The following is a 57,671-nucleotide window of genomic DNA, read 5'->3' as shown; positions in this document are numbered from 1 at the left end:
TTCTAATATATCTTTAGCCTTTCTAAATGTATCATTCCAACTCTCATCAGTATGCTGATGTTCATCAACATTAACTTCATATCCATGTTTTAATACATGTTCTCTAATTATTGGCATTAAATCATTTCCTTCTTTATCAGTAATGCTTGACCACCATCCAAAATGATTTAATCCAAAATATTTAACTATCATATCTTTTCTTGATTTAAGTCCTGCAATTTCAGCCATATGTCCTTCTATTCCAATTGGCATATCACATATATTTAAAATTTTAGAATTTGGTTTTAATCTACGAGTTGCTTCAGCTACAATTGCCGCTGGATTTGAGTAATTAAGCATCCATGCATTAGGTGAGTATCTCTCCATGTATTCTAGAATCTCTAATATTCCACCTATTGATCTCATACCATAAGAAATCCCTCCTGGTCCACATGTTTCTTGACCTACAACTCCATGCTTTAAAGGAATTTTTTCATCTAATTCTCTCATTTTATATTTTCCAACTCTTATGTGAGCCATTACAAAATCTACATCAGTGAAGGCTTCTTCTGGATCAGTACTTGCTAAAAATTCTATATCACTTGCTTTTTCTCTCAAGATTATTTCACAGGCTTTAGCAATTGTATCTTGTCTTTCTTCATCATTATCATAAAATTTAATTTTTCTTATTGGGAATTTGTCCAAATTATCTAATAACATTAACACTATGCCTGGTGTAAAAGTGCTTCCCCCACCTGCAATAACTACTGAAAATTTCTTCATAAAAATTCCTCCCTTTTTTAACCCATTTATTTTAATATTGTTTATGTCTTTATACTATCAGAGCGAATTCCCATAAACAATGGATTTTAGCCACTTAGGGAGTAGTCTCAGTTCTTGTTAATTAGTATCATTTACTGTGAATTTTCACTATCTTTAATTTAATATTTACAAAACAAAAAGTTAGACTACTTAATAAGTAACCTAACTTTAAATATATTAACTATTTTAATTTTACTGTTATGAATAAGCACATTAGGCATATAAGAAAAATAGTACTAGAGCTTGCAATCCTTGAAATAGCATACCTATAATTAATTATTCTAACAATATGTTTTTTACTTATACTATTCCATTTAAAATTTCTATACAAAGTTATACTTAATAGTATAACTACAACTATATTAAATACAAATACTTGTGCTATTGTAAGAATTAATAAATTAATTTTTATAATCTCTTTATCTTTTCCTTCATCTATATCTTTTAATATTACTTTGCATAAATACCCACAAAAAGGATTTATCATTGCGATTATAAATGCAATATTTAGCAGCGGATCTTCAGAAATTGCTCCTACTAAATCTCCACCTATCATTGTTGTACTCATATATAAATATATTAAAAACAATATAGGAAAGACTATAAATAGTACCATTGCTAATTTTAAGCTTCCATATTTTTTTGAATTATCAGTTATAGACTTACTATCTATAATTCCAGTGTATTCTCTCATATTTATCCTCCAAACTACTTATTCATTTAGTATTCCAAATTAAAATAAATTTATTTATGTTAATCTAATAATGCTTCGAATTTTTCTCTAACTGTTGGCACAGACAATCCAACTATAACTTGCACTGCCTTTCCATTAATAACCAGACCATGTGCTCCTACACTTTTAAATACGCTTGCATCTTCTATTATTGTTTCATCTTTAACTGATATTCTAAGTCTTGTAGCACAATTAGTCACATCAATAATATTATCTTTTCCTCCTAATGCTTCTAGAAATTTTTCTGCTTTACTTACATTTATATCTATTCCCTTTTCCTTTAATTCTTCATTTCCTGCTCCCTTTTTATTTTTATAATCTGCTTTACTATAAAGCTTTGTATCTTCAGTTTCTTCTTCCCTTCCTGGAGTAGTAAAGTTAAACTTTAATATTAAATATCTAAATACAATAAAATAAATTACTGAGAAAATAAGACCAACTATTATTTGAGTAATATAAGTATCTGAATGATATTTATATAAAGGTATCCAATTAAGTGCCGCCCAATCAATAAGTCCACCACCAAAGTTTCCTACAACCCCTAGCGCAAATGATACTGCTGATAAAGTTGCCGCAAGTAGCGAATGTACTAAAAATAAAACTGGTGCTATAAATAAAAATGTAAATTCTAAAGGTTCAGTTATTCCTGCGACAACTGCCGTTAATGTAGCTGGTATTAAAAGTCCTAATACAATTTTTTTCTTATTTGGTTTAGCTGTAACATATAATGCTCCTGCTATACCAATTGAACCAAATACTTTAGATAATCCATGTAGCGCAAATCCACCTGCTGGAAACATTTCCTTTAGACTTTGGGCTGATGTTGCAAATTCATTTAAATGAGTTGCCCAATAAACATTTATTCCTCCTTCTACAACAGCTGCATCAAAAATAAAAGGTGAATAGATAAAATGATGTAATCCTGTTGGTAGTAAAATTCTCTCAAGGAATGTATATACCCATACTCCTATAACTCCAGATGATGTCAAGAATCCTTGAAGCTCTCCTATCATTCCTTGTACCTTTGGCCAAATAAATGCCATGATTAATGCAACTGGGATAATTACAAAGAATGATATCATAACAACAAAAGAAGACCCTTTAAAAGTTCCTAAAAATTCTGGAAGATCTGTATCAAAATATTTATCATGTAAATATACAACTATTCCAGATATTAATATTGCACCTATCATACCAGTATCTAATGTTTTTATTCCAGCAATAAGCGTTAGCCCACTACCTCCACCAACTTCTGCTGCAAAGTTAACTCCAAAATTTTCTCCCCAAAGTGATAAAAAAGCACCTAAAAAATAATTAAATGTCAGATATACTACAAGAGATTCCATACATGCACGAGCTTGTTGTTTCTTTGCAAGACCTATAGGAAGTCCAATTGCAAATAGAAGTGGCAATTGTCTAAATACAGTCCAAGCACCCTCCTCAATAATAATCCAGCCCTTATACCATAGCCCGTTAGGGTCTGCCAAGGAACCTATTATTTCAGCATTTTTAAATAATATTGATAATCCTACCATAATACCAGCAAAAGCAAATAACAATACTGGCGTAAACATAGCTCCCCCAAAACGTTGTATTTTTTGCATCATAACTTTTATTCTCTCCCATCTATAAAACTCTTTATTAACATGAGAGGTACCTCATATTCAAGATATTACCAATTAAATTAAACGTTATCAAGACTTTTGGAGCATATAGGTACCCATTCTCACATATTGTGATTTCTCTCTTTATTAGTGATTTTTCACACAATTTAAATTTTAACTACTTTAATAACTTTAAATTCAAGGCAATACTAATAAATTTCATGTATTACTTAATTATTCTCTTCAAAAAAATAAAAGTAAGCTTTTAATTGCTTACTTTTATTTGCTGTTATTTTTAGTTGTTAATTAAAACATCTTCCTTACGTTTACTCTTATACACACTATATTTTACAAATAATATCTCTACTAATATGAAAAAGGCTGTTGTTGCTTCGTATTCCCTTTCGGTTCCAATATTAAGCATAGATGTTGTTATGTATATATTTTCTTTGCTTAATCTTGCTAATTCATTATTTTTAAGCTTTGTTATTGATATTATTGGTACATTTCTTAAGTTTAAGCCCTTTGCAAAATTTATTATATGATCTGATTCTCCAGTTAAAGAAATCAATATTATAAGATCATCTGAAGAGATAGTTCTTAATAGCATTTCCGTCTCATCTCCACCATCTACAATATAAAAACATTCTTGACCTGATAAAAATATTCTCTTTATTTCCTGTGCTACTGATGTTTGAACAGCTCCTGTCCCATATACAAACACCCTTTTTGCTTCATAAATCATTCTGCATATTTTAGTAAAATCTTTCTGTCTCATATCTTCAATAGATCTATTAAAGTCATTACAAATCCTATTTATTATATCTTCTTCAATATAATTATTTTCATCAAGTTCCCATCTTAAATATGTTTTAAGCTCACTATATCCCTTTAGTGATAGCTTTTGTGCAAATCTTAATATTGTTGTTCTTGAAACATTACACTTTGCTGCTAATTCATCAATTGTTAAATTAGTACATTCTTTTTTATTATTAAATATATACTTCCATATGTGCATATCATTATGATTTAATTTATCATAATGCTTATTTATAAGTTCCTCAAGCCTCATACTCAATCCTCCCATACCTAATACAATTATATCAAATCTATAACTGCTTCACTAAAATATATCTTCTCATACCACCATATTTAAGCTTTTCTTTCTGTACTTCATATCCTAATAATAAAAAATTCTTTAGACTAAAATGATTGTTTGGTGATACTGTTGCACACATAATAGATGTTTTATTTAATTTCCCTATCTCTTCTAATATCTTGCAAAGTTTTTCTTGAAGTCTATTTCCCCTATATTCCTCACTTACTATTATTGATTCAATTTGTCCTATAGTTAAAAGCTTCTCTCCTTTAATATCTATATCATGTCCATAATTATTTTTATCATATTTAAAATTCCCATAAACTCCAAGAGCTATTAATTCTTCATTCTTTGTTAGACATCCAATAACCTTTCCTTTTCCATTAATTATTTCTCTAAATTCATTTTCTGAAGTTAGGGCATACAATTCTTTATTATCAATATTATCAATGATATTATTTTGAAGTGTCATAATTTTATGAATATAAGTCTCATCTAATTCTTTAATTTCTGCTATTATATTTAATCCATCTTTTCTTTTTAAATTTATAAGTGTTTTCATCATTCACTCCCTTACTTTCTAATTCTATTTATAATTAAATATATTCATTTTACCATTTATCTATATATTTTACTATTTATTCAATTAATTTTCTTGTTTTATATAATATCTTATCTAAAAAATGCTTTAATTTAAAAAGCTGATTTTGTAAAATACAAAATCAGCTTTCAAAATAACTATAATTTTATTTTTATAATTTAGTAAATCTATTTTCTTCTTTTAATTTCATGTAATAATTTGCTTCTGTTATACCTTGATATGGAGCTACCCATAAAGCACCTATTCCGCATGTTATTAATGAAACTATCCACCATCCAATAAAGCTTAATTCTAGTACAAAGTAATCCCATTTATAACCTTTCATTAATCTAGCACTTTCCTCTAAGCATTGAGTTATAGATTTTTCATTATCTTCACTTAAGATATAATATACTTGTGAGAACATAAGAGATAGTATAATTCCTGGTACTATTAATAATATTAAACCTATAGCAACAGCTATTCCCATAAGTAAATATAATCCTAAAGTTTTTAGATAAATATTAAAATTTGAGAATAAATCTCCAAGGCTTGCATTTTCATGTCTAACTAAATTTAATGAAAATTTACTAATACCAACTGAAACCAGTCCTCCAAGTAATAAAGCTATTATATTTATAGAAATAGATAAACCATAATAAGTTGATAAAGAAGAATCTATAAATGGTAGTCTATCAATTGTCTTTTCAAATCCTGATGAACTTATTATTATTCCATAAATTAAAAATGTTAATACTGCAATTCCCCAATTTCCCCTTAATTGTTCCTTTGCCATAGTTTTAATTTCACTTCTACTAATCATTATTATCTCCTCCGTTTATTTTTATATATTATATGCTTATATTATATACTATATTTTTCCTACATAAAAGGTATTATATAACTCTTTTTATATTATTAATAATTATTTAATATTTTTTTTTATACTCTTTATTTTTATTAATAGTCATACTTACATATTATTTTATAAATTATATTTTTATACTACGAAAATAAGCCTAAAGGATTTATCTCCTTTAGGCTTATCAGTATTAAATACTTATATATTTAATATTTATATCATTCAACTTGTTTTGATGTTCCACTTTCTAATATTGAAACTATTGAGAATAATGTAAAGCATACAGCTCCAAGTCCTACCATAACACGCGCTGGAACAAAGTATGCAGCATTAAATTGTGCAGCTTCTAATAAAAATGCTGCTAAAAATAAGCAAATAAGTGCTGTTATTACTGGTATTAATGGTATTCTATTACCTAATGCACAAGATTGGCGCCATACAGCGGCAAGTAATATTACCTTACTTGAAATACTATAGCATACAAATCCAAGTCCAATCATTACATAGCCTGGAGCAATCCAAGCTGGGCTCTTACATACTATAAGTATTATAATACCCCATACTAAATCTATTGTACCCATTAAAATTACGAATTTACTCCATTTCCATCTTTCTTTATTAGAGAATACATTTTGTATTTGTCTAACAATAGTTACTACTAATGCAATTAAACTTGCACATATTAGTGATATTCCTATTACTACATGAGCTGCTACAAAATGTGGTGTTATTTCTTCACTAAATATTAAATATACTCCTCTTGCAAGTCCAACTATTGTACAAATTATAGGAACAGCTATTAATGCTTTAGCCTGACCACTTGTGAATCCACCTTTTGGTTTTTCTCCTGGTTTTAAAGCATCTTCATTTTTAGTTATCATAGAAAATTTAGTCGAAGATGTTGCAACTGTTGCTACACAACAGGTTATTAATCCTACAGCAAATATTATATTTCCTGATACAAAATAAGCTGCATTATCTCCTGCTGTTCTCCAAAAATAAATACCTGCAATAACTGTAAAAATTCCACTTGCATAACCTATTATAGGTAATATCCATTTATAAAAGTTATTATATTTATTTATTATTTGTCTTATGATTGTCGCAGCAGTTGTAAATAATGCAATACATATTGCTGTTAAAAATATAAGAACATGTCCTGCAACAATAAATCCTGTTCCCGTTGCTTGTTTTAATGCATTAACATAAAAACCATATCCTAAACATACAGCACCCATTAATAGTGGTATTGCACGAAACAATATGCTAATGTAAATATTCATAATTATCCCTCCAATTTTTATAAATTCAGTGGATAAATAAAAGTTAAAATATTATTTTATCAAATATTTATTTTAATTTTTATTTATTCATTGTATTAATTTTATAATATTTACACTTATCTCTAAGTACTTCTTAATTTTAATGCTACTTATAATTCAAGTCAAAGAACGAAACATGAATGTTTTTAAATAATTACTAATCGAATTTGGAGAAGTTGTAAACTTACCTATAAAAACTACTATTTTTTCATTTTTACCTTTTTATTACAATAGGTTTTTATTTTATTTTTACATTTTTATAGTAAAAAAGATATTTACTGAACTTTTTTTAATAAACTTGTTGTTTTATTCGTGTTTTTCCAGTATAATAACTTTCGTATTACGAATATTATATGTAAAATCATATTTATAATTCGTAATTGTACATATTAAATCTTATTTAGGGGGACAAAATTTTGAAATTACAAAAGAGATTATTAATATTAATATCTATGATATTAATAACATCAACTACTTTCCTTGGCTGTAGCAATTCATCAAAATCTGCTACTAACACAAAGGAAACTATAGGTATTATAGGAGCTATGAATGAGGAACTTGAAGTTCTTTTAAAAGATATGAAGGATACTAAAGAAGTTAAGAAAAATGACTTAACATTTTATGAAGGAAACTTATGGGGAAAGCCTGTAGTTGCTGTAGTATCAGGTGTCGGTAAAGTTAATGCTGCATCATGTGCACAAATATTAGTAAGTGAATTTAAAGTTAATTCATTAATAAATATTGGTGTAGCTGGTGGAGTATCCAAAGATATATATCCAGGGGATATCGTTATAGGAGATACTTATGTTCAACATGATGTGGATACATCAGTATTTGGTGATAAGGTTGGACAAATTCCTAGAATGGATGTTTATGATTTTAAAGCTGATGAAAGATTATTAAATTTAGCTATCGAAGCTACAAAAGATCATAAAGATATTAAATCTCATGTAGGAAGAATAGTATCAGGAGATCAATTTATTGCAAGTCATGATAAGGTAGCTGAGATTGAAAAGAATTTTAATGCTTCTGCTGTAGAAATGGAAAGCGCAGCTATTGCTCAAGTTGCATATCTTAATAATGTTCCATTTGTAATCATCCGTTCAATTTCAGATAATGCAAATAACGGTGCAACAATGGATTATAAAGAGTTCATTCCAATTGGAGTTAAAAATTCAACAGCTATATTAAAATCTATGTTTGAAAAAATGTAAAATTAATAACTACACCATAACATAATGAGGATATATAAGTTTAATACTAAACTTATATATCCTCTTTTTAATATCATTTATATCCTAATATATTATAAATAAAAGCCGATTAAACCGGCTTTTATTTTAATTAATTTAATTTAACTATTACTTGTCCACTTGAAAGTAATGAACTATCAAATTGCAATTCTAATCCTTTTTCTCCTTTTGGCGCTTCAACAATATATTCACCAGTTATTTTTCTTCCTGGAGCTACTTTACCATCTAATTGACCTTTTTGATTTTCAGTAATTGCCTGATTACATGATCTTCCATCTTTATCAACCACTTTAAACATCATGACAGATGAAACTGCTTGTTCTTCTTTTGAAGTATTTTCAACAGTTACATCAACTTTTACAAATTCATTTCCTTTTTGTGGTTTAACGAATTCACTTCCGTTACTTGTAGTTATTTTATTAACCTTTATTTTAAAATCCTTTGTTTGTATAGTGTCTCCAACTTTAAAAGTTTGTGTTTCATTAGACTTCTCTTTCTTTGAGTTATCTGATGAATTGCTAGCTGTATTTGATGAACCATCAACTTTAGTTGGTTTGTTTGAACCAGCTTGTACTGCCCCTATTATAATTATTACTACTATTAGCCAGAACCACCATCTTTTAAATATTGACTTCTTCTCTTTTGACATTATTATTCCTCCTTAGTGTAAATACAAGAATATCTTACCATAGTAAATAATTACATTTGTTAACAACTTATATACATTTTGTATAGATTTATTTAATTTTATTAATTATTTTATAAAAACCTTACAATAACACTCTTCTAAAAAAAATTATGGCAATATCAATTGTATTACCATAAAATATTAATTATTTAATTCTTATTTTCTTTCTGCAATTAATTTTAATAATACTTATAAGTTTTCTTCTATAGATTTATTTTTATAAAACTTCTTGCTTTAATTCTATCTTCGAATTTTAATAATGAATATTTAAATACCTTATTTGCTAGAATTATATAATTATTCTATTTATCTCTTCCATAATCAATATAGATTTAATATATATTAAAATAAATATATAAACTATTTTACTTTATACAAAAATTTAAATCTAGTTTATATTAAATTCTATCATTACCTTAAATAAGTCTCCATCTAAACTTATATTAAAAGTTCCACCTTGAAGTTCAACAAAGCTTTTTGCTATTGCAAGTCCAAGACCAGAGCCTTCCGTATTACGGGACTTATCGCCTCTAACGAACCTCTCTACTATTTCCGCTTCTCTAAAATCTAGTTCATTCTCTGATATATTTCTTAAGGTTATTTGAACTTTATCTTCCCTTTTTATAACATCAATATATGCTCTTGAATTTTTCATAGAATACTTAGTTATATTCAGTATAAGATTTTCAAAAACTCTAAAAGTTCTTTGACTATCTAAAGGTAAGATTATCTTTTCTTCTTGATGATTAAACTTAAACTTTACAGTTGATTCTTTTATTTTATCATTAAGTTCTATCATAGTTTGCTTTATTAAAGATATTATATCAACGTCTATTATATTTAAATTTATATTTCCACTAGATGCTTTGCTCATCTCAAATAGATCTTCAATTAAAACTTTAAGCCTTTGAGATTTTTTATCTAATGTTTCTATATATTGTTTTTTCTTATTCTCATCTTCTTCACTTTTTAATAAATCTACATAAGATATTATTGATGTTAATGGAGTCTTTAGATCGTGGGATACATTAGATATAAGTTCAGTTTTCATATTCTGACTTTTAACTTCTTCATCTACAGCTTTCTTAAATCCACCTTGTATCTTTTGAAGTTCATCTTTTAATTCATTAAACATACCCAAGTCTTCATCAACCTTAAAGTCTAAATTTCCGTTTGACATCTCATGTGTTTGTTTAAGTAATCTTTTATAATTTGAAGATATCTTCTTTTCAGATCTTTTAAGTATTATAAACATTATTACTAAGTAAATTGAAAATATTGATAATACTATTAAATATCCTCCGCCTCCAAAGGTATATGCACATATTACAACTATATAGAAAATCATACATATAATAATAAAATTAATCACTATTATTACAAATATTTTTTTATTGTTCTTCTCTCTTAAATCTATATTTCTAACATATTTAAATAGTTTACCTAATCCTTTATTAATTTTACTAAAGAATTTAACTAATAATATATTTTGTTTAAAATATCTTTTTACTCCTTCTTTAAATATATATTTAATATATATTACTTCATAGAATATATAAGTAAAGCATATAAACCAATAGAATATATTTGCAATATACACAAAAACATTTTTAGTTTCATTAGATACTGAAAGATGTGAAGAAAAAACAAATGTATCTTCTATAGTTTTAAGCATAATGGAACTTGGTGCTTGTATTATTAAAAACAATATAAATGCAGTAAGTAATATATTTATTTCAAACGGTAGCTTTTTAAATATCTTAAACCCAATAATTTTCTTTAATACTTTATATGGAATAAATATTGCAAGTAATATAATTATACCTAATGGTACATTTATATATATAAATGATTCAGAGTTTATTGCTTCTTCTATAGCAGTATTCGTATAATAAGCATAAGCACCTGTAGGAACTGCAAAAGCTAATGTAGCATCTTTTATAGGATTTAAGTAATTACTTGGGACTCTACTCTTTTCTGTTGCTAATTTAATATTTCTTTTAAAATTCTCCTCAGTATCTCCCCATATATCTGTTATTGTTAAATTGCCATTCTTATCAAAATCCATAATTACATAAAAATCAAAATTACTCTTTCCAAACCTTCTATCTTCATTAAAATATAATAAATCTGATATTGCAACATTTCCAGTACTAATAATAAAATCATTTTCTTTATTTTTTGTATAAGTTGCTAGCATATCGTCATGCAAATATCTCTCCCATTCTGGAAATAGACTATTATTAAATTCCTCTATAAAGTTTTCATAGTACTTATATTTATCTTTAACTAAAACATCATATTTAACTTCTTCTACTTTATCTGTATTTTCATCTACTTTATTTCCTAATATCCAAAAATAACTAGAATACATTGATCCATATATCTTTTCATAAAATTTTTCATTTCTATTGAAGTTATCAAAATTAGATCTATATTCTTCATTTATTTTAGGATACATCATGCATAATCCTATAGAAATTATCATTATAAGGCTTAAAATTATTGCACTTATCTTCTTTTTATCATTAAACTTTTCTAACTTATTATTAAATTTTTTCAAATTTATAGCCAACTCCCCATACCACCTTTAAATATTTTGGATTCTTAGGATCTATCTCTATCTTCTCCCTTATATTTCTTATATGAACCATAACTGTATCAGTACTTACAGCTTGTTCATTCCAAACCCTTTCATATATCTCCTCTGAAGAGAATACCCTTCCTGCGCTCTTCATAAGTAAATGTAATATTTTAAATTCTATTGGTGTTGTCTTTATTAAATCCCCATCTAAAGTAAGTTCTTTGCTATCTATATCAAGCTCCAATCCACCAATAATAATCTTATTTTCCTTTTCTTTTGTCTCTTCAACAACATTTAAATACTTTGCATATCTTCTAAGCTGTGAATTAACTCTAGCTAAAAGTTCTAAAGAATTAAAAGGTTTTGATACATAATCATCAGCTCCTATATTAAGTCCAAGTATCTTATCCATTTCTTCTGATTTTGCAGATAACATTATAACTGGAAAGTCATACTTTTCTCTAAGCTTCATAGTAAGTGCTATCCCATCCATAACTGGCATCATTATATCTACTATCGCTAAATGAATATTTTCTTTTTTAATTACTTTTAAACCTTCAGCTCCATTGTATCCCTTAAAAACTTTATATCCTTGATTAACTAGATATATTTCTATAGCATCAGCTATTTCCCTTTCATCCTCAACTACTAAAACATTATATGCTTTCATCTCTAAATACCCCTTTTCCTATTTTCATCCCTTTACGTCCCCATTATATAACATATTAGTAAATAAGTATTTATATTTTTAGTATATATTGTTATATTTTATATATTATTGTATTTCACTCCTTCCAATTAATATATTTATATTTTAAGGTATAATTTTAAAGATATTTTTCTAATAAATCTAAAGACTTTCTAAAGACTTTTTAAATAATAAAAAAAGAGATAAGACTAAATACAAAATGTATTATTTCTTATCTCTTTTAAAATATAATATTTAAAGATTATCTGATATTTAAAGTAACTTTTAAATATTCATCTTCTTCAAATTCTCTTTTAAATCCTTCATTTTCAAAAATCTTTATTGATATTTCATTGTCAGTACTAATAAATGCACTTACCTTTTTGATATCATCTCTATTTTCTTTAATGAAATTTACTATGTAGTGTATTAAAGCTTTTCCGTACCCCCTTCCTCTTTCATCTCTATCAACACTATAACTAATTATAGCTTCATAGTTATCTTCTGATACTTCAAAGGATACTTGACCTAGTGGAACTAAATCTTCTTCTATAACAAATAAATTATCTAATTTACTATCAAACCATGAATTAAATTCTTCTAAATCCATTTCCTTTTTATAACGTGAAAACTTTATTACATCTTCATCATTAATCCATTTAAATAATATATCAAAATCTTCTAGATGTCCTCTTCTTATCATTTTAAAACTCCCATTTCTAATTTATATTTTCTATATATAAGTATACACAATAATTATCATAAAAAAAATATATTTAACCTATTTAGCTATAGTCAGTATAATTTAATTAGGGAGGCATCTATTATGATAAATATTGATAGTTTTATTAGAACCACTATAAATACATTAAAGAAAATCAATGTGAATGATTCAATAGATATTAGACCTTTTAAGAAAGATAGAAAAATATTAATTATAAAAAATGAACATTCCTTTGATGTAATAGAAGATGGTTTTTTTCAATGTGAGTATAGAGATTTAAAACTTGATAAACTAAAGAAACTCTTAAAAACTCTAAAGAAACGTGAATTTCCAAGGAGCAGTAAATTATGGTTTAATATTATATCCTCTCATTAAGGAGATGAATAAATGAAGGAAAATATAATTATTGAAGATAATAATATCTTAAAGAAATTCTTCAAAGCAAACAAAAAATATGAAGAATTAATTATAAATAATATACTTTTTAGACTTCCAGATATAATAAAAAGTAGTCCTTACAAGATTAAAGCAGTTCAAAACTACATATATAATGGTAAAACTATCTATGAATATAAAATTCCACTAGATAATGCTATTAACTGTAGAGTTGCTTACACAAATTATAATAACAAAATTAAAGTATTTTTTATATCAAATACTATTATTAAACGTGAATTTGTAAAACTATTATCTAATATGGCTGGTGTTTCAAAATCTTAATTTAATAAAAGAACATAGCATATAAATGCTATGTTCTTTTTGGATTTTAATCTTTTGCTAATATAATTACTACAACTTCTATAATAACTATATTACTATAATAGTTTCTAAAAATATTATAGCTTTATATTATCAATTTTCTAAGTTATACTACCTTTAGCTTAATAATATATATTTATTTAATATCTATAGATAAATTAGTATTTATATTAGTAGATAAATTTGTTACTTTTCCAGTAGTAGTTACTATGTCTAAACCATCTTGAGATTTAATCACTATATCTTTACTTCCAGTTGATATGTCTGAAGGTATTACTCCAGTATATACTACTGACTTACCATTTTTATATTCTTTCATATTTAATTGTACTTCTCTATCTCCAATTAATATTTTTATATCTCTATTTCCAAATAAACTTATTGTTTGATTAAAGTTAACCATTATATTAATTTCTTCGCCAGGTAAATAACTTAAATCATTATCTAAAGTTTCTGTACTTACTATTTCAGCCGCCTTAGCACTCTCTATTAGATCTGTCTTTATATAATCTAAACTCATCTTTCTATATGACATTTCAGCACTACCTGTTCCTTCATATAATAATCCAACATCCCCATTTTGAAGTTCTGTTAAACATGAATATGCAAAATGTCCTGAAATAATACTTTGATTATATTTCCAATCAAATTCATATTTTTTCTCACCATTTTCATAGGTTCCAATTTCATTAATTACACCTATTCTGACTGTTCCATTCCTTCTATTAGGATAAGCTTCATCTGGATTTGCAAAAATAACAGCAGGTTTCCCATCAACTGTTTTGCTATAGTTTATTACGCTTAATTGACAATATGGTTCTCTTAAATTTCTATCCTCAGTAACATCTTCATGCCAAGTTTCACCACCATCAAAACTTGTTGCAATTCTAACATACTCTCCTGTATTTCTCATAAATAATTTTAATTGACCATCTGGCATTTCAACCACTTGACACTCTGTTAATTCATTTCCTGATCTTATAGTATCAGAATTCGCTGACTGATCACTTCTTGAATCATTTGGAGACTCTCCAATATCCCATGTATTACCATTATCATCACTATATATCACAGCACTTGATTGGAATCCATTTGGATTAGTATAGTATACAGGGAATACTATTCTTCCTTTCTTCTCTCCACTTTTTATTTGAATTCCTCTTCCTGGTCCAGTACCTAGGAATTTCATCCAATCTTTTTTAACTTGTCCTGATATAAGTTCTGGCTCACTCCAAGTCTTACCATCATCAGTGCTCTCAACTAATGCAAGATATGCTGTACCATAAGCTTTTAATTTAGCTGTTGGAAGGAAGGTATTTCCTATAGCCTCAGCTTTTCCATCTTCATATAAATAATTATTTGCATCTACTCTATAAGCAGTTTCTATACCATTTGAATCAAATACTCTTCCGCCTGGTTTTATATAATATTTATTGCCTTGACCAGCTTGTCCTTTTGTACCCGCTCCATCAAATAAAAGCATACAATTTTCTCCTTGGAATTCTTCAAAACCAGTTCCTTGTCTTGATGCTCCAAATCCATATCCTTCTGGAAACGCTGTTATAAATAAAAATATTTTGCCATCATCTGTTTGAAGTAATGAGGAGTCTATTACTGATGCATTGCCTGGATAGTCTATTATTTTTTGCCCATCTATCCATGTATTTCCTCCATCTTCACTTCTCTTAATTGCAGCATCTATATTATTAGGTGAATCACCACCATGGTTTATTCTAGCATCTATTCCAGCAATCATCGTTCCTTTGTTAGTCGTAATTAAAGATGGAATTCTAAATGCTTTTGACCCTAAATCATTCGGTTTAAATACATCAACTGGATCACTTATATAAGCACCTTCTGGTAAAGGTAACTTATCCATTTTCGTCTCCTCAGTCTTTTTTACTAAATAATCATCAGCTAATGCTACATCATATATATCTATAAAATCTATATCTCCAGTAAAGTTATATTCATTTCCATTTAATCTATCTGTCTTTCCTACATCAATACTATTTATTTCTTCAATATCAAATATAAATTTAAAATCTTCCCTTTTATCAAACTTAACTTTTTTTCCATTTAGATAAAGTGAATATCCTGCCCCTTCTTCTGCTTTAAATGCTACAGTATTTATTCCTTTATTTAGACTTACATCAATATTACCTTTAATATTGAATGAATTTGTGCCTTCATTTCTTATTTCATACCCTATGCCTCCATTTTGTACATATAAATGAAAGTGACTATTATTTTTTTTATTATTACTAGCACTGAAAATTGTCTGTATTCCATCTCCCTTTACATCAAACTTTGTAATTATTGTCCCTTGTTTTAGAGAATTTATTTTATTTAAATCAGAATTAGCGTTTCCATTAGCCCCATTTTCTATCCTTAAATTATTGTATTCCGATACCTTTTTAGCCATTCCAGTAGTCTCATATACATTAACCTCAGCAAGGCTTGCAAATCCTCCAACACCTTCAATTACTTTTATTGTTATATTATCTGTCTCTATTGGATTTTCAAATCTAATTACATTAGTTAAAATATCTGTTCTTAATGTTCCACTATGAATAACTTCATTCTTTGAAATTATTTCATACCTTTTTATTTTTCCATTATCCTCTGAAAGTCTAGAGTCTAATTTTATTGATGATACTACTCTCTCTTTCCCTAAATCTAATGTAATACTTTGAGGTAATTCATCACTTCCATCCCATTTTGTATGCCACATAGTTTCCAAATTTCCATCTATAGCATTTATAGCAGGATCGATACTCTGCTCTGATGTGGCTGTAGCTTTTATCTCACTTTGGTCTATTACACTTTCAATAACGGGTTTCTTTTGAGCATTATTTGAACTCGCCTTAGCCAAAATAACTTGAATCCCACTATTGCTTAATATTATTGTAGTAAGTATTAAGGCTACTATTTTTTTTCTATTCATAAGACCTCCTCATAAATTAAAATTTTATATAAAAGGACATAGCTTAATTAAACTATGTCCTCTTAATACCTAGTTATATTTTATTTTTTCTTTCTTAAGAACGTAACTCCAAGTGCTGATGCTATTATTCCAAAAATACTCATAGCTCCTGTATTCATACCTGTATCTGGTATATTACCTGAACCATTACCTGATATTCCTGGTGTTGTTGGATTACTTGGTTTTCCTGGCTTATTGCTATTCCCCCCATTTCCTGGCTTATTAGGTTTTCCTGGTTCTTCTGGTTTTGTATTATCAACTTTTAAATTGCTTTGTGCATCATTTAAAGTTTTAAGTGCAGCATCTATCTCCTCTTGAGTAGCTTTTTCATTCTTTAGAACTTTCTTAGCATTATTTAATGCATCTTTAAATACCTTAAAGCTCTCTTTAGTATAATCTTTTTCATTTAACTTTTCTGCAGCCTTTATTGCACTTTCTAAAGCTGTTCTATCTACTCCATCCACGTCTGGAGTTTCTTCTTTGTCTACTAATTTACTTATTGCATCTTCTATAGCTTTAGCTGCATTATCTACTTCTTCTTGAGTTGCATCTTCTTTATTAGCTATAATTTTAGCTGCATCTAGTGCATCCTTTAAGGCTTTATAACTTTCAGCTGTATAATCATCTTTATTTAGTCCTTCTGCTTTAGCTATAGCCTCATTTAATTGATCTTTATTAACTTCTGGCTTTTCAGCCTCTCCTTCTCCAACTGTAATATTAACTTTATTAGATGTAACAGTTTTCCCATCTAATGTAACCTTAACCTCAACAGTTGCGTTACCTTCCTTTAATCCCTTCATTTTTCCATCTTCAATTGAAAGTACACTATTATCTGAAATAATATATTCAACCTTAACACCATCTTTAGATAAATCAACGCTACTTCCATTACTCATAAGTGCATTAACATTAAAGTCAACTGCTAAATCAACAGGAATTTGATTTACGCTAGTGTTTAAGTTAACATGTTCAAGCTTAGCATTTGCATCCTCCTTAACTTCCTTAACGTATATATTATCTAATATAAGCTCCTCATATCCTTCACCTTTATCAATTGAAATATAGTAGTCATCCCTATCTCCTGTAGTAAATGTCTTCTTAATTTCCTTAGCATTAGTATACTTTCCAGCTTCAACACCTGTTGCTTCAAGCGGAATGTTAACTAAGCTATCTCCACCAGATTTTGATTTTATATTTACTGAGTATCCTGGTGCTGCATTTTCAAGTGAATATAAGAATCCTAATTCATAAGTTTTATTTGGCTCTATCTTAAATGTTGATGAGTCAGTAACAAGCATTTGTCCTTTCTCTTCTGATTGTTGATTACTCTTTAATGAGAATCTTCCATCAAGAACCCAAGTCATTTTTTGTCTTCCATATAAATCTTTTTCTGCTAAGTGAGATCTATTAGAATGTTCTCTACCTGGTGCTAAGAAGAATGGAGTTATACCTTCATCTACATTTTCGAAATCTTCATAGAATACATAACCATCTTTATTTGTATGCCCTGGATGATCCCATATTCTAAAGTCATCTAATATAACTTCTCCTGATCCCTCTTTTGCATCTAGATAAATTTCAGCTCCGGTAGCTCCATCAGGTACAGTAAATTCAACCTCCATTCTTTGGAATGTATCATCAATCCACTTAACCCCTTCACCTTGTCTCTTTAATCCACTCTTATTAATTACATTAGTTACGTTAACGTCACCAGAATTAACTCCTAATGTAACTTCTCTATTTCCATCATTTTTAACCCATGCAGAAATAGAATACGTTTTTCCTGGCTCTAGCCCTTCAATATTTTGAGATACCTTTCCATCCTTATCAACGATAGAAACAACATCATTACCCTTTCTTGTTTCACGTGTTTCATTTACAAATTTGATATGATCTGCGTTGCCACTCTTTGATTCTTTTTTCCAATTGCTCCATGTTTGTGAATCAAATCCCGGATCTTTTATTTGAGCACCTTCACCCCATGAATCAATTCTTTCCTCTTTAACCTCACCTTTAGTTACAATATATGGTGTATCTTTTTTAACATCTAAGCTTACTTTTCCATTTACAACATTAACTGTTTTAACCTTTGTTCTTCCTAAGTCAGTTAATTCATATAATTCAACTGTTCCAAGATTAGACCAGTTTTCTGGAAGTTGCCATTCTGATGTTGTTCCAAGTGGATTCCAGTGATATATCTTTTCATCTTCTTCAACTGGATTCCATGGTAAGAATAATTTAGTTTTACCTATTCCAGTATTTCCTATTGAATTTTCTGGAGTTGTTGCAACTAATCTATCATTCTTATAGTAATTTATATTAGCTCCTTCTCTAACAGCTCTCAATCCTTCATTAAATTTAACTTCGTCTTTTGACATAGACATTATTTCAAAATGTTGCATATACTTAGTTGGTAATACTTGATTATAGAATACTTCTGTACCGTACTCACCTTCAATTGTATGCTTAGTTCCCCATCCTCCTGATAGAAGATGCTTATTACCTTTTAATAATGGATCTGATAAGAATCCATCTTTAGTATCATTTTTTATAAATCTTAGGATTTGACTTGTACCACCTTCATTAGGATAAGCTGGGTCTGCTCCCCAATGAGTCCATGTTACATGTTCTTCAAGTGGACTATGGAATTCTGTTGCAACTTGATAATCTAAGCTGTTTAATTTTTCTCCAAGTTGATGTGCATTCCATCCATTACCTGTATAAACATCAACGTATACCCATCCTAATCCTGGAGCATCTTCTTTAAGCATATCTAATCTTCTGAAAAGTTCACCATTTACAACATCTGCTCTTTGGTCAACATAATATGCTTGATCTAACCAATTCCATCCTGCAGCATTTTCATTTACACTACCATTTTGAGGATACTGGAAAGCATCTTTTTGATATTCAGTAGCGTTTACGTGAACACCAATTTTTGCGTTATATTTCTTTCCTTCATTTATTAAAGTGTTAAAGTCATCAACTCCACCTTGTCTCATTCCTATATGTCCACCGTAATCTGGAATCGAATCATCATGACCTTCTGCTTGATATCCCTTATGGAGAACCATTTGCCCAAATCCATCAGTATAATTAGATATCTTCTTAATAGTATCTAATGATCTTAAGAATGGATTTTGAGTATATGCAATATTAAATGCTACATATGAAAGATTATTCTTAATATCTTCTCCACCCATTGGAACCTTCATATTTCTTCTATACTCTATTGCAGCATCTTGCCAGGTTACTTTTTTATCGTCATTATTGTCCTTTGTTACTATAACTTCTGACCATAGTTTATCTTCATGATTAAATAATTCAGTTTCTGAATCTAGAACTTCCCTATAAGTCCAAGTTCCTGTTCCCATTCCTGTACTCTTATAACCATTTCTATTTTCAGTTGTAAGAGTTATTCTATTTGAATATTCTATTACATTGTTATCCATAGTTATAGCAAAATTATCATCGTTTATAAATGCATAAGTTTTGCCTTTAACTGATGGGTCCATCTCTTCTACAGTTTTTATTTCATCCTTAATATCATGCCAAGCTCCTGAAGATAAAGTTGCAGCTATTGCTCCACCTTCATTACTCTTAACAGTTGCAAAGCTATGATTTGGGAAGTTCACTTTTTGAACTTTAAAGTTTCCACCTTCTTTTATATCTGTTATTTCCATTCTAAGCTTATTTCCATCTACAGACATTTTAATTGTCAATGTAACATCTACTTCTTTTATTTTCATAGTATATGTTGCTACATTGTCTTTTACTGTACACTTAACCTCTGGTGTATATTTAGTGTTGTTAAGCTCAACTTTATTATATCTCTCCTCTTGTCCTAATAACGTTGATTGATCATCTTTCCACTCATATCCTATTACTCTTGGGAAAGTATTATCTAAATTTACCTTCATTTTATCTGATTCAATACTCTTAACTTCAACTTCTGGTAAATCCCCTTCACTCTCTTGAACTATCTCTTCAACTTTAACATTATCTAAAGTAACATTTTTATTTCCAAACCATCCTGATAAACCTATTTTACCAGCTCTTTGTGGAAGACTGCCTGATGTTGTATTTCCTAAAAGAACATCATCTATCCATAATGACACATTATTATCTTCAACCTTAAGCTTCATTCTATACTTTTTATTTGCCTCAAGCTTAAGTGACCCTGGGAATGATCCATAGCTTTCTTTTCCACCATTCATAGCTTTCCAAACCCATGATCCAGCATCATAACAAACTGCACCCCAGTTATCTTTATCATTAACTCTAAATGCAAGTCCAATTCTTCCTGAATCACTATCTACTGTAAAATCTGTTTCATAAGTAAAATTCTTAACATTTGGTGAAGCCATATCAGCTGATACTGCTACACCATTCATAGGAACTTTTACAGCTCCATTTTCAACAGAAGCTTTTCCACTTCCTTTTAATATTTGCCAATCTCCACTTGTTGCTTCTGTTTCAAAATCTGTACTATAAGCATGCTTTTCCCTAACTGTAATATTAGCTTTTGCTTTTGGTGAATTTTCTGCTGCTCCCTTTATTTTTCCTTCTACTACAAATTCACCAACTTGTGCATATTTTGAAGCATCAACATAATCCCATATTACAACCTCTTTACCAGTTGATCCATCTCCATAAGTTACATCAACTTTATATGGTAGTTCTGGCTTTACTTTTACTAAAGTATCTATATTTAACTCTTTAACCTCTGTAATATCATCCTTTTGAGCCTCATCTAATGAATTAATTTTTAAATAATCAACCTTTATATTCTTTTGATCAAACCATGTTCTAAATCCAAATTGACCTGGATCAGTTGGGAAGTTTTGTAATGATACATTTTCAGCAAATATTTTTTCTCCATTTACAACTAAAGTTACATGATTTCTTTTAACTGTAACCTTCATTGTAGTCCAGTCACCTGCTTTAAGTTCTGGTCCTTTTATATCATCCTTCCACGCCTTTGGCGTTTCAATGAGCCACTTTCCTGGAGATTCATTACCTCCATTATATCCGATAAAGCCATAATTATCTGCTGAATTTCCTCTAAATACAAGTCCAAATCTACCTGGTTTATCATTTTCATTATCAGGATTTAATTGGAATCTAACCTCTGCTTCAAAATCTGTAAGACTTGGACTTTGTTCTTCTACAAATACAAGATTATTTCCATTTGTCCTCTTAATTTCTAAAGCTCCCTTAACTCCATTTTCTTCATCAGCAAAATCAAAATTTTCTTTAATTTCGCCTTCACCTACCAGCCTTTTCCATGAATTACTGTCATGGTTACTATACTCTTGATCATATTCAAGTTTTTCTGAAGCTTCCTTATTGCCCTTATCCTCAGCTTTATTAACTTCAACAACGTTTACATTTTTATTCCCGTCTGCCAATGCAGATATAGGAATCTGTCCCATTATAACAGCTCCAGCAATGATAAGCGCAATATTTTTGTTCATTGTTGCCCTTTTTTTCATTAAATTTCCCCCTCATAGATTGTTTATTATTAATATAAATTAGTTAACAATAAAAATTTAAGTCCCCATCTTAATAATTATGAACATAACTAAGCTGCACTAAATAAACCATATATATCATGTTGTCGAATTTTCAACTAAACTATAATTATTATTTAATTTATTTCTAAGTATCATCGAAGATTATTGTAATTGTTTTCCATTTTCTTGTCAATCATTATAATATAGCCATCTTCAATGTAGTTTTTATTCATTTTTATACTTAGATTACCCAAAATTATTGCACAAAATATTTTATATAATTTCTTATTTATAAATATTAAAATACTAAATATACTTTTCAAAGTATTGATACTTCATATCATTTCTATGATTAGCTTAATTTCATAATAAAAAACTCTTATTTAATATTTTTACTTTATCTTTATATATTTCCTAGGTAATTTAATGAATTTCATTTAATTACACCTATTTCTTATATTTTATTATGTAAAAAAAATACATAAAGAGCACAAAATTATACATTAGATTTTTCTAATTATTATTATCTTTTTTAATAAAAAAATAAAAAACCATAGATAAAAATCTATGATTTTTTAATATTCTATAATTCTATATGTATTATATATAAAACTATTATCTATTTATAAAGTTTTTAACATTTTCTACAACCTTTTTAGCTTCTTCTAACAATTCTTCCATTGAAGCATGAATGTAAATTCCATTTCCGCAAGCAAATACTCCATTTTTTGAAGTCATATATTGCTCATTAACTGCCGCCCCTGATGTTGATGAATTTAATTCTATTCCACTTCTCATTGCTACAACTCCATCTGATACCATCGGTCTTGCTATTATTAAAGTATCACATTTTAAAAGAAGCTCTTCACCATTTTTAGTTATTCTAATCATCTCAACTCTATCGTTACCAATAATATCTTCTAATTGATATCCTAAATAAAGATTCTTTGTAAGCCCAAGAACTTCATCACTTACTTTATCACAAACTGCACCTTTTACATTTATATTTTTTTCCTTTAATTTCTTATAAATTTTCTTTATATTGTCTACTCCATATAAGACTACATCTTTACCTGGTATAACTCCATCTATTCCTAGAATTTTTTCTGCCATACCAACTGTCATTATTCCAGAACATCTATCTCCAGTAACTTTCATATTATCTCTACTTTGTTCTTTTCCACCATTAGCTAATATTATAGCTTTTCCTTTTATCTTTTCTATCCCACGTTCTTTGCTTGTACATACTATTTCTCTATCATAATCAATTTTTAAAACCATTGTATTTAAGTATGTATCTATTTTAAATCCATTAAATTCGTTTAACTTCTTTTCTCTGTAGTCTCTACCTGTAAAATAACTTCTTTCACTTAAGTTATAATCTCCTCCAATTAAAGCACCACCTAATACGTCATCCTTCTCTATAAGTAATACCTTGTCTATACCTGCAGCTTTAGCAAATATTGCACAATTAAGTCCTGATGCTCCTCCACCTATTATGATTAAATCATAAACTTTCATATTATTTTACGCCTCCTTGTAGCCTATCATATTTGAACCTTTTTTATTTTTCATAACTTCACTTATGTCTATATTCAGTTCCCTTGCTATTATCTTTGATATAGGAATTAAGCATCCAACACCTTGACAGCCACCCATTGTTGCTCTTGTTCTTCTCTTAACCGCATCAACACTTCTAGCTCCAAGTGGTCTATTTATTGCATCTATTATTTCTCCTTCTGTTATAAGCTCACACTTACATACTATTTTTCCATAATTACAATCCCTTTTTATTAATTCATTTTTTTCTGTAATTCCTAATTTATCAAACTTAATTATTCCTTTTCTTGTACTTATAAAATTATCTTTTGGAATTAAGTTAAAGCTATCTTTAATTAGATTCTTAACATACACTCCAATTGCAGGAGCTGCTGTAAGTCCTGGTGAATCTATTCCTATTACATTTATAAAGTTTTTAGCACACTTAACTTCTTCTATTATAAAATCACTTTTAAGACATGGTCTTACCCCAACAAATGTTGTTATGATTCTATTTAAAGGTAATTGTGATACAGATCTTTTAGCTTTGTCAATTACTTCACCTAACCCTTCTTTAGTTGTCTTAATATCTCTTTTAGCTCCTTTATGTGCATTGGGCCCAATCATTAAATTACCATCTATAGTCGGTGTAACTAAAACGCCTTTACTTATCTTATCGGGTACTTGGAATAATGTTTTCTTAACTAATCTACCAGCAATTTTATCAAATAAAATATACTCTCCCTTTACTCCCTTTATTTTATATTGATGATCATTTATCATATTATTTACTATGTCACCATTAAGACCTGCTGCGTTGATAACGCACTTACTTTCTAAATATTCTCCATTACTTAATGTAATCTTATATCCATCACATATTTTTTCTATATTAATAACCTCAGAATTAAATTTAAATTCAACACCATTAACATTTGCATTTTCAGCTAATGCTATAACCATTTCATAAGGGCTAACAATTCCAGAAGTTTTTGCATATAATGCTCCTAAAATTTTTTCAGAAACATTATTTTCTAAACTTAAAACTTCTTCTCTTCTTAAAATTTCTAATCCTTTAACGCCAAGCATTTCACCATTAAACTTAAGCTCTTTAAGCTTAGCCATGTCCTCCTCTGAAAATGCTAATATTAATGCTCCATTCCTTTTAAAAGGAAAATCTAGATCTTTCGATAACTCATCAAACATTTCATTTCCTAAAACATTTAATTTGCCCTTTAGTGTTCCTAAAGTTTCATTATATCCAGCATGTACAATACCACTATTAGCTTTTGATACACCACTTGCAACATCATCATACTTTTCAATTAAAACCGTATTTAATTTATACTTTGATAGTTCTCTAGCAATTGAAGTACCAATAACTCCGCCTCCAATAATAATTATATCTTTCATATTACATCCTCCTAGTCCTACAATACAAATTTCTCTATAGCTTTAGCGACTCCATCATTTATATTTGTATCTGTAATATAGTCTGCAGAAACTTTAACTTTTTCTATAGCATTTCCCATAGCTACTCCAATACCAGCATACTCTATCATTGATAAGTCATTTTCACTGTCTCCAATACACATAACTTCTTCTCTACTTATATTAAAGTATTCTGCTAATTTTTTTACTGCATCTCCCTTTGTACTTCCTTTTTCCATAATTTCAAAATTATCATCCCAAGATGCTACAATTTCCATATTACTATTTAAAGATTCAAGTTCTTTTCTAGCTTTAAGTAATTTATCTTTATGATTTTTTTCTACACAAACTCCTTTTAGGATTTGCCCATCATATTCTCTTAGAGCAATATCAATCTCATTGAATGTTTCTATTCTTATTTTCTCATCATCGGATAATTTTTTATTTAGAACATTATATACGTGATTTTCTGGAAGTTCTTCATCAGATACAACTCCAAAATTAGTTGTTAGGTAAGCCATTAGACCATATTTATTAGTCACATTATAAAATTTATTTAACTCTTCTATATTTAATGGATTATTGTAAATTACTTCTCCATTACTTCCACCAATAAAAGCCCCATTTGATGATATTATAGGTGTATTTAAACCTATTTCTTTTGAATACATTTTTGCACAATCATATACTCTTCCAGTAGTTATTGCCACATGTACGCCCCTTTTTATTGCTTCCTTTATAGCTTTCTTATTATTATTTGACACTGTTTGTTGATCTTTTAATAAAGTTCCATCCATATCAATACAAATTAGTTTTATACTCATAATAATTCCTTCTCTCATATGTGTTAATCTTAATTATAGATTACACTTAAAGAATTAATAAGTTAAATACTATTTTTCTATGATAATAATAAGCATTTAGCTATATATATATTAATACAATATATCACACCAACTATATTATATATACTACACAAAAAAAGCCACTGGTTTTAGTGACTTTTCAAAAAATGTTAATATAAAACACTTCTTATTAATATTTAGTAAGTGCTTCCATATAACTTAGTTCTATCCATTACTTTCATTAGATCTATTTCATATATTTTTTATTTAATTTCTCATTTTATAAAAAGGCTCTACACTTTAATGTAGAGCCTTTCTTTAATAATTATAAAGATTTTTCTATTTCATCTATCATTGCCTCTGTAGACATTAATCCACTACCACCTAAGTACCAAACTTGAGTATTTAAGTAAATTATTTTGCCATCTTTATAAGCCTTAGTGTTCTTTGTTAAATCATTTACTATAACATCCTTAGCAGGCTTTTGATTTCCACCAGCAACTATACCTTTATCAATAACAAATAAGTATTCTGGGTTCTTTGAAACTAAATACTCATATGAAATATTTTGACCATGATTTGATACTTCTATTTTATCATCAGCAGGAGTAAATCCAAAGTTATCATATATTATTCCAAATCTTGATCCTTTACCAAATACACTTATATTTCCTTCATTAACCATTGTTATTAAAGCAGTTTTATTATCAGCTTTTACCTTTTTACCTATTTGTTCCATTCTTTTATTTAAAGAATCCATCTTTTCTTTCATTTGGTCTTCAACACCATATATAGTACCTATAGCTTTTACATTTCTATCTACTGATCCAAAGTGATCACTACCTTCTGTACCAAGCATAATAGTTGGTGCAATTTTATTTAATTCATCATAGAATTTTTCTTGTCTGCCTTCAATAATAATTAAATCTGGTTTTAATTCATTTATCTTTTCCATATCAAACTCTTTTAAAGTTCCAAGATCAGTATATTTATCATCTTTATACTTACTTAAGTAACTTGTTAAACCTGACTTTGGTAATCCCACAGGTTCCTTACCTATTGAAGTCATGATATCTAATGAACCATAATCCAAAACAACAACTTTTTCAGGGTTTTTAGGAACTTGTGTTTCACCTTTCCTATGGCTTACTGTAACCATTTCTTTCTTTCCTTCAGCATTTGCTTCATTTGATTTAAGTTTTGAAAAACCAAAGGCTCCTCCTAAAACTACAATTATTAATCCAACTATTATTCCTATTTTTTTATTCATTATTATTCCTCCATCCTAAAAATATACACATATTCTTTGATTATTTATTTCTGTTACATTAAAGTCCATATCATAAATTTTGCATAACTCACACTGCTTAATTACATCTTCGGATTTACTATTCTTAGCTAGCTTTCCATCTTTAAGTGCCACTATATTATCTGAGTAGCATGATGCAAAATTAATATCATGTAAAACAATAACTATTGTCTTTCCTAAATCATTTACCATTTTTCTAAGTAACTTCATCATTTCAACAGAATGTTTCATGTCTAGATTATTTAAGGGTTCATCAAGAAGTATATAATCAGTATTCTGAGCTATAATCATTGCGATATATGCTCTTTGTCTTTGACCTCCACTTAATTCATCTAAATATTTATCTGAAATATCAGTAAGTTTCATATATTCAATGGCATCATCAACTAACTTTTCATCTTCTTTTTTAAGCTTTCCTTCACAATAAGGAAATCTCCCAAAAGAAACAAGTTCCTTTATAGTTAATCTGATGTTTATATTATTGCTTTGTCTTAATATAGATATCTTTTTTGAAAGTTCTTTAGAGTCCCACTCTCTAATTTCCTTTCCTTCTATAAAAACCTCTCCTTCATCCATGTCCATAAGTCTAGATATCATTGATAAAACAGTACTTTTACCTGCTCCATTGGGTCCTATAAATGATGTTATTTTTCCTTTTTCTATGTTAAATGAAACGTCATCACAAACTCTTTTATCTCCGTAAACTTTAACTAAATTCTTTATTTCTATCATACCCTGCTCTCCTTTAATAAAAGATATATAAAGTAAATTCCACCGATGAAATTAATAATAATTCCTATTGTAGTATTAAAAGTAAATACTCTTTCTACTAAGAATTGTCCACTTACTAGTGCTACAATACTTATTAAAATGCTTCCAATTAATAAAAGGCTATGCCTAAATGTATTAAACATTTGATAAGTTAAATTTACAACTAATATACCAAGGAATGTTATTGGTCCAACTAATGCTGTAGATAATGCAACTAATGCTGTTACTATTATTAATATCTTTTTAGTTAACTTATCATAGTCAATACCTAAGTTTATGGCTTGATCTCTTCCAAGTGACATAACATCTAATTTTTTTATCTCATCATAAAGAAATGCAAATATTATAAGTATTATCACAACCGCCATAAATAATATCTTTGTATTAATTGAACTAAATGATGCAAATAATCTACTTTGAAGTGCCTCATATTCATTAGGGTCTATAAGTACTTGCATAAAGGTTGACATGCTTCTAAATAATCCTCCAAGGACAGTTCCTACCAATAAAAGAATCATTATATTTTGTTTTCCCTTTTTAAATAACAAGTTAAAAAGTACAAATGAAAATCCAACCATTAGTACACCTGAAACTAAAAAGTTCAATGTATTATTTGTCATCATTATAGAGCTTGATCCAAAAATGAAGACAGCTATAGTTTGTACAAGTCCATACAGTGCATCTAGACCTATAATACTTGGTGTTATTATTCTATTATTTGTGATTGTTTGAAAAAGTATTGAAGAAACCGCTATTGATCCACCTGCCACTATAATTCCTATAACCTTAGGTATTCTTTTGCTCAAATTATAATCAAAATTTTGTCCATTTAGTCCCCAAAATAGATAAAGTGCTACAAAGACTATTGATGCTAAAGCTAATATTATTAATTTTTTCTTATTACTTTTCATCATTTATTCCTCCTAAGTATTAAGTAAAGGAATATCACTCCACCAATTACTCCAACTGTAAGATCAATTGGAACTTCATAAGGAAATATTACTATTCTGCTAATTACATCACAGGCTAATACGAATATTGATCCAAGGGCTGCAACTATAGGCATATTTTTAGCTAAGTTATCACCTTGTACTAATGAAACAATATTAGGTACTATAAGTCCTACAAAAGGAATACTTCCTACTGTAATAACTACTAAAGCAGATATTAACGCTACTATAGCTAATCCAATATTAGTTACCTTTTTGTAATTCAGGCCAAGATTTGTAGACATTTCTTCTCCCATACCTACTAATGTAAATTTATGTACATATGTAAAAGCTAGTATAACCATAGGTATACTTAAAAATAATATTTCATAATTTCCTTTTATAATACTTGAGAAATTTCCTTGTAAGAATGAACCCATATTTTGAACTAAATTAAACTTGAATGCAAAGAAATCAGTTATAGATCCTATAACATTACCAACCATTATTCCTACTAGTGGAATAAAGATAGTATTTTTAACCTTAACTTTTTTTAATATAGTCATAAATATGAATGTTCCAAATAAAGAAAAGATAAATGCTAATAGCATCTTTTGCATCATACTTGCTGATTGGAATACTATTATTGAAAATAATACTCCAAGTTTTGCTGAATCTATAGTAGCTGCTGTTGTTGGTGAGACAAATTTATTATTACTTATTTGTTGCATTATCACCCCACAAATGCTCATGCCACATCCAGCTACTAAAATACTAATAAGTCTAGGTACTCTGCTTATTAGTAGAATATTTAATTCCTCTTTTCCCATACTAAATATATTTATATCGGCTACTCCAATAAATAATGAAACTAGCGACAGTATAAATATACCTATAATTAAATATACTTTTTTCATAAAATCACCTTTCTTATCGCAAATGATAATCCTTATCACTCAACATCTATATAATATAATAGGAACATTTTTCTGTCAACAATTTGTTTATCTTTTATTAAAAAATAATTAATATTATATATAATTTATATATTTTTACTAAATATAAAAGCTAAGATATTATAAATATCCTAGCTTTTAGTTAGATAATATTATTTACTTTTCACCTTAAATCTATCTTTGTTTGAAACTATTTTTATATTTAATGCTGTAAGGAGTTTCTCTAAACTTTTAACTTGATTTATATACTTTAAGTTATTTCTATTTACAAGTAACTCAGTCATTTTTAATATGTCTCTTTTTTCTTCTAAGTCTAATTTCCTTCTCTCTTTTAATATGCATCTATTGATATAAGTAAGTGTAGTCCAAATCTGTTCATCTGTAATCTTGTTTATGTTCATCAATACCCATGTAAAATCTTTACGTCTATTATTTACAGGATATGCTTCCTTGAAAAAAGTTATAAAATGGTTAGTTTCTTTTGGATCCTTATTAATAACATACTTTCCAAGTTCACTCTTTAGCTTATTTTTTAAAAACATAATTGTATTAGGCTTAACTATGCTTCCCATCTCTTCTATACTCTTATAAATAATATTATATGCTTCTTGACGCTTTTCATCAGATATGTTTTCATTTTTAAGTTCTTTTGACTTTTCAATACACTCTAATATGTTTTTCTTACAGTTTAATTCCTTATTATATATACTTTTTAATATCTCTATTCCATCTAAACTTTCAAAATCTACACCATCTTTAATTTCAATTATATTTTCATTAGTATCTATACTCATAATTTACCTACCTTATTTTATTTTCTATATTATACACTATTTCTTATCTTATTAATTCTATTTTTAAAATTTGATAACATTATGTTAACTGTTTGCGATTTATAATCTTAAGTTATATAATTTTTATATAACATTTAATAATTTTTTATTTTATAAGGAGGATTTATGCCTAGTTTGATATTAGAGGGGGGAACATTTAGACCAATCTTTAGTGCTGGAATAATGGATGCCCTTTTAGACAATAATATTATCTTTCCATATTGTATTGGAGTTTCTGCTGGAATAACCAATGGATTTTCATATTTTTCTAATCAAAAAGGAAGAAACCTTGAAATAATGGAGCATCATAGAAACGATAAAAGATATATAAGTTTTAGGAACTTTTTAAAATGTAAAAGTCTATTTGGATTAGATTTTGTATTTGATGAAATACCAAATAAACTATATCCCTACGATACAGAAGCTCTTACAAATTATAATGGTAAAATTCTAGTTGGTGTAACCAATGCTGAAAGTGGTAAAACCGAATATTTAGACGGAAAAAAAATAGATAGTAAAAATACAATGCTTAGAGCCACTTGTGCTATTCCACTTTTCTTCCCTGCTATAAAAATAAATAATAATTCTTATTATGATGGTGGTCTTTGTGATCCAATTCCAGTAAAAAAAGCTATTGAAGATGGAAATGATAAACATCTAATTATACTAACAAGACCTAAAAGTTACAGAAAAAAACTTGGTCGTGGAAATAAATTAGCTGCAAAATTAGTTGGAAGAAAGTACTCTAATCTAAAGAATGCTTTTCTTACACGTCATGAAATGTATAATGAAACAGTTAGATTCTGTGAAGAACTAGAAAGACAAGGTAAAGCAATAATATTAAGACCTACTGAAGAACAAGCTATAGATAGTTTTGAAAAAGACGTTAAAATTTTAAAGGAAGCTTACACAAATGGTTATAACATGGCTACTGAGAGATTAGATGATATAAAGAACTTATTTGGTTAATACTTTACATAGTTATAAAATAAGAGTGAATTATACTCTACTCCCTCTTATTTTATAATTATTTGTAAAAGAATCATCATGTATATTAGATAATTCTTTAATCATAATGGTTTTATAAATATTTCTCACACATTGCTAATAAATAATAAAAAATCATTTAATAAAAATTAAGGACAGATAAATATAATAATCTGTCCTTAACTTTATTTTTTAATTGTTTCATTTTCTAATAACTCAATATATTCACCATATCCTTCGGCTTCCATATCTTCTTTTCTTATAAATTTTAATGACCCTGAATTTATACAATATCTTAATCCACCTAGCTCTTTAGGTCCATCACAAAAGACATGTCCTAAATGAGAATCAGAATTTTTACTTCTAACCTCTATTCTCTCCATATTAAAACTAATATCTCTTTTTTCTTTTATTACATCTTTAGTAATCGGCTTAGAAAAAGCTGGCCACCCGCATCCTGAATCAAATTTATCTGTAGATAAAAATAATGGTTCACCACTTGTTATATCTACATATATTCCTTCTCTAAAATTATCCCAATAATCATTCCCAAATGGTGGCTCTGTAGCATCTTCTTGAGTTATTTTATATTGCAAATCTGATAGTTCTCTTTTTAATTGTTCTTCACTTAGTTTTTCATACTTACTCATTCTTTTACCTCTTATATTATTAATATACTTAATTATAGTCTATGACCTTATTTTAACCTATATTTATATAGTTATAACTTTATTTAATGTATTTTTTATTTCTTAATTATAAATTTTAAGAGAATTAATTTATGTATTATTATTAAAATAAAAAAAATTAAGGTATATATTAAATATCTTAATACATACCTCAAATATCTGTCTAATACTAATATATATATATATCTGAAAATTCTACTTTCATTCTATCAAGTTGAACATAATCTACATTACTGCCCATTCTAGTCATTGCACACTCACTTACTCCATGCATATTATCTTCTATATCAGGTATACTCACTACTACTTCTGTACCAACTCCTAATATACTATGGATTTGTATATCCCCTCCATGCATTTTTGCTAAAGATTTTGCAATATAAAGCCCAATGCCACAACCTTCACTTATTTTTGTCATTCTATTATTTATCATTTTAAATCTATCAAAAATAACTTCTAAATTATCTTTTGATATTCCTACTCCATTATCTTTTATTCTAATCTCTAACATATTGTTATTGCAACATAAATAAACTTCTATTTTTCCTTTAGAAGAACTAAATTTTATAGCATTAGATAAAATATTTAAAATTATTCTCTCCATATGTTCTTTATCAAAAAATGCTAACTTTTCTTCAATTTCTGTATCAAAAATAATTTCTATGGACTTTGTAAATCCAAAATCATTAGCTCTTTCACATATGCTTTCAACAAAACCAACTATATCTGTCATAATAGGATTATATCTAAAGAATCCTTCTTCTATTTTTATGCTGTCTATTAAATTATTTATAAGTTTTATCATTCTAAAAGTATTTTTATTACAAGCATTAACATATTGTATATAATCTCTCTTATCTTCAATATTTGAGTTTTTTATCTTTAAATCTAAAAGTTGTAAAGAAGTAAATATTAAATTTATAGGAGTTTTAAATTCATGGGATATATTTGCAAAAAACTCTTCTCTTAACTTATCCAACTCACTTTGCTCTTCTTTTTTATTAGTAATATCATTTATAACAATAATTCGTCTTAAAGTATTATTGCATTCATCCTTTAACGGATGACTTCTAAACCAAGCCCATCTAACTTCATTGTCATTTCTAATTATTCTTGCAACTTCATCGAAGGGCTCATCGTAATTTATATTATTAAATAAATGCTTATCCTCAGGATGTATATTATTAGGTGCAACTAAAAATTCATCTGAATTATATAATTCATTACAGCTTACACCATAAAGCTTCTCAAAGGCATCATTAACAAATATAGTTTTATTTTTATCTTTAATAATAACAACATCATCAAGATGATTAAGAATACTAAATAGTATTCTTTCATTAGTTATCAATGTATCTTCAACAGCTTTTTTATATGATATATCTCTTGTGGCTCCTATGACACCTGAAATTTGATTGTTTTTATCAAAATATGGAACTTTAATAGTTTCTTCAATATACCTAGTTCCATCTGTTAACTCTATTTCGTCTATATATACTTTTCTTGCTTTAGACTCAATAACTTCATTATCCGTGTGTCTAAACCAACTTGCTTTTTCTTTATCATAAAGCTCTAAATCTGATTTTCCTATTATATCCACCTTGTTTTTTCCAATATACTCAGAAAATTTTTTATTACAATTTGTATATCTTCCATGGATATCTTTGCAGAATATAAAATCTGGCATAGAATCAATAAATAAATCTAAAAGTTTTTTTTGCTCCTTCAATTCTTCTTCTAACCTTTTATTTTCTTTTATATACTCTTCTTTGCACCATAAAATTATATGATCATCATTGATTTTTTTAACATCCATACCGTCTGTTTTAAACTCTTCATATATCATTACTATACTGATTATATCATTCCAAAAATCTTTGTTATATAATATCAGATTACTTCCCTCTTCTTCTAGTAGTTCATTGAAACTTTTATTTATTATATATTTAGCATCATAGTTCGTCTCCTCTACTAAAACATTAAACCCTTTATTATCCTTATTATTTAAAACTTTACAGTAAAAATATTTCATTGATACTGTATCTAGTATTTCCCTCCACTTATTCCCCATAAGATTCTCCTTTTTATACGATTCTTCCCCACGCTTTTAAGTATATATTTTACATATTATACTTAAATTATATTATCTGTTTTAATTTAATACAACACTTTACTACTTTTTTGTATTATGCTATATATTTTTTATAAAATTATTTAATTTTATTATTTGTTTTTATAAATATATTTCAAAACTTATAAATATATTATTAAAGCACTTCTAAAATATATTTATTATAAATTTTAGAGGTACTGAAAACTTTATTATTTATTGTATCTTTTTGTATATTATATATCAAAATATTAACATTAAAAACATATTTTTCATTTTCTTAAATATTTTTAAGATTATTATCTATTAATGTGTAAAATTTATAAAATTAGCAAATACTATTTAGGAAATTCAACTTAAGGAGAGATTTTTATGGCTAGTACAACAGGTATTGTGAAATGGTTCAATCAAGAAAAAGGATATGGATTTATTTCATGTGATGATGGTAATGATGTTTTTATTCATTATTCAAATGTTAAAGAAGAGGGCAATAATAAAGACCTTCATGAAGGAGAGAGCGTCTCATTTGATATAACAGAAGGACAGAAAGGTCCTATGGCTATAAACGTTCAAAAAATATAAAAATAAAAGACACTACCTAATTTATGGTAGTGTCCCATAGTCAAGGTATCCGAACCTACAGATTCTTCATTGACTACACTATTATTTTAACCTTAAGTATGTCTATTATACATTTAAATTTTTATATTAGTGGTTAATATTGGTATCTATATATTTTCTTGTAATTTTCCCAAAATCACCACTTTTATTTATCATTCTTACATTATAATTGTTATAATCATCTTCAACTAATTCAACTATAATTAAATTTAAATTTTCCTCTTTAATATATAAAACTATTCCATAAGAACATTCTATAGAAAACTCCATTTCACCTGTTTTAATAAGCTTTTCTTCACATTTATAATCATGAAAATTTTCACATGATTCTTCATAACATTCACCTGGTGCTATTCTATATTGAATTCCATCAATAAATCTAAAATATGTAACATTTTCATCACATACTCCTCCCACCATTAAAAATAGTCCATACTCTTCTTTTTTTAAAAGCTCTATTAAATCACTTTCATCTAATTCTTTTTTTATTTTATTATCTATTTTAAAATCATTTAAGTTTACTATGTCAATTAAGTCTATTAATTTTTCATCTTTAAGTGATTTATATATAAATTTAAGATCTGCTTCATATCTTTTTAAAAATTTTTCTATATTTATGTCTGATAATTTCAAAATAATTTTATTCATATTTTACTCCTTTAATTAGTTTTAATTTATATATTAATTTAAAAACTTTGTTAGTATATCATAGTTTAATAATAAAATCTATAATATAGATATAAGTATATATTTTAATTCTATACACTTTCCTTTATCATAAATTTATTTATTAATATATTTTCCCGAAAATTTTTAAACTATTGTTAATTTGGTAATAATCATAATGTTATGTTTATTTACATTTAGAGATTTATAATCTTTAAGATTGGAGGAATATGAAAAGATTTAGTTTATTTATAATTTCGTTAATCACTGTATTTTCATTTTCATGTATATTCTTTTATACTTACTTTAAAGAAAGTCCAGAGGAGGCTAATACAACAATGAATAAAATAGATGCTATAAAAGATAAAATAAACACTATGTCATTAGATGAAAAAATAGGTCAGCTAATAATTGGTGGTTTTAATGGATATACAGTTGATTCAAATACTGAAAAATTAATAAAAGAAAATCACTTAGGCGGATTTATATTATTCCAAAGAAATGTAGAAAATCCTAATCAACTACTTGAGCTTACAAATACTTTAAAATTACTTAATAAGGATAATATTGCACCACTTTTTATATCAACAGATGAAGAGGGTGGTAATGTTACTAGAATGCCTAATGAAATAAAAAAGCTTCCGTCTAATTCTTATATAGGTAAAATTAATAATGAAGATTTTAGCTATAATATAGGAAAAACTTTAGGAAAAGAGCTTAATGCATTTGGAATAAATATGGATTATGCACCTGTACTTGATATTAATAGTAATCCTAATAATCCTGTAATTGGCATAAGATCTTTTGGTGACAATAAAGATATAGTTACAAGACTTGGTACTCAAACAATGGAAGGAATTAAATCTCAAAATGTTATCCCAGTAGTTAAACATTTCCCAGGACATGGAGATACTTCTGTAGATTCACATATAGGACTTCCAGTAGTAAATTACGATTTAAAAAGACTCAATGATTTTGAACTTATTCCTTTTAAAGCTGCCATTGACAAGGGTGCTGATGCTGTTATGATTGCTCATATATTATTACCTAAATTAGATCCAAAATATCCTGCAACTCTTTCTTATAATATAATTACTGACCTTCTTAGAAAAGATATAGTATTTAATGGAGTAGTCATAACCGATGACATGACTATGGGTGCTATTATGGAAAATTATAATATAGGCGATGCTAGCGTTAAAGCAATTAATGCTGGTGCAGATATAGTATTAGTCTGTCATAAATATGAAAATATCCAAACAGTAATTAACTCTATAAAGAAGGCTGTCTCAGATAAAGTTATTACAGAAGATAGAATTGATGAAAGTGTATATAGAGTCCTTTCATTAAAAGAAAAATATAAACTAACAGATAATAAAATCAATTCTGTTGATGTTAATGAGATTAATAAATCAATTACTGATGTATTAAATAAGAAATATTAGCTTAATACTATTTAGTAAATCATATTAAAGTATCCTACTAATATATAGTAAATCATCTATCTAATAAAAAGAATATGCTTCAAAACTAAATAAAGGAACTGACTATTTTTAGACAGTTCCTTTATTCATATTATAATTCTTTTTCTGTTGGTATAGAATCAATAGCTCCATAATTAGTGCAAGTTATAGCTCCAACTTTATTTCCATAGAATATTATTTCTTTCCATTCATCAAAATTTATTTCTTTTTTGTATTCTATTTCAGATAACTTCTTAAGAACTCCACCAACAAAAGCATCTCCAGCACCTGTAGAGTCTACTTGTTTTATATTAATTGATGGAATTACTTCCATATTAACTCCATCACTTATAAGAGTTCCTTCTCCACCTAAAGTTACAGCAACAACTTTAGCTCCAAAATCGTGTAACTTCTTAACACCTTCTCTTAAATCTTCTTCAGTAGTTATTAATTTAATTTCTTCATCGCTAACTTTTATAAAATCTGATTGTTTTATAAACTTTTTGCAATCTTTAATAAATTCATCTAATTTGTCATTAGTAATTAGCATATCTCTGTAGTTTGGATCAAATGAAATAAATATATTATTTTCTTTTGCGTAATCTAATAATTTAAAGTAAGTATTTTTTAGTTCACCGTCTAAAAATCCTGTTGCTGATCCAAAATGTATAATATCACTATTATTGATTTTTTCTAAATCTATATTGTCAAATGAATATTGTCCATCACTACCTCTATGAAACTCAAAATCTCTTTCTCCATTCTCATCAATAGCAACAAAGGCTAAAGTAGTGTATCCATCCATTTTCGTCATTTCTGTATTTATATTTATTGACTTTAACATATCTACTAAGAATCTTCCAAATGAATCATTCCCAACTTGTCCTAAAAAGTAAGCTTCTCCACCAAGTTTACAAACTGCTGCTGAGACATTTGCTGGTGCGCCACCTGCTTTTTTTTCAAAATTCACTCCACTTTTTAATCCTGTTCCAATATCTTTACCAATAAAGTCAATTAATAATTCTCCTATACAAAATACTTTATCCACAGTACTCCACCTCTCCCATCTTCCAAATATTCATTGAGTTGATATTAAGTTTACCATCATTTGATTTTACAGATATACCACAACTTAAATCTTTAGGATATAATCTAATGGATGCTACTTCCATTCCATCTTGTAGATATATTTCTACTGCTGATTCATCAACAAACATATCTATTTTTAAATTATTTTTTCCTTCTAATTTAAATTTGCGAGAACTCTTATCTCCAAATAACATGTTGCTTCTATCTATAATACATATCTCTTCATTAAAATTATATTTAAAAACTGCATACTCTTCATCTGATTCCATAAATCTAATCTCTATATCTGAAGCTATATTTTTATCTACATCTAACTTTAATTCATAACTATTAGATAGTAAATCATTATATTCTATATAATCAGTTTGTATATCAGATAAATTAAATACATTTTCTTCTCTTAAATTCTTAATCTCTTCAATTGGATTTTGATAAATTCTATTATCTTTTAAAGATAATTCTCTTGGCATAGTTAATGAATATATCCATCCACACTCCTTACTTGGGTGTACATTTTCAGTTTCAGGTAATCCCATCCATCCTATTAGAATAGTTCTTCCCATATTATCTTTAAAAACCTGCGGTGCATAGAAATCAAAGCCCATGTCTAATTCTTTAAACTCTCCATGTTTAAATTCTAAACTTTCATAATCTAATTTTCCAATCATATATCCTGATTGATATATATTTTGATATTTAAATTCTTCAGCTTTAAGACCTTGTGGAGATACTACAAATATGTCCTTCCCATCTACTTCAAATAAAGATGGACATTCCCACATATAGCCGAAATTATCATAATTAGTTTTAATTTCACCTTCAAGTTTCCATGTATCAAAATCCTCTGAGCTATAAAGTAATACTCTGCCTTTTAATTCTTTATTTTGTATTCCAAATATACTATAATACTTACCATTCTTCTCCCATACATATGGATCTCTAAAATGTGCCGTATATCCTTTTGGAATTTCTTTTATTATAGGACCAAGCTTTTCTATCTTCCCGCCTTTTGATAAGACCGCTCTACACTGATATGATTCTCTATTGTTATTTTCATCTTTAACATTTCCTGTATATAAAAGTTCTAAGTTTCCATCTCTTACAATGGCACTACCTGAATAACATCCATCCTTGTCATACCAATCAGTAGGTGATATAGCTACTTTAGGGATACTAAACTTTTTAAAATCTTTTGTAGTTACATACCCCCAGTGCTTATATTTATGCTCGCATCCATATGGGTTCCATTGAAAAAATATATAATATTCCTCATTGTAATAGCTTAATCCATTTGGATCATTAATAAGTCCAAATGGTGCCTCAAAGTGAAAATTATTTCTCCATTTATTCTTTTGTTCTTTATAATACTCTATACAATCCTTATTTATCTCACTACTGCTCCTAAATTTCACTATAATTTCACCCTCCAAAAATGTGATTGGTGAAATTACATATATCAAAATAAAATTTTATCCATCTAATCTATTCTCTTTACACTTTCTCTTACTATAAGTTCTAAAGGAACATCATCTATTTCATCTAATTTTTCTTCATCTATTAGATTTAAAATTCTATCTGCTGTCTTTTCACCAAACAGTTTATAATCAATTTTTACTGTAGTAAGTGAAGGATAAGTTATTGCACCAACATCATAGCCTCCAAATCCTGCGATTGATATATCTTTAGGTATTTTTATACCTCGCTCTAAAAGGAATCTCATAAGACCTAATGCTATATTATCAGTTGCACAGACGACTGCCGTTGGATTATATTCTAAAACCTTCTCTCCTGATTCATATGCTTTATTAAATGAGAAGTCTGTTTCAACAAAGTTTAGTTTATACTCTTCTCCTTCAAATCCTTCATAAAATCCTTTCTTTCTTAAAATCCCAACAGACTTATCCTTTTCACTTACTCCTAAAAACACAATATTTCTGTGTCCTTGCTTTTTTATATATTCTCCAAGTAATCTTCCTATTTTCTCATCGTCTAAAGTTATATAGTTTAAGTATTCAGATCTTTGGCCTGAAAACATAACAGGTATAGGTAGTTGATTTGCTATTTTTACATGTTCTTTTGCTATCTCAAAAGACATTATTATAATCCCATCCACCCCTTGCTGATATAACTTCTTTATATGACTTAATTCTTTTTCTCTATTTAATTCACTAGTTAAAATAATTCCTTGATACCCATGTTCCTCTAGCTTTTTATTTATTCCATTTAATGTTTTTCCTGCTGTAAATGAATCTATTCTAGGAATTATTATTCCTATTAATTTACTCTTTTTGGCTTTCAATCTCTTTGCAAAGAAATTTGTTTCAAAGCCTGTTTTTTCAATTGCCTCTTTTATTTTATTAACATTTTCACCACTTACATAGCCTCCATTTAAATATCTTGATACAGTACTTTTTGATACTCCCACCATGTTAGCGATATCTTGTATTGTTACTTTCATTTTCTCCTCCTAAATAAAGGTATATTTTCCATGCTATTAGCTTTAATAATTATACCATTATTTAAGATTTTAAATACACTACTCTTGAGGCTTAAAGAAAATATATGTTAATAAAAACGCTACAACTATTCCAATTCCATTTGCTATTAAATATCCAATTAAATTTGTATTTACATATAAAAGAGTTCCAGGTAATGCTGTTATTCCCATTCCCGTTCCTGCTAAATGTATTATTGAAGCGAACATCCCTGATGCTGCTCCACCTATACATGCAAATATAAATGGTTTTATGAATCTTAAATTAACACCAAATATTGCAGCTTCAGTAATTCCTAAAAATGCTGGAATTGCTGATGAAATATATAGTGAACGTTTCTTTTTATCTCTTGTCTTAAGTCCAACTGCAAGTGCCGCTGCCCCTTGTGCTACTATCGCCCCAGTTATTACAGCATTAAATGGATTTAATCCTGTACCTGATATAAGTTCAACTTCTAATGCATTAAATATATGATGAACTCCTGATACTACTATAACTTGATGTACTCCACCAATTATTGCCCCACCAATACCAAGTGGTAAACCTAAGAACATCTTAAATAAATCTAAAATGTATACTTCACTTGTGTGCATTATAGGTCCAACTATTAATAATCCAAGTAACATTGAAACTAATAAAGTTAAAAATGGTGTTACAATTAAATCTAATACATCTGGCATAAACTTTCTAATTGTTTTCTCAAGCTTTGCAGCTATTATTCCTAGTACTAATGCCGGAAGAACTGATCCTTGATATCCAACTATTGGAATACTAAGTCCTAATAATGATATATATATAGGATCCGCTCCACCTGCTACTTGCCAAGCATTTGGGAGCTGTGGTGCTACAAGCATAAGTCCAAGTACTATACCAACTACAGGTGTACCTCCAAACTTTTTCATTGTTGACCATGCAACTAATGCTGGTAAGAATATAAATGCTGTATCAGTTAAAACTTCTGTAAGTGTATTAAATGTAGGATTTAATTCTACTCCTAAATTTACTAATAAGCCTCTAAGTCCCATGAATAATCCAGTTGCTACAAGAACCGGTATTATAGGTACAAAAATATCACCTAAAGTACGAGATATTTTTTGTGGTAATGTCATATTACTATATGCATCTTCTTTAACATTTCCAGTATCAATACCTTCTCCTGACATTGCTGCATATACTTTATTTACAAAGCCTGTCCCTAAAATTATTTGATATTGTGCTGCTGCAAAAAATTGTCCCTTTACTCCATCAATATTTTCAATTGCTTTCTCATCAATTAAGCTTTTATCTTTTAATATAAGACGTAATCTTGTAGCACAGTGTTCCATAGATTTAATATTATCTTTTCCACCAATGTATTTTAAAATTTCCCTTGCAACTACTTGCTCTTTGCTCATTTTCAATACCTCCTAATCAAAATCTCTTTTTGATATTTTTATGGTACCAGTTCCATATATATTCTGTCAATTATAAAAAATATCATTATATCATAATTTTATATATAATTTTATAAAATTAATCATATATAACACATTTATTAAAATTATATCTAATATAGTTAAACTTATTTTATTATTTATATATTTTTATAAAACCTTTACATAAATCTTATGGTATTAGTTTCATATGTATTTTCGCTAATAAAAAAGATGTACTTTTAAATAAGTACATCTTTTTTTGTAAGTTATTATTTTTTAGGTTAATATTTTAAATCGTCTAATCCATTCTTTCTTTTGCCTTATTAACAACCTTTGCTAAAGGAAGAGCTATTACTATCCCGAGAACTACTTGTGCTGCATCTCCTGGAATATGCATAGTTGCATATATAATGCTTCCTACAAATCCATTTGAAGCTCCCATTATAAGTCCTCCCATTATTGCATTACATATAAAATATCCTATAATATCTACTAATCCCGCAACTATAAAAGCAACTAAGTAAGTATTAAAGTTTTTCTTCTTAGCTCTCTCTATTAATATAGCTACTGTTAATACCATAAGACCCTTTATTATAAATGTAAACGGAGCCCATATAATATATCCACCTAATATATCAACTAAAGCCATACCAATAGCTCCAGCTGCTGTTCCATATTTTTTACCTAAAAGAACTGCTGATAATAGAACCATACAATCTCCAGGTTGCATAAATCCATTTAAAGTAGGTATTCTTATAATACTTCCAGAAATAAAAACAAGCGCTATCATAAGCCCTGTTAATACAAGCATCTTTATTCTAGAATCTTCACCACTATGTACATTTTGCATATACCTCTATCTCCTTATATTAATATAGATAAATGATATATCTAACATATGAATTCACTACTAAATAATTTATAAACTTCTATTAACACTTACTAGAGTATTTCTTTAAACCTTATAACTTAATAAATATTTTAAATAGTTTTATGCTTTTTATTCTTATTAGTATTAAGTTATAAATAAAATTTATTATTTATTAAAAATATCTCAAAATAAAAAGGATAGTTTTTTACACCTATCCTCAATAATTACAATAGCTTTTCTAATATTATCATATCTCTACACTGTATATTATTTTCATATATCTCTTCTTTATAATTCTCTATAAAAAAGTTCTTTCTTATATCGGTTATTATAAAGCCCATATTTTTATATAATTTTATTTGGTTTATGGATGAATTACCAGTACCTATTAATATTCTAATTCCACCTAGTCTCTTTATATACTCTTCTGCTTTTATAATTAATCTTTTGGCAAAGCCTCTTCTTCTATAATCCTCATCTACAGCTAAATTCATTATCTCATATACACTATTCTCTTTTTCTAAGAATGCTATAACTCCTACTATGTAATTCTCTATTTTAGCTACTATTACTTTTGATTTGTTTATATACTTATTTATTGCATCAATTGATGGGTCTGCAACTAATAATAAATCAACTGGTACTTCTTCAACTTTAGCATGTTCTATTTTTATATTTAACTTATCACTACACATATAACTTATCACCTTAAACATTTCTTTACTATGAGATTTTATATTTATTTATTTATTTATTATTATGAAATTTAACCTTTATTATGGAACCTAACCATATCTATGACTACTACAAAACCTATTAATATTTCATTTATACTTTCATCATTTATCTCTAAAATGTATCTATCTCTTCCAAAAGTTAATTCCTTATAAAACTTCCCAATCGGAATTCCATTTCTTATAATATCATAACTTCTCCCTAAAATTCCCAAGCCTTTTAATTCTATGTCTCCAATCTTTCCTGAAGCTCTATATTCAGGAATCATCAATTCTTTTTCAAGAACTCCTATACTATTACCTACTCCATTATATAGTTCATATTTGTGAGCACCAATTCTAATTTTTTGCTCTAAATATACATACTTCACATCCTTATTAGGCGAATATACAGATATATTTTTTCCTATATCAAATTTATCCGCTTCAACTAAATAGACCTCATTATCATGCTCATCATAAACATCAAATTTTGCTCCCATAGCAAATAATCTCTCTTTTATATAAAATCTTCTCATACTCCACTCCCTTTATATTAAAAAATATCAACTCTTATAACTATAAAAATATTAAGTAATTTATAAACTATACTACTTTTTATACTATATATATCTCTAATATATTTCAATTATTAATAACTTGATCTATAAATGTATCAACATTATCCTTTGTTACTATTTCATGAGAATCTCTAATATACTTTCTATTTAGAATCATTTTATCTTCTTCTGTTCCGTCAGATGTAGCTAACATATATGAAATATCAAAAATTTTTTCTGCTTGCGAATTAGCATCACTTAATACAGTACCAGTTAAATAACCCTCTTTAATACACTGCATAGCTGCTTCTATTCCATCTACACCAACCACTATAGGCATATTGCTAGTTAAATTTAAATCTTTAAAGGCATCTATTGCACCTAAAGCCATCTCATCATTATTGCTAAATATAACCTCAATTTTACCTGCATACTTTTTTATCCAACTTTCTGTTTTCTCCTTGGCTTTTATTCTGTTCCAATCAGCTATATAGCTTTCAAGTTTCTCAACCTTAATATCACCTTCTGAAAACCTCTTTATACAATACTCAGTTCTTATTAATGCATCTTGATGATATTCCTCACCTTCTAACATTAAATACTGTATTTTTCCATCATTATTTTTATCTACACTTTTCTTATTTTTATTATATTTTTCTAATACAATATCAGCTTGCATTATTCCTGATTGTTCAGCTTGTGTTCCTATATAATATACCTTATCCCACATATTCATATCTTCCTCTACAGGTTCACGATTAAAAAATACTACTGGAATATCTGAATTTTTGGCTCTGTTAATAATAGATGCAGCTGACCTTCTATCAACAAGATTGATACACATTACATCATAATTTTGATTTATAAATTTATCTACTTGTTCATTTTGATTGTATTGATCACATTTTGCATCCTCTACAGTTAATGTAAATTTATACTCGCCTTCTGCCCCCTTCTCCTTTACTAGTTCTTCTAAATTATCTACTATACTAGAAATAAAAATATCTGATCCTTCATACACGCTAACCCCAATTTTTATTTCTTTTATCTCTTCATTTGTAGTTTTTTCCTTGCATCCAATAAATGTATTAGAGCTAACTAATAACACTATGGTTGATAAAGTTTTTAACCAAGATTTCATGGTTCCACTCTCCAAACTACCTTTATTATTTAACAAAAGGAAAAAGCAACTTCTCATTTCTCTCTGAATACATATTTCTCTTGTTTACAATAGAAAAATCTATATCTTTCTCTTCTACCTTATTATTTTTCAATTTATTTACGGCCATTTCCACACTTAAATACCCTAAATTAAATTCATTTTTTACTGCAACTGCATCTATTATATTTTCTTCTACATATGATAGTATTTTATTAGTTAATCCCACTCCATAAACCTCAAAATCACTATTTTCCCTTTTATTTTCCATATATGAATCTTTTTTTATCTTTGCTATAACCTCAAGTATTTCTGAATCAAAACTCACAATTACATCTACTCTATTCTCTTCTATATATTTTAATATTTCACTATACTGCTTATTCTCATCTTCACTTATTTTTACATACTTATATTTATTCCTTGTGTTATTTACTTCTTCAATAAATCCTTTATTTATTTCTTCTAAAGTCTTAAATTCTTCTTCATTTCCTAATATGACAAAATTCTCACTTGTATTTCCTCTTTGAATTATCTCTTCTGCCAAACTTTTACCTATATCGTAATCATTGCATGATATATATGATAACTTCTTTTTTAAATCAATTTTGAAATCCATTAATATAACAGGTCCACTATAATTATGCTTATTTATTACTTCCGAAATTTTCTCATAATCTACAGGCGATATGATTATGGCATCTATATCATCATTTATACACTTTTCTAGTAATTTATTTTGCTCCTCTATTTTGTTTTCTTTTGTAATTCTATAAATCTCTACTTCTACATTCATATCCTTTGATGCCTGATTAATCCCTTCACTTATAAATGTTAAATTATCATTTTTGCTTATATATGCCATCCTATAAATTGGATTTTTATCATCTTCTGTATTTAAATATTTAAAAACTATTATAATAAAAAAAATAATTAATATAAAAAAGATTAAAAATAATATATTCCTTCTCTTTAATTTCATTTATTTTTATCCTCCATATTATAATAGTCACCATATTCTAAAGCCTTTATATGAACTCTAATAGTCGTTCCTTCATCAGGTTCACTATATATCTTCAATCCATACTCCTCTCCAAAATATAATTTAATCCTTTCATTAACATTTCTAAGTCCTACCCCTGAACCATTTCCTTTTATTTTTTTATTTTCCTTTAATAAAGACTCTACTACATCTTCAGTCATTCCCAGTCCATTATCTATAACATCAATATACACATCTTCATTTATACTATATGCTTTTATAAATATCTCTCCATCTCCATCCATATAATCCATTCCGTGATATATCGCATTCTCAACTAATGGTTGTATTATAAGTTTTATACAAGATAAATTTAAAATTGAATCTTCAGCCTCTATCCTATAGCTAAACTTATTTTTGTAACGTATATTTTGTATTGTTAAATAATTTCTCACATGTTCTAGTTCATCTTTTAGCGTTATAACATTTTTTCCTTTACTTAGACTTATTCTAAAAAACCTTGCTAGGGCAGTAACCATAGTTATTGCGCCATCATACTTTTCACTTTCTATCATCCATATAATAGAATCTAATGTATTATATAAGAAATGTGGATTTATTTGAGCCTGTAGTGCATCTAACTCACTTTTTCTTTTTGATTCCTGTTCTATTACTATATTTTTCATTAATGCATCAACTTGTGACACCATAGAATTTATTGCTTCTCCTAGATGTCTAACTTCATATGTTCCTTCAGTTGAAAAATCAATATTTAAAGCGCCTTCCTCAAAATCCTTAACTTTATTTTCTAAATTCTTAATTGGATTTGCAATTTTTGATGATACTAATATATTAATTATAGTTAAGATTAATATTCCAAAAAATATGCTGAATATAATAAATATTCTCATATGGCTATAGTTTGCTGTTATATCTGACATAGGAGTTACAGCTACTATCTTCCAGCCAGTATATCCAACACTCTTAACCGTTACTAACCTTTTTTCTCTGTCAAAAACTTCCGTGAAAGTTCCATCTTCATATTCTGCTGCCATTTTATTATTTTCTTTTATTAAATCTGAATATATTAGTTGTTGCCTTGGATGGTATATAATTTCTCCCTTTCCATCAGTTAAATACATATATCCTGATTTACTAATATCTATATTTTTAAAAATTTGTTCTATACCACTAAAATTCATATCAACTAGAAGTACTCCTTGACTTATTTCTCCATTAGAAGTAAGTTCAACCGCTCTACTTGAAGATACTACCCATCTATATTTATAACTTGGATCTTCGAATAAATTCTGTACGTGTGGCGTAGAAAAATGTAGATTTCCCTTTTTACTTATAGCACTAGAAAACCACTCACTATCCCTTGGGTCTACTGAAGATTTTAATTCCTTCATTGGGTAGCCAGCTATTACCTCCCCATACTCTGAAAATAATGTTATACTAACTAAAAAATCTTTATTTGTATCATAGATAAGTTCCATATCTCTACTTATATTATCAGAAGATAAATTAGATTTTTTTATAATATTGTAATAGACTCCATCTGATATTCTCATAATATTCCTTAAGTAACTATCCAGGTTTAAATTTACTTGATTTACTATAGATTTATTATTTTTTGATATAATACTTTCATTTATATTTACAAATTTAATATATAATACTTGTCCAAGCGCAATCATTCCAGCAACTGCAATTATAGTAAATGAAATAGATATTATATACTTTATACTTTTATTTTTATAGAAATTGTTTAACTTTAAACTATTTAATCTCATATAGTTTACCTGCTTAACTATTCCTATATTTTGATGGAGATACTCCAAATTTTTTCTTAAATACGTAACTAAAATAATTTGCCTCTAGATATCCAACTTTTTCAGCTATAACATATGATTTATAGTCTGTTGTATTTAACAAATTCACTGCAACCTCTAACCTCACAGTTGTTAAATAATTTATAAAACTAGTTCCAGTTTCTTTTTTAAATATTGTAGAAAAATAAGTTGGACTAACATGTAGATTTTTGCAAACCTTTTCTACAGACATATCACTATCACTATAATTTCTATCAATATATCTTTTCGCTTTATCTACAAGCAATTTTGATGAGTCTAACCTCTCTCTTTTTATTAGATAATTTATTTTTATAGACCTTTCTACAAACCATTCCTCTATATCATCTATTGAATCAAAGTTATCTAAATGACTATAACAATTAAAATTTTCTCCAAAAACTTCATCTACACTTAAATTATAAGCCTGTGTCACCTTTAATAACGATGTCGTAATTTGTATTAAATAAATTTTATATTGATTAAATGGTAATAAAGATTTCTTTACTCTTATAAATAGTCTATGTACGGTTTCCCTTATTTCTTTAGCTCCTTTTATTTTAATGGAATTAAGTAGCTCTCTCTCATCATTCTCATCAAATTGTAATTGAACTGAATTATCTGGCTCCACATCATCTATATATATGGCTTTCCCTCTTCCTAGTACAATTCTATAATGAAGAGCATTCCTTGCCATCTTATAAGAGAATCTCATTTCAGAATAATCACTAGTTACTTGTCCAACTCCAGCTGAAACTCTTTTTCCAATTATACGCTCTGATGTTTTGCATACTTCATTTAATCCCTTTATAAATTTTAATATCTCTTCCTCACTCTTTAAATTTCCTATTACGACTATAGTTCCTGAGTATATAAAACTTATACAGTTACAGTAATCTATAATTACTTCATCTAATATTTGTTTTATTGATATATTTATTAATTCTTCTTTTAATTCTTCTTCATCTATTTTTTCTTTTATGCTATCAGTATTTATTACTCCTACAGAAACAAAAGGAAAACTAAACTCTATTCCAAGTTCCTTAGCTTCCTTTTTTAATGATTCACTTCTTATTCTTCCTTCTATTGTTCCTACTAAAAATTTCTCCTTTAAAATAGGTAAACTTTCTTTATAATACTCATAAAGTTTCTCTACATTCTTTTTTTCATCATACTCTTTATCTATTTTATCTTTTAATGATTTTAACACTTCAATTAGCTCATTAGAGTTTATTGGCTTCAAAACATAATCTACTACATTTATTTTTATGGCTTTATGCGCATATTCTAATTCATCTGATCCTGAAAAAATTATAATTTTTGTAGATGGAAGAATATCTTTTATTTTTTCTCCTAATTCTAATCCATCCATAAACGGCATTTTTATATCTGTCATAATTATATCTGGCTGTAATCTCTCTGTTTTCTCTAATGCATCTTTGCCATTTTCAGCATCACCTACAACTATAAAACCATACTTTTCCCAATCTATTTTTCTTATAATCCCTTGACGAATCTCTTCTTCATCATCGACTATTAAAACCTTATATAAATCCATACCCTTTTCTCCCATTATTTATACCCTTTTCATTTTAATGTAATTTATACCTTATAATAGATTATCTCATCATATTATTTGTTATTCAACATTTTATTCTTATTTTGTAATAAAAATTAATATTAATTATGTATTTTCTAAAAATGTATAGTAATTTAAAATAATTTACTATAATTATTTTAAATTTAAAAATTAAAAAGGATTGATAGAATAAAACTTAAGTTTTTTCCATCAATCCTATTAAGATCTATTAATTTTTTTATTTAATAACAACTCCTAAAGTTATAGCTAATCCTAACATAACTAATAATACGGTAATAAATCTATCCATATTTTTCAATGATACATCTATCTTTCCATATAAGCTATCTCTAATATTTCTTTTAGGTTCATTATTTTGTTTTTCTAAAATCTCTTGTTCTATATTATTGTTCTCCATAATATCTCTCCTATTACTTTTTAGCAAGATATTTTCTTACATCAAGTGAAACTGCTACTATTATAATTAAACCTCTTATTATAAATTGCCAGTAAGCATTTACTCCTATGAAGTTTAATCCATAGTTTATAACTTGAAGAAGTACTGTACCTATTAATACTCCAGGTATTGTACCAACCCCACCAGTAAATGATACTCCTCCAACTACGCAGGCTGATATAGCATCCAATTCATAGTTAAACCCTGTACTAGTAGTTGTAGAACCAGCCCTTGCAGCTTCTAAGAATCCTGCAATACCATATAATATACCTGATATTATAAATATAATCATAATATTCTTAGCTAAATTTACGCCAGATACTGCTGCAGCTTCTGGATTTCCACCTATGGCAAACATATTTTTTCCAAGTTTTGTTTTATTCCAAATAAACCACATAATTAATGCAATAATTACTAAGTAAAAAATTAAATATGGAATTTCTATTGGTCCTAACTTTAAATTTCCTGTTACTAAATTCGTATATCTTTGGTCTAAGTTAGCGACTGGTTGCGCTCCTAGTGGTGGTCTATCAATATAAAGACATGATGCACCATATGCAATAAGTTGCGTTCCTAAAGTAATTATAAATGCATGTACCTTTAATTTTGCAACACCAAATCCATTAACAGCTCCAAACATACCTCCAATTATCATGGCTACAATTAATGGCACAACTACTGGTAATTGTGGAAGGTCTGGATACATTCTTGATACATATGTTGTAGATTGTAATAATGATGCTGAAACTATTGCTGTAAATCCTAATATACGACCTGCTGAAAGGTCCGTTCCTTGCAATACTATAAGTCCAGCAACCCCTAGTGCTAGAATACCACGCGTTGAAGCTTGACTTAAAATATTAGTTAAGTTTTTAAATGAAAGGAATGATGGTTCTTTTATTACAAAGAAAACTATCATCATTGCTAGCACTATGTATAGCGCATAGTTTACCATAAACTTACTTACTTGTTCTTTATTCATTTTTACCTTTTCCATACTATCCCCCTAAGTTTTAAATATATTTAGCAGCTAATTCCATAATTTTTTCTTGATTAAGCTTATTTGTATCTTCTATTCCTGCTAATCTACCATTTGACATTACAAGAATTCTGTCACAGATTCCAAGAAGCTCTGGCATTTCAGAAGAAACAACAATAATCCCCTTCTCCTTATTAGCTAAATCTATTATTAATTGATATATCTCATATTTTGCACCAACATCAATTCCTCTTGTAGGCTCATCTAAAAGTAATACCTCTGGGTTTGTTAATAACCATCTACCTATTATTACTTTTTGCTGATTACCTCCTGACAAATTCTTAATTTGTGTCTTTTGACTAGGTGTCTTAACTTTCATACTGTCAATAACCCACTTAGTATCTTCTGCCATTTTTTTATTATCTAATACTCCACCCTTACTATAATTATCTATATTAGCAATCATGGTATTAAATTTTATATCAAGGCCTCCAAAAATCCCTGTTGCTCTACGTTCCTCTGTTAGTAATGCAAAACCATTTTTTATAGCGGTTCTTGAATTTTTATTATTTACACTTTTTCCGTGTAATTTTATTTCGCCTTCGCTATGTGATTCAATTCCAAAGATAGTTTCAAGTAACTCTGTTCTCTTAGACCCAACCAGTCCTGCAACTCCAAGAATTTCTCCTTTTCTTAACTCAAAAGAAACATCTTTTACTGATTGATCACTTGATCCTGTAAGATTTTTAACTTCTAATATCATCTCACCAGGCTTATTTATTTTTGGCGGAAAACGATTTGTTAAATCACGTCCAACCATAAGTTTTATTATCTTATCTGTAGTTAAACCTTTTGAAGGTATTGTATCAATCCATTTTCCATCACGCATAATGGTTACATCATCAGATATTTGAAGTATTTCTTCCATCTTATGTGATATATAAATTATTCCGCATCCTTTATCTCTTAATTTATTAATTATTTTAAATAGATGATTAACTTCCTCTTGAGTTAAAGATGATGTAGGCTCATCAAGAACTAATATTTTTGCATTGTAAGATACAGCCTTTGCAATTTCAACCATCTGCCTTTGTGAAACAGATAGTTTTGCCATCTTAACTTTTGGATTTACATCTATATCTAATTCATCGAAGATTTTTTTAGTCTCCTCGAACATTGTTTTCTGACTTATAATTCCTTTATTACTTGGGTATCTTCCAAGCCAAATATTATCCATAACATCTCTTTGTAATACTTGATTTAATTCTTGGTGTACCATTGATACCCCATTCTCCATAGCTTGCTTAGGATTAGAAAATTTACATTTTTGTCCTTCGATTAAGATTTCTCCTTCATCTTCTATATAAACTCCGAATAGACATTTCATTAAAGTTGATTTACCAGCTCCATTCTCACCCATTAAAGCATGTACAGTTCCAGGACGAACTTTAAGCTGCACACCATCTAGTGCTTTTACCCCAGGGAAGCTTTTACATATGTTACTCATCTCTAATACATATTTTAATTTTTCCATAATCTTCGCTCTCACCACTTTTCTGCTTATTTTAAGTTGCACTATATTACATACATAATATAGTGCAACTTTTATTTAAAATTATTTAATTTATTTAGTATATTCTTTGTATGGTATACGAACTGAAACTCCTGTATCATCAAATTTATAATCAGTTCCCTCTATAGCACTCTTACCTTCTGCTAAATTCATACCACATTTATAAAGAGCCGTTGCCATTGCTTCTGCATCTTGAAGTACAGAACCTGTCATGAATCCTTTAGATATAAGGTCTTGTGCTGCTGCTGTAGCATCAACACCAACTACTGGTATAGTCTTTTTAGCATCACCATTGTTATATCCTTTAGCTTGTAATGCTGCTATAGCACCTTGAGCCATACCATCATTATTTGCAATTACAACTTCAATCTCATCATTATATCTTGAAAGCCAAGCTTCAGTAGCATTTTGAGCTGGTGCTTGTTCCCAGTTACATACTTGGTTTGCTAATTCCTTTGTCTTTATACCAGCTTCTTCAATTGTTGAAACTGAGAATTTAGTTCTTGCAACAGCTTCTGGATTATCTGGTTCTCCTTTAAGCATTACATATTGCATTACTCCATCACCATTTTTATCTAAATCCTTATTTGCTTTCCATTGATCTGCAAGTATTTTTCCTTGTAATACTCCAGCCTCTTTAGCATTTGTTCCTACAAATATAGACTTATCAAATGATTTTATAGCATCTGTTGTAGCTGGTTCTCTATTAAATAAAACTACTGGAACATCTGCAGCTTTTATTTTATCTACAACAGTTTGAGCAGCTCCTGTATCAACTAAATTTACCATTAAAAGATCATTATCTTTTTGTAACAATGTATCAATACTATCATTTTGTGTAGCTTGATCACCTTTTCCATCATAGAAAGTAAATTCAACTTTACCTTCGTTATCCTTTTGAATCTTTTCTAAGTTCTGACGAACAGTTGAAATATAAGTATCATCAAATTTGTATAAGCATACCCCTACTTTTACCGCTTTTCCTGAGTCTGCTCCCCCCTCTTTTTTATCGTCACTGCCACTACAACCTGCAAGTGCTCCTCCAAGCATCATAGTTGCCATAGCTATGGCAAGTACTTTTTTTAATTTTATCATTTTAACCCCTCCATACATATTTTGATTTTGTTTACGTTTTCATTATAGATAAATTTACCATCTTATTCCATACAAATTTCTTAACATTTCTATCGAATTTCTATGATATTTTATATAAATTATTATTTAAAAATATAAAAAGACATCACCTTTCTAGGTAATGTCTTTTCTGGTCTTATAAATTATTTTAGGTAAGCTTCTAAAACTTTTCTAACTCTTGGAGTAACTGCATGAGATCCTCCTTGATCCTTTACATCCTCAAGAATCATTGATATTGCAATCTTTGAATTCTTTGTATCAACTGCTACAAACCATCCATTTTCTTTGCCCTTTGTATCATTTTGTTTTTCTTTTATTTCTGCTGTTCCAGTTTTACCTGCAATACTTATTCCAGGTATCTTTGCATCTGTTGCAGTTCCTCCAGCATCATTAATTGGAGCTTCAAAAGCTTTTATTATGTCTGGCATATATTTTGAATCTATAGCACCTTTCTTCCAAACCTTTGCATCTCCATTTATACTTGTAACTAATCTTGGTTGCATTATATCTCCGTTATTTCCAATAGCACTATATGCTAACGCCATATTTAATGGTGTAACCATTACTTGACCTTGTCCATAACCACTGTCCGCTAAAGCTATATCATCTTTAATCTTTCCATCATTTGATATTTGAGAATCTGCCATTGGGTATCCAAATTCCATTTTTTCTCCTATACCAAACTTCTTAGCACCTTCTATAAATTTATCTGCTCCAATATCTAATGCAGCTTGCGCAAAATAAATATTATCTGAATACTTAACAGCATCAACTAAATTAACAGGCTTTCCTGGATCATCTACCCTTGTTACTTTATAATCTCCCCATGAGCTATCTTTTTGCCAAGTAGTTCCTTTGATATCCTTTGCTTGATCTGGCTTAATTACTCCATCCTCTAAGCCAGTAGTTGCTGTTATTAGCTTAAATGTTGAACCTGGTGAGTATGCTTTATTGAATCTATTTTCTTGTACTGCATACTTTGTATCTTCAAGTTCTTTCTTTTGAGTCTTTGTCATATATGTTGTATACATATTTGAATCATATGAAGGTGCACTAACCATAGCAAGTACTTCTCCTGTTTTTGGATTCACCGCTGTTGATGCTCCCTTTTCTCCATTCATTTCATCATATACCTTACTTTGAAGTTTTGAATCTATAGAAAGTTTTATATCTTTTCCATTTTCAGCATCTTTCTTTGCTACTGATATTTTTTCATTTCCTCTTTCTATATATATTTCTCCACCATTTTTCTTTCTTAATGTATCTTCATACACTTGTTCTAATCCACTTTTACCAATTATACTACTTGAAGTATAACCCTTATCCTTCATTTTCTCTAATTCTTCTGCTGTTATTGGTCCTATATATCCTACAAGTCTACCAAAGGCTTCTCCACCATTGTATATTCTAGAAGTTGTATTTTGAATCATTATACCTTCTGTATCACGATTTTCTAACTTTTTAACTCTATCGTCTGTTGGAAGTATCTTTACGATTTCAACAAAGTTTCCTGGGTTCTTATTAGCCTCAAGCTTTTTCTTTATAGTATCTTCACTTATATCAAGAACTTTTGCCATTTCACTTATTTTTTTATCCTGATTTTCTTTAACAAATACCGCTGGATGTATACCTACCACATCAACTTTTCCATCTTCTGCTAAGGCTTTTCCATCTCTATCTAATATCTTACCTCTAGCGGCAGCAAAAGTTTCAACTTTTACTTTATCACCTTCAACCATTTGAGGTAATATTAAATTATCATTCCATTTAATTTTATAGTCTTTATCATCTTTTGCTACTATTGCTTTAAAATCCTTTAATTCTACTTTTCCAGCTACAGTGTCCATAGTTAATGTAAATGGTATAGATACTCCACCATCAACCTTTTCTGCTTCACCTGGTTCAATTGCCATGTTGCTAGCCCCCATAGCCCCGTATATATTACTGAACCTGTTAACAAATTCTTCCTCTGTAATCTTACTTTTAGACTCTGTAGTAAGCATTTCGTACATTCCTTTATAATCTTTTTCTATCCATTTTTGTTTATATGTATTAAATGCATCTTTCTCTTTATCAGTTCCGCAACTAACCATAAACATAGATAGTCCTAGTAGCATAATTAATGCTAAGATTATCTTTTTAGAAATCTTCATTATTTATCCCTCCATTTTCCATAATCATCTGAATTATACCATATTAATTTTAAACCCCTCAAGTTTTTAAATCCATATCATGAAAATTTTTACATAATATCTTTTTAAATAAACCTTTTTCGACATAAAAAATACCATATAATAAGCTAATATATGGTATACTTCTCTAATTATTATATTTTTGTAAATAAATTCGCTAAAACTTAACTTTTAATTTCTCTCTTTAATCTTTCTATTTCATCATTCTTATCTTTAATTAAATTCTTATATTCCTTTTCCTTAACATCCCATTCTTTACTAAGCGTATTTATTAATGATGCCATCTCATCAGCACTCCCTACAATTCTATTGAATAAAAGTAAATTTGACTTTAGTATTTCTGGAATTTCATTATGAGAATATCTAAGTCTATGGTCAATTTCTCCATATCCCTCTTCAAAAATTGTTCTAACTTGTATCTCTGCAATTACTTTTTGACTTGTAGGATAAAATTCTACTAAGTAATGTACTGACCTATAACCTGATTGTCTAGATCTAACTTCTATATTTAAATCGTCAAATATTTTTGTATTGTCTCCATCTCTAACATTTGCTGTTATCTCTATTACCTTCCAAGTTTTAATAATAAAATCATGAATTGACTCCCATTGATCTTTAAAAATATGTATAACTCTTATTCCTATTAAATCATTTATTTCATTTTTATAATTATCCGCTGTAAACTTAAAATCGTTTCCGTATTTTTCTTTTCTATCAGCAGCTTTTCTTATTACTTTTTCTATCAATCTATCAGGTACCTTAACTCTTGACTTAACAGAATGTACGTTATCATTTGAACGTAGTATATTGGCTATAAAATTTGCTTGATTTTCATAAGAATCTTTATATTTTATATAATCATTATATATCTCTTCTAAATCTTTAACTTTAATATTATTATCATTAATAACCTCTGTACAATATGGATATTTCATTAAAAATTCTTCAATATTAAACTTACTCTTCATCTTAATGCTCCTATTAAACCAAAGTTTTTTATTTTATTATAACACTAAACTTATTAAAATCTTCATACTCAAATCATATAAATACCAATTTCTAAATTTTTTATTGATACAAATATACTTTATTTAAATTCTTTCTCTTAATTATCTATTTATAATAATAATTTAAAATTAATAGCAATATTTTATATATAAGATTAATTATTTAAGAGGTTTAATAAAATGAGTTTATTATTTCTTTTTTTATTATATCCCCGTGGTTATAATGATATAAATTCATTTAAATTTAGTCGTATTTGATTTGTTT

General features: G+C 27.9%; 47 protein-coding genes (1 of these 47 running past the window's edge). 6 read left to right on the top strand and 41 right to left on the bottom strand.

From position 1 onward, the window contains the following. From JOC62_RS11285 to JOC62_RS11255, 7 genes are all read right to left on the bottom strand, one after another. On the bottom strand, positions 1-762 hold the 5' portion of the coding sequence (locus JOC62_RS11285; protein ID WP_204595377.1) for a 6-phospho-alpha-glucosidase. Its footprint begins 564 nt before the window's first position; the window shows 762 of its 1,326 coding nt (coding positions 1-762); the start codon lies at positions 760-762; the stop codon falls past the left edge of the window. 220 nt (positions 763-982) lie between these two features. Continuing rightward, a complete protein-coding gene (locus JOC62_RS11280) occupies positions 983-1,495 on the bottom strand; it encodes a hypothetical protein (RefSeq protein WP_204595376.1) in 513 nt (170 codons plus the stop codon). Positions 1,496-1,554: 59 nt separating this feature from the next. Then, a complete protein-coding gene (locus tag JOC62_RS11275; RefSeq protein ID WP_204595375.1) occupies positions 1,555-3,141 on the bottom strand; it encodes an alpha-glucoside-specific PTS transporter subunit IIBC in 1,587 nt (528 codons plus the stop codon). 292 nt (positions 3,142-3,433) lie between these two features. Beyond that, positions 3,434-4,210: a MurR/RpiR family transcriptional regulator gene (locus tag JOC62_RS11270; RefSeq protein WP_204595374.1), complete on the bottom strand. Its 777-nt coding sequence runs from the start codon at positions 4,208-4,210 to the stop codon at positions 3,434-3,436. 37 nt (positions 4,211-4,247) lie between these two features. Beyond that, a complete protein-coding gene (locus tag JOC62_RS11265) occupies positions 4,248-4,799 on the bottom strand; it encodes an N-acetyltransferase (RefSeq protein WP_204595373.1) in 552 nt (183 codons plus the stop codon). A 190-nt stretch (positions 4,800-4,989) separates the two neighbouring features. After that, positions 4,990-5,640, bottom strand: a complete 651-nt coding sequence (locus tag JOC62_RS11260; RefSeq protein ID WP_207758183.1) for a DUF975 family protein — start codon at positions 5,638-5,640, stop codon at positions 4,990-4,992. Between the two features lie 257 nt (positions 5,641-5,897). Further along, positions 5,898-6,962 carry a DUF2776 family protein gene (locus tag JOC62_RS11255; protein ID WP_204595372.1) on the bottom strand — a complete coding sequence of 355 codons (1,065 nt, stop codon included), beginning with the start codon at positions 6,960-6,962 and terminating at the stop codon, positions 5,898-5,900. Between the two features lie 491 nt (positions 6,963-7,453). On the opposite strand from JOC62_RS11255, the gene JOC62_RS11250 reads away from it, so the two are divergent. After that, positions 7,454-8,215: a 5'-methylthioadenosine/adenosylhomocysteine nucleosidase gene (locus tag JOC62_RS11250; RefSeq protein WP_204595436.1), complete on the top strand. Its 762-nt coding sequence runs from the start codon at positions 7,454-7,456 to the stop codon at positions 8,213-8,215. Between the two features lie 130 nt (positions 8,216-8,345). Here JOC62_RS11250 and JOC62_RS11245 read toward each other — a convergent pair whose 3' ends face one another. The 4 genes from JOC62_RS11245 to JOC62_RS11230 all read right to left on the bottom strand — a co-directional run bounded on the left by JOC62_RS11245 (position 8,346) and on the right by JOC62_RS11230 (position 12,917). Next, a complete protein-coding gene (locus JOC62_RS11245; protein ID WP_207758182.1) occupies positions 8,346-8,903 on the bottom strand; it encodes a DUF4352 domain-containing protein in 558 nt (185 codons plus the stop codon). A gap of 427 nt (positions 8,904-9,330) precedes the next feature. Then, complete coding sequence (locus JOC62_RS11240) at positions 9,331-11,505, bottom strand: histidine kinase dimerization/phospho-acceptor domain-containing protein (RefSeq protein WP_204595371.1); 2,175 nt, start codon at positions 11,503-11,505, stop codon at positions 9,331-9,333. Then, positions 11,492-12,196 carry a response regulator transcription factor gene (locus JOC62_RS11235; protein WP_204595370.1) on the bottom strand — a complete coding sequence of 235 codons (705 nt, stop codon included), beginning with the start codon at positions 12,194-12,196 and terminating at the stop codon, positions 11,492-11,494. The genes JOC62_RS11240 and JOC62_RS11235 overlap by 14 nt, the downstream gene beginning before the upstream one ends. A gap of 280 nt (positions 12,197-12,476) precedes the next feature. Next, complete coding sequence (locus JOC62_RS11230; protein ID WP_204595369.1) at positions 12,477-12,917, bottom strand: GNAT family N-acetyltransferase; 441 nt, start codon at positions 12,915-12,917, stop codon at positions 12,477-12,479. Between the two features lie 123 nt (positions 12,918-13,040). On the opposite strand from JOC62_RS11230, the gene JOC62_RS11225 reads away from it, so the two are divergent. After that, the gene (locus JOC62_RS11225) at positions 13,041-13,313 is read left to right on the top strand and encodes a hypothetical protein (RefSeq protein ID WP_204595368.1); all 273 of its coding nucleotides are present in this window, start codon (positions 13,041-13,043) and stop codon (positions 13,311-13,313) included. Between the two features lie 12 nt (positions 13,314-13,325). Further along, positions 13,326-13,658, top strand: a complete 333-nt coding sequence (locus JOC62_RS11220; protein WP_204595367.1) for a hypothetical protein — start codon at positions 13,326-13,328, stop codon at positions 13,656-13,658. A 175-nt stretch (positions 13,659-13,833) separates the two neighbouring features. Here the strand turns inward: JOC62_RS11220 and JOC62_RS11215 are convergent, their stop codons facing one another. The 10 genes from JOC62_RS11215 to JOC62_RS11170 all read right to left on the bottom strand — a co-directional run bounded on the left by JOC62_RS11215 (position 13,834) and on the right by JOC62_RS11170 (position 30,740). Further along, positions 13,834-16,644 (bottom strand): sialidase domain-containing protein, encoded by a 2,811-nt coding sequence (locus JOC62_RS11215; protein ID WP_204595366.1) that lies wholly within the window; start codon positions 16,642-16,644, stop codon positions 13,834-13,836. Between the two features lie 80 nt (positions 16,645-16,724). Next, positions 16,725-22,178, bottom strand: coding sequence for an endo-alpha-N-acetylgalactosaminidase family protein (locus tag JOC62_RS11210; RefSeq protein ID WP_204595365.1), 5,454 nt, complete (start codon positions 22,176-22,178; stop codon positions 16,725-16,727). A 636-nt stretch (positions 22,179-22,814) separates the two neighbouring features. Beyond that, complete coding sequence (locus JOC62_RS11205; RefSeq protein ID WP_204595364.1) at positions 22,815-23,720, bottom strand: FAD-dependent oxidoreductase; 906 nt, start codon at positions 23,718-23,720, stop codon at positions 22,815-22,817. 6 nt (positions 23,721-23,726) lie between these two features. Next, a complete protein-coding gene (locus tag JOC62_RS11200) occupies positions 23,727-25,151 on the bottom strand; it encodes an NAD(P)/FAD-dependent oxidoreductase (protein WP_204595363.1) in 1,425 nt (474 codons plus the stop codon). Positions 25,152-25,168: 17 nt separating this feature from the next. Continuing rightward, entirely contained in the window at positions 25,169-25,993 is an 825-nt protein-coding gene (locus tag JOC62_RS11195) for a Cof-type HAD-IIB family hydrolase (protein WP_204595362.1), read from the bottom strand. 346 nt (positions 25,994-26,339) lie between these two features. Next, on the bottom strand, positions 26,340-27,284 hold the full coding sequence (locus JOC62_RS11190; RefSeq protein ID WP_204595361.1) for a siderophore ABC transporter substrate-binding protein: 945 nt from the start codon (positions 27,282-27,284) through the stop codon (positions 26,340-26,342). Positions 27,285-27,299: 15 nt separating this feature from the next. After that, positions 27,300-28,055, bottom strand: coding sequence for an iron ABC transporter ATP-binding protein (locus JOC62_RS11185; protein WP_204595360.1), 756 nt, complete (start codon positions 28,053-28,055; stop codon positions 27,300-27,302). Continuing rightward, positions 28,052-29,005: an iron chelate uptake ABC transporter family permease subunit gene (locus JOC62_RS11180; protein ID WP_204595434.1), complete on the bottom strand. Its 954-nt coding sequence runs from the start codon at positions 29,003-29,005 to the stop codon at positions 28,052-28,054. The genes JOC62_RS11185 and JOC62_RS11180 overlap by 4 nt, the downstream gene beginning before the upstream one ends. Then, positions 29,005-29,940 carry an ABC transporter permease gene (locus JOC62_RS11175; protein WP_204595359.1) on the bottom strand — a complete coding sequence of 312 codons (936 nt, stop codon included), beginning with the start codon at positions 29,938-29,940 and terminating at the stop codon, positions 29,005-29,007. Before JOC62_RS11175 ends, JOC62_RS11180 begins: the two co-directional genes overlap by 1 nt. 191 nt (positions 29,941-30,131) lie before the next feature. Continuing rightward, entirely contained in the window at positions 30,132-30,740 is a 609-nt protein-coding gene (locus JOC62_RS11170) for a hypothetical protein (RefSeq protein WP_204595433.1), read from the bottom strand. Between the two features lie 198 nt (positions 30,741-30,938). Between JOC62_RS11170 and JOC62_RS11165 the strand changes: the two genes are divergently transcribed. Then, positions 30,939-31,781 carry a patatin-like phospholipase family protein gene (locus JOC62_RS11165; protein ID WP_204595358.1) on the top strand — a complete coding sequence of 281 codons (843 nt, stop codon included), beginning with the start codon at positions 30,939-30,941 and terminating at the stop codon, positions 31,779-31,781. 203 nt (positions 31,782-31,984) lie between these two features. Here the strand turns inward: JOC62_RS11165 and msrB are convergent, their stop codons facing one another. Beyond that, a complete protein-coding gene (gene msrB / locus JOC62_RS11160) occupies positions 31,985-32,449 on the bottom strand; it encodes a peptide-methionine (R)-S-oxide reductase MsrB (protein WP_204595357.1) in 465 nt (154 codons plus the stop codon). A 208-nt stretch (positions 32,450-32,657) separates the two neighbouring features. Then, positions 32,658-34,559 carry a sensor histidine kinase gene (locus tag JOC62_RS11155; protein ID WP_204595356.1) on the bottom strand — a complete coding sequence of 634 codons (1,902 nt, stop codon included), beginning with the start codon at positions 34,557-34,559 and terminating at the stop codon, positions 32,658-32,660. Positions 34,560-34,970: 411 nt separating this feature from the next. Here JOC62_RS11155 and JOC62_RS11150 point away from each other — a divergent pair, with 411 nt between their 5' ends. Further along, a complete protein-coding gene (locus JOC62_RS11150; protein ID WP_204595355.1) occupies positions 34,971-35,180 on the top strand; it encodes a cold-shock protein in 210 nt (69 codons plus the stop codon). Positions 35,181-35,306: 126 nt separating this feature from the next. On the opposite strand, the gene JOC62_RS11145 is transcribed toward JOC62_RS11150, so the two are convergent. Next, positions 35,307-35,867 (bottom strand): hypothetical protein, encoded by a 561-nt coding sequence (locus JOC62_RS11145; protein WP_204595354.1) that lies wholly within the window; start codon positions 35,865-35,867, stop codon positions 35,307-35,309. 356 nt (positions 35,868-36,223) lie between these two features. Between JOC62_RS11145 and nagZ the strand changes: the two genes are divergently transcribed. Next, entirely contained in the window at positions 36,224-37,330 is a 1,107-nt protein-coding gene (nagZ, locus tag JOC62_RS11140; RefSeq protein WP_243425058.1) for a beta-N-acetylhexosaminidase, read from the top strand. Between the two features lie 130 nt (positions 37,331-37,460). Here nagZ and JOC62_RS11135 read toward each other — a convergent pair whose 3' ends face one another. The 17 genes from JOC62_RS11135 to JOC62_RS11055 all read right to left on the bottom strand — a co-directional run bounded on the left by JOC62_RS11135 (position 37,461) and on the right by JOC62_RS11055 (position 57,367). Continuing rightward, positions 37,461-38,396 (bottom strand): PfkB family carbohydrate kinase, encoded by a 936-nt coding sequence (locus tag JOC62_RS11135; protein ID WP_204595352.1) that lies wholly within the window; start codon positions 38,394-38,396, stop codon positions 37,461-37,463. Next, a complete protein-coding gene (locus JOC62_RS11130; RefSeq protein WP_204595351.1) occupies positions 38,389-39,849 on the bottom strand; it encodes a sucrose-6-phosphate hydrolase in 1,461 nt (486 codons plus the stop codon). The genes JOC62_RS11135 and JOC62_RS11130 overlap by 8 nt, the downstream gene beginning before the upstream one ends. A gap of 65 nt (positions 39,850-39,914) precedes the next feature. Beyond that, positions 39,915-40,895 carry a LacI family DNA-binding transcriptional regulator gene (locus JOC62_RS11125; RefSeq protein ID WP_204595350.1) on the bottom strand — a complete coding sequence of 327 codons (981 nt, stop codon included), beginning with the start codon at positions 40,893-40,895 and terminating at the stop codon, positions 39,915-39,917. Between the two features lie 78 nt (positions 40,896-40,973). Beyond that, positions 40,974-42,326 carry a sucrose-specific PTS transporter subunit IIBC gene (locus JOC62_RS11120; protein ID WP_204595349.1) on the bottom strand — a complete coding sequence of 451 codons (1,353 nt, stop codon included), beginning with the start codon at positions 42,324-42,326 and terminating at the stop codon, positions 40,974-40,976. 319 nt (positions 42,327-42,645) lie between these two features. Further along, entirely contained in the window at positions 42,646-43,197 is a 552-nt protein-coding gene (locus JOC62_RS11115) for an ECF transporter S component (protein ID WP_204595348.1), read from the bottom strand. A 245-nt stretch (positions 43,198-43,442) separates the two neighbouring features. Beyond that, positions 43,443-43,913, bottom strand: coding sequence for a GNAT family N-acetyltransferase (locus JOC62_RS11110; protein WP_204595347.1), 471 nt, complete (start codon positions 43,911-43,913; stop codon positions 43,443-43,445). 71 nt (positions 43,914-43,984) lie between these two features. Then, entirely contained in the window at positions 43,985-44,470 is a 486-nt protein-coding gene (locus tag JOC62_RS11105) for an LURP-one-related/scramblase family protein (protein ID WP_204595346.1), read from the bottom strand. A 106-nt stretch (positions 44,471-44,576) separates the two neighbouring features. Then, positions 44,577-45,632 carry a galactose ABC transporter substrate-binding protein gene (locus JOC62_RS11100; RefSeq protein ID WP_204595345.1) on the bottom strand — a complete coding sequence of 352 codons (1,056 nt, stop codon included), beginning with the start codon at positions 45,630-45,632 and terminating at the stop codon, positions 44,577-44,579. Between the two features lie 25 nt (positions 45,633-45,657). Beyond that, complete coding sequence (locus JOC62_RS11095) at positions 45,658-46,632, bottom strand: substrate-binding domain-containing protein (protein WP_204595344.1); 975 nt, start codon at positions 46,630-46,632, stop codon at positions 45,658-45,660. Continuing rightward, complete coding sequence (locus tag JOC62_RS11090; protein ID WP_204595343.1) at positions 46,629-48,428, bottom strand: sensor histidine kinase; 1,800 nt, start codon at positions 48,426-48,428, stop codon at positions 46,629-46,631. Before JOC62_RS11090 ends, JOC62_RS11095 begins: the two co-directional genes overlap by 4 nt. A 13-nt stretch (positions 48,429-48,441) precedes the next feature. Then, positions 48,442-50,043: a response regulator gene (locus JOC62_RS11085; RefSeq protein WP_204595342.1), complete on the bottom strand. Its 1,602-nt coding sequence runs from the start codon at positions 50,041-50,043 to the stop codon at positions 48,442-48,444. A 259-nt stretch (positions 50,044-50,302) separates the two neighbouring features. Next, positions 50,303-50,482, bottom strand: a complete 180-nt coding sequence (locus tag JOC62_RS11080; RefSeq protein ID WP_204595341.1) for a hypothetical protein — start codon at positions 50,480-50,482, stop codon at positions 50,303-50,305. A 13-nt stretch (positions 50,483-50,495) separates the two neighbouring features. Further along, a complete protein-coding gene (gene mglC / locus JOC62_RS11075) occupies positions 50,496-51,518 on the bottom strand; it encodes a galactose/methyl galactoside ABC transporter permease MglC (RefSeq protein WP_204595340.1) in 1,023 nt (340 codons plus the stop codon). A 16-nt stretch (positions 51,519-51,534) separates the two neighbouring features. Beyond that, complete coding sequence (mglA, locus tag JOC62_RS11070) at positions 51,535-53,034, bottom strand: galactose/methyl galactoside ABC transporter ATP-binding protein MglA (RefSeq protein WP_204595339.1); 1,500 nt, start codon at positions 53,032-53,034, stop codon at positions 51,535-51,537. Positions 53,035-53,124: 90 nt separating this feature from the next. After that, positions 53,125-54,168 carry a galactose ABC transporter substrate-binding protein gene (locus JOC62_RS11065; protein ID WP_204595338.1) on the bottom strand — a complete coding sequence of 348 codons (1,044 nt, stop codon included), beginning with the start codon at positions 54,166-54,168 and terminating at the stop codon, positions 53,125-53,127. A gap of 182 nt (positions 54,169-54,350) precedes the next feature. Next, positions 54,351-56,360, bottom strand: a complete 2,010-nt coding sequence (locus tag JOC62_RS11060; protein WP_204595337.1) for a penicillin-binding transpeptidase domain-containing protein — start codon at positions 56,358-56,360, stop codon at positions 54,351-54,353. Between the two features lie 203 nt (positions 56,361-56,563). Next, positions 56,564-57,367, bottom strand: coding sequence for a RelA/SpoT domain-containing protein (locus JOC62_RS11055; protein WP_204595336.1), 804 nt, complete (start codon positions 57,365-57,367; stop codon positions 56,564-56,566). Positions 57,368-57,671: the final 304 nt, after the last annotated feature.

It is taken from the genome of Clostridium sardiniense (assembly GCF_016907995.1).
Lineage (GTDB): Bacteria > Bacillota > Clostridia > Clostridiales > Clostridiaceae > Clostridium > Clostridium sardiniense.
This window is presented reverse-complemented; position numbering and strand designations above follow the sequence as displayed.

Coding starts and splice junctions, on each gene's coding strand:
- JOC62_RS11090 (WP_204595343.1), bottom strand. CDS start 48,428: ATGAGATTAAATAGTTTAAAGTTAAACAATTTCTATAAAAATAAAAGT.
- JOC62_RS11220 (WP_204595367.1), top strand. CDS start 13,326: ATGAAGGAAAATATAATTATTGAAGATAATAATATCTTAAAGAAATTC.
- JOC62_RS11085 (WP_204595342.1), bottom strand. CDS start 50,043: ATGGATTTATATAAGGTTTTAATAGTCGATGATGAAGAAGAGATTCGT.
- JOC62_RS11175 (WP_204595359.1), bottom strand. CDS start 29,940: ATGAAAAAAGTATATTTAATTATAGGTATATTTATACTGTCGCTAGTT.
- JOC62_RS11120 (WP_204595349.1), bottom strand. CDS start 42,326: ATGAGCAAAGAGCAAGTAGTTGCAAGGGAAATTTTAAAATACATTGGT.
- JOC62_RS11275 (WP_204595375.1), bottom strand. CDS start 3,141: ATGATGCAAAAAATACAACGTTTTGGGGGAGCTATGTTTACGCCAGTA.
- JOC62_RS11200 (WP_204595363.1), bottom strand. CDS start 25,151: ATGAAAGATATAATTATTATTGGAGGCGGAGTTATTGGTACTTCAATT.
- JOC62_RS11265 (WP_204595373.1), bottom strand. CDS start 4,799: ATGAAAACACTTATAAATTTAAAAAGAAAAGATGGATTAAATATAATA.
- JOC62_RS11245 (WP_207758182.1), bottom strand. CDS start 8,903: ATGTCAAAAGAGAAGAAGTCAATATTTAAAAGATGGTGGTTCTGGCTA.
- JOC62_RS11145 (WP_204595354.1), bottom strand. CDS start 35,867: ATGAATAAAATTATTTTGAAATTATCAGACATAAATATAGAAAAATTT.
- JOC62_RS11065 (WP_204595338.1), bottom strand. CDS start 54,168: ATGATAAAATTAAAAAAAGTACTTGCCATAGCTATGGCAACTATGATG.
- JOC62_RS11280 (WP_204595376.1), bottom strand. CDS start 1,495: ATGAGAGAATACACTGGAATTATAGATAGTAAGTCTATAACTGATAAT.
- JOC62_RS11210 (WP_204595365.1), bottom strand. CDS start 22,178: ATGAAAAAAAGGGCAACAATGAACAAAAATATTGCGCTTATCATTGCT.
- JOC62_RS11215 (WP_204595366.1), bottom strand. CDS start 16,644: ATGAATAGAAAAAAAATAGTAGCCTTAATACTTACTACAATAATATTA.
- JOC62_RS11105 (WP_204595346.1), bottom strand. CDS start 44,470: ATGAGAAGATTTTATATAAAAGAGAGATTATTTGCTATGGGAGCAAAA.
- JOC62_RS11150 (WP_204595355.1), top strand. CDS start 34,971: ATGGCTAGTACAACAGGTATTGTGAAATGGTTCAATCAAGAAAAAGGA.
- JOC62_RS11060 (WP_204595337.1), bottom strand. CDS start 56,360: ATGAAGATTTCTAAAAAGATAATCTTAGCATTAATTATGCTACTAGGA.
- mglC (WP_204595340.1), bottom strand. CDS start 51,518: ATGGAAAAGGTAAAAATGAATAAAGAACAAGTAAGTAAGTTTATGGTA.
- JOC62_RS11055 (WP_204595336.1), bottom strand. CDS start 57,367: ATGAAGAGTAAGTTTAATATTGAAGAATTTTTAATGAAATATCCATAT.
- JOC62_RS11270 (WP_204595374.1), bottom strand. CDS start 4,210: ATGAGGCTTGAGGAACTTATAAATAAGCATTATGATAAATTAAATCAT.
- JOC62_RS11190 (WP_204595361.1), bottom strand. CDS start 27,284: ATGAATAAAAAAATAGGAATAATAGTTGGATTAATAATTGTAGTTTTA.
- msrB (WP_204595357.1), bottom strand. CDS start 32,449: ATGAGTAAGTATGAAAAACTAAGTGAAGAACAATTAAAAAGAGAACTA.
- JOC62_RS11230 (WP_204595369.1), bottom strand. CDS start 12,917: ATGATAAGAAGAGGACATCTAGAAGATTTTGATATATTATTTAAATGG.
- JOC62_RS11255 (WP_204595372.1), bottom strand. CDS start 6,962: ATGAATATTTACATTAGCATATTGTTTCGTGCAATACCACTATTAATG.
- JOC62_RS11195 (WP_204595362.1), bottom strand. CDS start 25,993: ATGAGTATAAAACTAATTTGTATTGATATGGATGGAACTTTATTAAAA.
- JOC62_RS11205 (WP_204595364.1), bottom strand. CDS start 23,720: ATGAAAGTTTATGATTTAATCATAATAGGTGGAGGAGCATCAGGACTT.
- JOC62_RS11125 (WP_204595350.1), bottom strand. CDS start 40,895: ATGAAAGTAACAATACAAGATATCGCTAACATGGTGGGAGTATCAAAA.
- JOC62_RS11225 (WP_204595368.1), top strand. CDS start 13,041: ATGATAAATATTGATAGTTTTATTAGAACCACTATAAATACATTAAAG.
- JOC62_RS11250 (WP_204595436.1), top strand. CDS start 7,454: ATGATATTAATAACATCAACTACTTTCCTTGGCTGTAGCAATTCATCA.
- JOC62_RS11185 (WP_204595360.1), bottom strand. CDS start 28,055: ATGATAGAAATAAAGAATTTAGTTAAAGTTTACGGAGATAAAAGAGTT.
- JOC62_RS11180 (WP_204595434.1), bottom strand. CDS start 29,005: ATGAAAAGTAATAAGAAAAAATTAATAATATTAGCTTTAGCATCAATA.
- JOC62_RS11110 (WP_204595347.1), bottom strand. CDS start 43,913: ATGTGTAGTGATAAGTTAAATATAAAAATAGAACATGCTAAAGTTGAA.
- JOC62_RS11115 (WP_204595348.1), bottom strand. CDS start 43,197: ATGCAAAATGTACATAGTGGTGAAGATTCTAGAATAAAGATGCTTGTA.
- mglA (WP_204595339.1), bottom strand. CDS start 53,034: ATGGAAAAATTAAAATATGTATTAGAGATGAGTAACATATGTAAAAGC.
- JOC62_RS11080 (WP_204595341.1), bottom strand. CDS start 50,482: ATGGAGAACAATAATATAGAACAAGAGATTTTAGAAAAACAAAATAAT.
- nagZ (WP_243425058.1), top strand. CDS start 36,224: ATGAATAAAATAGATGCTATAAAAGATAAAATAAACACTATGTCATTA.
- JOC62_RS11100 (WP_204595345.1), bottom strand. CDS start 45,632: ATGAAATCTTGGTTAAAAACTTTATCAACCATAGTGTTATTAGTTAGC.
- JOC62_RS11155 (WP_204595356.1), bottom strand. CDS start 34,559: ATGGGGAATAAGTGGAGGGAAATACTAGATACAGTATCAATGAAATAT.
- JOC62_RS11235 (WP_204595370.1), bottom strand. CDS start 12,196: ATGAAAGCATATAATGTTTTAGTAGTTGAGGATGAAAGGGAAATAGCT.
- JOC62_RS11165 (WP_204595358.1), top strand. CDS start 30,939: ATGCCTAGTTTGATATTAGAGGGGGGAACATTTAGACCAATCTTTAGT.
- JOC62_RS11260 (WP_207758183.1), bottom strand. CDS start 5,640: ATGATTAGTAGAAGTGAAATTAAAACTATGGCAAAGGAACAATTAAGG.
- JOC62_RS11095 (WP_204595344.1), bottom strand. CDS start 46,632: ATGAAATTAAAGAGAAGGAATATATTATTTTTAATCTTTTTTATATTA.